The sequence below is a fragment of the Streptomyces sp. NBC_01267 genome, from assembly GCF_036241575.1.
In the GTDB taxonomy this organism is placed as follows: Bacteria; Actinomycetota; Actinomycetes; order Streptomycetales; family Streptomycetaceae; genus Streptomyces.
Window position 1 is genome coordinate 57,061 of record NZ_CP108456.1, and the last position, 56,979, is coordinate 114,039.

52 protein-coding genes and 1 pseudogene (1 of these 53 only partly in view) are annotated in these 56,979 nt (G+C 69.7%); 26 read left to right on the plus strand and 27 right to left on the minus strand.

The annotated features are described in order from the left end of the window. Positions 1-257: 257 nt before the first annotated feature. Entirely contained in the window at positions 258-683 is a 426-nt protein-coding gene (locus OG709_RS35175; RefSeq protein WP_250306113.1) for a DUF4267 domain-containing protein, read from the plus strand. A 120-nt stretch (positions 684-803) separates the two neighbouring features. Here OG709_RS35175 and OG709_RS35180 read toward each other — a convergent pair whose 3' ends face one another. The 3 genes and pseudogenes from OG709_RS35180 to OG709_RS35190 form a co-directional block, all read right to left on the minus strand. Next, a complete protein-coding gene (locus OG709_RS35180) occupies positions 804-1,502 on the minus strand; it encodes a restriction endonuclease (RefSeq protein ID WP_250306114.1) in 699 nt (232 codons plus the stop codon). A 288-nt stretch (positions 1,503-1,790) separates the two neighbouring features. Beyond that, positions 1,791-2,349: pseudogene (locus OG709_RS35185) on the minus strand (GNAT family N-acetyltransferase). A gap of 472 nt (positions 2,350-2,821) precedes the next feature. Beyond that, on the minus strand, positions 2,822-4,345 hold the full coding sequence (locus OG709_RS35190; RefSeq protein ID WP_250306117.1) for a tetratricopeptide repeat protein: 1,524 nt from the start codon (positions 4,343-4,345) through the stop codon (positions 2,822-2,824). A 528-nt stretch (positions 4,346-4,873) separates the two neighbouring features. Between OG709_RS35190 and OG709_RS35195 the strand changes: the two genes are divergently transcribed. The 6 genes from OG709_RS35195 to alaS all read left to right on the plus strand — a co-directional run bounded on the left by OG709_RS35195 (position 4,874) and on the right by alaS (position 11,363). Beyond that, positions 4,874-5,716 carry an aspartyl/asparaginyl beta-hydroxylase domain-containing protein gene (locus tag OG709_RS35195; protein WP_250306119.1) on the plus strand — a complete coding sequence of 281 codons (843 nt, stop codon included), beginning with the start codon at positions 4,874-4,876 and terminating at the stop codon, positions 5,714-5,716. 38 nt (positions 5,717-5,754) lie between these two features. Then, on the plus strand, positions 5,755-6,666 hold the full coding sequence (locus OG709_RS35200; RefSeq protein ID WP_250306121.1) for a hypothetical protein: 912 nt from the start codon (positions 5,755-5,757) through the stop codon (positions 6,664-6,666). After that, complete coding sequence (locus tag OG709_RS35205) at positions 6,663-7,265, plus strand: LOG family protein (RefSeq protein WP_250306123.1); 603 nt, start codon at positions 6,663-6,665, stop codon at positions 7,263-7,265. Before OG709_RS35200 ends, OG709_RS35205 begins: the two co-directional genes overlap by 4 nt. Beyond that, complete coding sequence (locus tag OG709_RS35210) at positions 7,262-7,816, plus strand: orotate phosphoribosyltransferase (protein WP_266646606.1); 555 nt, start codon at positions 7,262-7,264, stop codon at positions 7,814-7,816. Before OG709_RS35205 ends, OG709_RS35210 begins: the two co-directional genes overlap by 4 nt. Beyond that, a complete protein-coding gene (locus tag OG709_RS35215) occupies positions 7,813-8,481 on the plus strand; it encodes an HAD family hydrolase (protein ID WP_250306125.1) in 669 nt (222 codons plus the stop codon). Before OG709_RS35210 ends, OG709_RS35215 begins: the two co-directional genes overlap by 4 nt. Before the next feature lie 227 nt (positions 8,482-8,708). Next, positions 8,709-11,363, plus strand: a complete 2,655-nt coding sequence (alaS, locus tag OG709_RS35220) for an alanine--tRNA ligase (protein WP_250306126.1) — start codon at positions 8,709-8,711, stop codon at positions 11,361-11,363. Positions 11,364-11,377: 14 nt separating this feature from the next. On the opposite strand, the gene OG709_RS35225 is transcribed toward alaS, so the two are convergent. The 5 genes from OG709_RS35225 to OG709_RS35245 form a co-directional block, all read right to left on the minus strand. Then, positions 11,378-11,596: a hypothetical protein gene (locus tag OG709_RS35225; protein WP_250306127.1), complete on the minus strand. Its 219-nt coding sequence runs from the start codon at positions 11,594-11,596 to the stop codon at positions 11,378-11,380. 134 nt (positions 11,597-11,730) lie between these two features. Beyond that, positions 11,731-12,258, minus strand: coding sequence for a DinB family protein (locus tag OG709_RS35230; protein WP_250306129.1), 528 nt, complete (start codon positions 12,256-12,258; stop codon positions 11,731-11,733). A 555-nt stretch (positions 12,259-12,813) separates the two neighbouring features. Continuing rightward, positions 12,814-13,713 (minus strand): 4'-phosphopantetheinyl transferase family protein, encoded by a 900-nt coding sequence (locus OG709_RS35235; RefSeq protein WP_250306140.1) that lies wholly within the window; start codon positions 13,711-13,713, stop codon positions 12,814-12,816. Next, on the minus strand, positions 13,710-13,970 hold the full coding sequence (locus OG709_RS35240) for an acyl carrier protein (RefSeq protein ID WP_266646609.1): 261 nt from the start codon (positions 13,968-13,970) through the stop codon (positions 13,710-13,712). The genes OG709_RS35235 and OG709_RS35240 overlap by 4 nt, the downstream gene beginning before the upstream one ends. A gap of 35 nt (positions 13,971-14,005) precedes the next feature. Continuing rightward, positions 14,006-15,739 carry an acyl-CoA dehydrogenase gene (locus OG709_RS35245; protein WP_250306143.1) on the minus strand — a complete coding sequence of 578 codons (1,734 nt, stop codon included), beginning with the start codon at positions 15,737-15,739 and terminating at the stop codon, positions 14,006-14,008. Positions 15,740-16,211: 472 nt separating this feature from the next. Here OG709_RS35245 and OG709_RS35250 point away from each other — a divergent pair, with 472 nt between their 5' ends. Then, on the plus strand, positions 16,212-16,958 hold the full coding sequence (locus OG709_RS35250; protein ID WP_250306145.1) for a thioesterase II family protein: 747 nt from the start codon (positions 16,212-16,214) through the stop codon (positions 16,956-16,958). Between the two features lie 100 nt (positions 16,959-17,058). Continuing rightward, a complete protein-coding gene (locus tag OG709_RS35255) occupies positions 17,059-18,105 on the plus strand; it encodes an AfsR/SARP family transcriptional regulator (protein ID WP_329169337.1) in 1,047 nt (348 codons plus the stop codon). 27 nt (positions 18,106-18,132) lie between these two features. Here OG709_RS35255 and OG709_RS35260 read toward each other — a convergent pair whose 3' ends face one another. From OG709_RS35260 to OG709_RS35300, 9 genes are all read right to left on the minus strand, one after another. Further along, the gene (locus tag OG709_RS35260; RefSeq protein ID WP_250306149.1) at positions 18,133-18,930 is read right to left on the minus strand and encodes an AfsR/SARP family transcriptional regulator; all 798 of its coding nucleotides are present in this window, start codon (positions 18,928-18,930) and stop codon (positions 18,133-18,135) included. Positions 18,931-19,014: 84 nt separating this feature from the next. Beyond that, positions 19,015-21,201, minus strand: a complete 2,187-nt coding sequence (locus OG709_RS35265) for a condensation domain-containing protein (RefSeq protein WP_329169340.1) — start codon at positions 21,199-21,201, stop codon at positions 19,015-19,017. Positions 21,202-21,324: 123 nt separating this feature from the next. Next, positions 21,325-22,281, minus strand: coding sequence for an aromatase/cyclase (locus OG709_RS35270; RefSeq protein WP_250306150.1), 957 nt, complete (start codon positions 22,279-22,281; stop codon positions 21,325-21,327). Between the two features lie 181 nt (positions 22,282-22,462). Next, entirely contained in the window at positions 22,463-23,284 is an 822-nt protein-coding gene (locus OG709_RS35275) for an AfsR/SARP family transcriptional regulator (RefSeq protein WP_250306152.1), read from the minus strand. Positions 23,285-23,691: 407 nt separating this feature from the next. Then, positions 23,692-24,516, minus strand: a complete 825-nt coding sequence (locus OG709_RS35280) for an AfsR/SARP family transcriptional regulator (protein WP_250306153.1) — start codon at positions 24,514-24,516, stop codon at positions 23,692-23,694. A gap of 302 nt (positions 24,517-24,818) precedes the next feature. Then, on the minus strand, positions 24,819-25,469 hold the full coding sequence (locus OG709_RS35285) for a ScbR family autoregulator-binding transcription factor (RefSeq protein ID WP_250306155.1): 651 nt from the start codon (positions 25,467-25,469) through the stop codon (positions 24,819-24,821). A gap of 178 nt (positions 25,470-25,647) precedes the next feature. Continuing rightward, complete coding sequence (locus OG709_RS35290; RefSeq protein WP_266646617.1) at positions 25,648-27,234, minus strand: acyl-CoA carboxylase subunit beta; 1,587 nt, start codon at positions 27,232-27,234, stop codon at positions 25,648-25,650. A 154-nt stretch (positions 27,235-27,388) separates the two neighbouring features. Further along, on the minus strand, positions 27,389-27,598 hold the full coding sequence (locus tag OG709_RS35295) for an acyl-CoA carboxylase subunit epsilon (RefSeq protein WP_266646618.1): 210 nt from the start codon (positions 27,596-27,598) through the stop codon (positions 27,389-27,391). A 220-nt stretch (positions 27,599-27,818) separates the two neighbouring features. Further along, positions 27,819-28,517 carry a ScbR family autoregulator-binding transcription factor gene (locus OG709_RS35300; RefSeq protein WP_250306160.1) on the minus strand — a complete coding sequence of 233 codons (699 nt, stop codon included), beginning with the start codon at positions 28,515-28,517 and terminating at the stop codon, positions 27,819-27,821. 150 nt (positions 28,518-28,667) lie between these two features. Here OG709_RS35300 and OG709_RS35305 point away from each other — a divergent pair, with 150 nt between their 5' ends. Next, positions 28,668-29,600, plus strand: coding sequence for an NAD-dependent epimerase/dehydratase family protein (locus tag OG709_RS35305; RefSeq protein WP_250306163.1), 933 nt, complete (start codon positions 28,668-28,670; stop codon positions 29,598-29,600). A gap of 39 nt (positions 29,601-29,639) precedes the next feature. On the opposite strand, the gene OG709_RS35310 is transcribed toward OG709_RS35305, so the two are convergent. After that, complete coding sequence (locus OG709_RS35310; RefSeq protein ID WP_329169344.1) at positions 29,640-30,890, minus strand: cytochrome P450 family protein; 1,251 nt, start codon at positions 30,888-30,890, stop codon at positions 29,640-29,642. A gap of 495 nt (positions 30,891-31,385) precedes the next feature. On the opposite strand from OG709_RS35310, the gene OG709_RS35315 reads away from it, so the two are divergent. Next, positions 31,386-32,357, plus strand: a complete 972-nt coding sequence (locus OG709_RS35315; protein WP_266646622.1) for a ScbA/BarX family gamma-butyrolactone biosynthesis protein — start codon at positions 31,386-31,388, stop codon at positions 32,355-32,357. A gap of 101 nt (positions 32,358-32,458) precedes the next feature. Here the strand turns inward: OG709_RS35315 and OG709_RS35320 are convergent, their stop codons facing one another. From OG709_RS35320 to OG709_RS35330, 3 genes are read right to left on the minus strand one after another with little or no spacing between them, the layout of a single operon-like run. Then, positions 32,459-32,827, minus strand: a complete 369-nt coding sequence (locus tag OG709_RS35320; protein ID WP_266646624.1) for a DUF6009 family protein — start codon at positions 32,825-32,827, stop codon at positions 32,459-32,461. After that, positions 32,824-34,308, minus strand: coding sequence for a DNA primase family protein (locus OG709_RS35325; RefSeq protein WP_250306169.1), 1,485 nt, complete (start codon positions 34,306-34,308; stop codon positions 32,824-32,826). Before OG709_RS35325 ends, OG709_RS35320 begins: the two co-directional genes overlap by 4 nt. Further along, complete coding sequence (locus OG709_RS35330) at positions 34,305-35,399, minus strand: bifunctional DNA primase/polymerase (RefSeq protein WP_329169346.1); 1,095 nt, start codon at positions 35,397-35,399, stop codon at positions 34,305-34,307. Before OG709_RS35330 ends, OG709_RS35325 begins: the two co-directional genes overlap by 4 nt. Before the next feature lie 956 nt (positions 35,400-36,355). Between OG709_RS35330 and OG709_RS36150 the strand changes: the two genes are divergently transcribed. From OG709_RS36150 to tpg, 5 genes are all read left to right on the plus strand, one after another. After that, a complete protein-coding gene (locus OG709_RS36150; protein ID WP_374211372.1) occupies positions 36,356-36,547 on the plus strand; it encodes a hypothetical protein in 192 nt (63 codons plus the stop codon). Positions 36,548-36,818: 271 nt separating this feature from the next. Further along, a complete protein-coding gene (locus OG709_RS35340) occupies positions 36,819-37,481 on the plus strand; it encodes a ParA family protein (RefSeq protein ID WP_326695815.1) in 663 nt (220 codons plus the stop codon). Further along, positions 37,481-38,659, plus strand: a complete 1,179-nt coding sequence (locus tag OG709_RS35345; RefSeq protein WP_329169349.1) for a ParB/RepB/Spo0J family partition protein — start codon at positions 37,481-37,483, stop codon at positions 38,657-38,659. The genes OG709_RS35340 and OG709_RS35345 overlap by 1 nt, the downstream gene beginning before the upstream one ends. A 172-nt stretch (positions 38,660-38,831) precedes the next feature. Further along, a complete protein-coding gene (gene tap, locus OG709_RS35350; RefSeq protein WP_329169351.1) occupies positions 38,832-41,072 on the plus strand; it encodes a telomere-associated protein Tap in 2,241 nt (746 codons plus the stop codon). A gap of 6 nt (positions 41,073-41,078) precedes the next feature. Beyond that, entirely contained in the window at positions 41,079-41,636 is a 558-nt protein-coding gene (gene tpg / locus OG709_RS35355) for a telomere-protecting terminal protein Tpg (protein WP_250306175.1), read from the plus strand. Positions 41,637-41,772: 136 nt separating this feature from the next. On the opposite strand, the gene OG709_RS35360 is transcribed toward tpg, so the two are convergent. Beyond that, on the minus strand, positions 41,773-42,717 hold the full coding sequence (locus tag OG709_RS35360; RefSeq protein ID WP_250306177.1) for a ScbA/BarX family gamma-butyrolactone biosynthesis protein: 945 nt from the start codon (positions 42,715-42,717) through the stop codon (positions 41,773-41,775). A gap of 282 nt (positions 42,718-42,999) precedes the next feature. Between OG709_RS35360 and OG709_RS35365 the strand changes: the two genes are divergently transcribed. From OG709_RS35365 to OG709_RS35375, 3 genes are all read left to right on the plus strand, one after another. Then, a complete protein-coding gene (locus OG709_RS35365) occupies positions 43,000-43,653 on the plus strand; it encodes a ScbR family autoregulator-binding transcription factor (RefSeq protein ID WP_250306179.1) in 654 nt (217 codons plus the stop codon). Positions 43,654-43,849: 196 nt separating this feature from the next. Beyond that, entirely contained in the window at positions 43,850-44,557 is a 708-nt protein-coding gene (locus OG709_RS35370; RefSeq protein WP_250306181.1) for an HAD family hydrolase, read from the plus strand. A gap of 161 nt (positions 44,558-44,718) precedes the next feature. Next, positions 44,719-45,492 (plus strand): SDR family NAD(P)-dependent oxidoreductase, encoded by a 774-nt coding sequence (locus tag OG709_RS35375; protein ID WP_250306183.1) that lies wholly within the window; start codon positions 44,719-44,721, stop codon positions 45,490-45,492. 109 nt (positions 45,493-45,601) lie between these two features. Here the strand turns inward: OG709_RS35375 and OG709_RS35380 are convergent, their stop codons facing one another. After that, positions 45,602-46,897 carry a transposase gene (locus OG709_RS35380; RefSeq protein ID WP_329169354.1) on the minus strand — a complete coding sequence of 432 codons (1,296 nt, stop codon included), beginning with the start codon at positions 46,895-46,897 and terminating at the stop codon, positions 45,602-45,604. 314 nt (positions 46,898-47,211) lie between these two features. Between OG709_RS35380 and OG709_RS35385 the strand changes: the two genes are divergently transcribed. Further along, a complete protein-coding gene (locus tag OG709_RS35385; RefSeq protein WP_266646642.1) occupies positions 47,212-47,841 on the plus strand; it encodes a TetR/AcrR family transcriptional regulator in 630 nt (209 codons plus the stop codon). Positions 47,842-48,122: 281 nt separating this feature from the next. Here OG709_RS35385 and OG709_RS35390 read toward each other — a convergent pair whose 3' ends face one another. The 3 genes from OG709_RS35390 to OG709_RS35400 form a co-directional block, all read right to left on the minus strand. Further along, entirely contained in the window at positions 48,123-48,419 is a 297-nt protein-coding gene (locus OG709_RS35390; protein WP_250306187.1) for a muconolactone Delta-isomerase family protein, read from the minus strand. A gap of 50 nt (positions 48,420-48,469) precedes the next feature. Continuing rightward, positions 48,470-49,855 carry an MFS transporter gene (locus OG709_RS35395; RefSeq protein WP_266646644.1) on the minus strand — a complete coding sequence of 462 codons (1,386 nt, stop codon included), beginning with the start codon at positions 49,853-49,855 and terminating at the stop codon, positions 48,470-48,472. Positions 49,856-49,926: 71 nt separating this feature from the next. Next, positions 49,927-50,835, minus strand: coding sequence for an alpha/beta hydrolase (locus OG709_RS35400; RefSeq protein ID WP_250306189.1), 909 nt, complete (start codon positions 50,833-50,835; stop codon positions 49,927-49,929). Positions 50,836-51,013: 178 nt separating this feature from the next. Between OG709_RS35400 and OG709_RS35405 the strand changes: the two genes are divergently transcribed. The 3 genes from OG709_RS35405 to OG709_RS35415 all read left to right on the plus strand — a co-directional run bounded on the left by OG709_RS35405 (position 51,014) and on the right by OG709_RS35415 (position 53,086). After that, a complete protein-coding gene (locus OG709_RS35405) occupies positions 51,014-51,472 on the plus strand; it encodes a nuclear transport factor 2 family protein (RefSeq protein ID WP_250306190.1) in 459 nt (152 codons plus the stop codon). A 5-nt stretch (positions 51,473-51,477) separates the two neighbouring features. After that, positions 51,478-52,443: a TIGR03619 family F420-dependent LLM class oxidoreductase gene (locus tag OG709_RS35410; protein WP_250306191.1), complete on the plus strand. Its 966-nt coding sequence runs from the start codon at positions 51,478-51,480 to the stop codon at positions 52,441-52,443. A gap of 91 nt (positions 52,444-52,534) precedes the next feature. After that, on the plus strand, positions 52,535-53,086 hold the full coding sequence (locus OG709_RS35415) for a cupin domain-containing protein (protein WP_250306192.1): 552 nt from the start codon (positions 52,535-52,537) through the stop codon (positions 53,084-53,086). On the opposite strand, the gene OG709_RS35420 is transcribed toward OG709_RS35415, so the two are convergent. Then, positions 53,067-54,416 carry a helix-turn-helix domain-containing protein gene (locus OG709_RS35420; protein ID WP_250306193.1) on the minus strand — a complete coding sequence of 450 codons (1,350 nt, stop codon included), beginning with the start codon at positions 54,414-54,416 and terminating at the stop codon, positions 53,067-53,069. The two genes, OG709_RS35415 and OG709_RS35420, sit on opposite strands and share 20 nt — an antisense overlap. A gap of 245 nt (positions 54,417-54,661) precedes the next feature. Here OG709_RS35420 and OG709_RS35425 point away from each other — a divergent pair, with 245 nt between their 5' ends. The 3 genes from OG709_RS35425 to OG709_RS35435 all read left to right on the plus strand — a co-directional run. Then, positions 54,662-55,075, plus strand: coding sequence for a hypothetical protein (locus OG709_RS35425; protein WP_250306195.1), 414 nt, complete (start codon positions 54,662-54,664; stop codon positions 55,073-55,075). Positions 55,076-55,189: 114 nt separating this feature from the next. Beyond that, positions 55,190-56,410: a glycogen synthase gene (gene glgA, locus OG709_RS35430; RefSeq protein WP_329169356.1), complete on the plus strand. Its 1,221-nt coding sequence runs from the start codon at positions 55,190-55,192 to the stop codon at positions 56,408-56,410. 252 nt (positions 56,411-56,662) lie between these two features. Continuing rightward, positions 56,663-56,979, plus strand: partial view of a low temperature requirement protein A gene (locus tag OG709_RS35435; RefSeq protein ID WP_250306198.1) — the 5' portion only. 766 nt of this gene lie beyond the right edge of the window; the window shows 317 of its 1,083 coding nt (coding positions 1-317); its start codon is at positions 56,663-56,665; its stop codon lies beyond the right edge, outside the window.

The following is a 56,979-nucleotide window of genomic DNA, read 5'->3' on the forward strand; positions in this document are numbered from 1 at the left end:
TCGGTGGCGCGTCGGTGGCGCACGAGCCCCGCTCCCCCGGGCGGCAACTCAACGCTGCCCTCAGCTGCCGAAATCCCGGCATCCGGGAGTGCTTCCGGCATCCGGGGGTGCAGCTGCCGGTCAGATCCCACCACTGCGATCCCGACGAACCACGCCCCGCGATCAGCCGCGTCCGTGCGGGGCCTGATCAGGCCCCGCACGGCTCAGCAAGCTCCACGAAACTCACCAGGCCGACGAAGAATCGCAAGGGAAGAACAATGTCGCTGAAGAACGTCAACACCGTCCTGGCCACCGCCTTCATCCTCTTCATCCTCTGGTTCGGGACGGAGTTCATCCTGAGCCCGGAGACGACGGCGCCGAGCTTCGGCCTGCCGATCTGGCCGTCCGGCGACGGCGGCGGCTTCCTGATCATCAAGGGAATCCGCGATGTCGTCCTGGCCCTGGTCCTGGGCATCCTGCTGATGACGGGCCACCGACGGGCGCTGGGCTGGGTGCTGCTGGTGGAGGCCCTCGCCGCGTACGGCGACATGACCACCGTGCTGGCCCACCACGGCTCCGTGGCCACCGCGCTCGGCGTCCACGGCCTGACCGCGACACTGATGGTGGTCAACGGCCTGCTGATCATGCGCGAGACCCGCGAGGCCGCGGTCGTTCCGGCAACACCCGCCCCGCAGCCCGCCTGACGCTCGCCCGATCCGCTCACCCCGGAGGAAGCCGACCGCCGCCGGCGCCTCCAGAAAGCTCGGGCCTTGCTCGGACGACCTCGGTGGTCTCGCCCTTCGAGAGGGGCGTCCATGAGACTGCTAGCGGCTCCTACGGGGCCGGGGAACCTTCGCCAGCAGCTCCCACAACGGCTGCCCGGAGCCGGCCCAGGCGGCGAGCGTGCGCCGGTCGGCCAGGTGCATGTGCAACTGCGCGGCCAGGGGCGCGCAGCGCGCGGAGAACCGCCCGTTGGTGACCACCAGGACGACGTCGGCGCCGTAGAGCTGCCGCGCGCAGCCGTTGACCCGCTGAAGGTCCGGTGTACCGACCGCCGAGCCCTTGTCGCCGGCCTTGCGGTGCTTGCACTGGATGACCCAGGTGCGCCCCAGGGGGTCGGTGGCCAGCACGTCCGCCCCGTTGTCCCCGGCGCCGCCGATCTGCCGGGCGTCGTCGCAACCGTCGCGGCGCATCAGGTCACGTACCGCGTACTCGAAGTCCCGGTGGTGCAGAGCATCCAGCTGCCCCAGCCCGTAGCGCAGGCCCTGCTGCCGTGTCCGCTCCCACAACAGTGCTTGCCTACGGCGGTGTGCCCACACGGTGACGGCAGCCACCGCACCGGCCCCCAGCGCGATCAGCACCCACGGATTCGCCGACAGCCAGGAGACCAGCGCCGACACCAGGGTGAAGCCCACGACGCCGGCGACCGCCAGACCGATCAGGATCAGCTGGCCGCGCTCCCGCCGCTGACGCTTGCTCGGGCGCCGTTTCCTGGGCCGTCGTGCAGGCGAACGTCGTGCCATCACCTCTCACCACCGTGGAAGGGGAACCGCTGCGTTCCGTCCGCCCGGCTGTACGGCTTGGTCCACGGCACCCGGTCTCCCCCTCGACACGCTCTGCTGGTGACCCTCCATCGTGGCACCGTCCGCTGACAGCGCGTCAGGCAATGTGGATCACCGGCCGGAAAGAAGCAGCTGAATCCAGCCGCACCATCGCCAACTGGTCAGTAGAGGAACGAACTTGGACGTTGGCTGACAGTGGTGCCGTCTACGGTGATGAGGCGCCTGGACTTCCCACCGCACCACTCGCGCCTACGGGCGTTGCTTCCACGCGGCCCGGGTGAGTTCGTACTCGACCTCACCGTGCTCGGAGCCCTCGATCGCCTCGGGCCAGTCCCCGGTGAAGTTCCGGACGAACGACAGGCCCGACTTCTCCATCACCCGCCGGGATCCCGCGTTGACCGCCATGGTGTTCGCGGTCACCCGCTCCACTCCGAGATCCGTGAATCCCTTGTGGATCAGGGCCCGTGACCCCTCCGTGGCGTAACCATTGCCCCAGGCGGCCTTGTGCAGCCGGTAGCCGAGTTCGACCACGGCGGGGCTGTGGTCGTCCAGGGGCCGGAATTCGAACCAGCCCAGGAAGGCCCCGGTCCCCCTCTCCTCGGCCGCCCAGTAGCCACGGGTCCCGGTAAACGGGTGGTCGTGCAGGAGTCCGGGCAGGGTCCGTGCCCGGGTCGCCTCGTGGCTCGTCGGCCGACCGCCGTTGATGAAGCGCATGACGTCGGGGTCGTTGTCCAGCGCGAACAGCGGGTCCACGTCGGCCTGGGTGAACGCGCGCAGCACCAGCATCGGTCTCCAGGAAGATATGCATGCCGAGATCTTCGCGACCGGCAGCCGGTGTGACCAGCGAATATCCGCGGCATACCCGGCCCCCGCCGGCACGTGTGCTTGACCGTCAGCCGCTCGTCAGTGGGGTGTCAGGGGGTGGGGGCATGCTTATGGATGTCGGAAGGGAACGGCACGGGAAACCGGATCGTCCCCCCAGGACAGGGAGAGGTGCCCGGAGTGGTTTATCGGGGACCGGAGCACGCTTCAGTCGGGCGAAAGCCTGCGCAGGTTCGAATCCTGCCCTCTCCGCACAGGACACCGGCCCGCCACTGGCGGGCCGGTTCTGCGTCGTCCCCGATCATGCCCGGTCAGGGCTCGCAGACCCGGGCGGGCCGGCCTCCTCCCCGCCGACCGTCATGCGGATGCTGCGTGAGCTCGATGAACGCGTGGCCGTCGTGCGGCCGGATCACTCACGAAGAGCGGGTTCCTTGCACGGGGCGGTCACGGTGTCTCGGCTACAGCGTGTCAGCGCGTTCCTTGAGTTCGACGACACCGCACACCCCGTGGAAGCGGTCGAGGCGGGCACGCATATCGTGCAGGGCGTCGTGGACCTTCATGGAACGGATGCCGACGGTGCAGTCGAGGAACTCGTTCCACGCGGTGAGTGCGCCGTCGACGTCGTCGCGGCGGAGTCGCACTTGACCGAGGTCGGCGAGAACCATCGCGCGCGTTCGCTTGCGGTCGACCCCGTGCACGTCAAGTGCGTAATGGAGATGTTCCTCAGCCGCACCGAGGTCGCCGAGCCGGGCGAGGATCATGCCGGATTCATGGGCCCACCGGCCGGGTGAATAGTGGGCGGCCCACGATTCACCCGGTGTCTTGGGCGCTAATTCGATCGCGATCTGGGACGCGGCCAGTGCCTTGGTGGCAGTGCGGCGGTCGCCGTCGGTGGCTGCGGCATTGGCCAGGGTGGCGTTGTAGTACGCGATGGCCCGTGGTTCGTCGAGGCCATGGGAGAGGCGGACGCATTCCTCGGAGATGCGCACACCGGCCGCCCGGTAGCCGAGGTCGACGCACTGTACGGCGAGTCCGCGCAGCGCGGTCGCGGCCAGCTCGGCGTGCCCGGCCTCCCGGGCGATCTGGTACGACTCCTTGAAGTACTCCTGGGCCATGCCCTGGTTGCCTTCGTCCTGCGCCATCCAGCCGGCGAGGTGGATGAGCTGGGCGACCGCGGCGAAGAGGTCGCGGCCGGTGGCCTGGGTGAAAGTGCCCTCCAGCCAGGGCCGGACATCCTCGGTGAGGTAGCGGACGGCCAGGTGGCGGGCGTGGCCGCCGCCGAGTTCGGCGGCTGCGTCGCCGAGTGTGGTGGTCATGTGCCGTACGGCCGCGACCTCGCCTCGGCCGACGTTCACAGCGGCGGTACCGGAGTCCGCAGCCGCTGTGCGGCGGGTGATGCTGTCGGGGTCGGGCAGGGAGAGCGCGCTGAGGGCCGCGCCGCTGGAGGCCGCGAGGAACTGCCGGCGTTGCACGTCGAACTCTCCTAACCGGATGACCGAGGCCACGCTATCGGCCCATGGCATACCGCCGGGGTGGTCGACAACGAATTGCGGCCCGCCGTCCGGCAGTTCCCCCGGTGTGGAGAATCGGCAGGTCTGCGGCACCCCATACTCGAACGGAACCTGATCGTGCCCAAGGATGATCACAGAGGAGCGATTCGGCCCGAAGCCGCTTATCGCGGACTCGCCGGGAGGATCGGCCGTGATCCGCCACTGCCCCTGCCGGGATCCGGGCATCTCGTTGTCCGTGCGAAGCGCGGGCGGTGGGCCGACCTGGGCGATCGGGGAGTAGTCGTGGGCGAAGCCCAGTGCCATCGGGCTGGTCGCGAACAGACGGCACAGGAGGTCCTGGGTCTCGGCGATCGGCAGGACGCCGGCCTCCCAGTCCTTCCATGAGCGTTCGGTGACACCGACGGGCCTCAGCTGCTGGGTGGCGACGAGGTCGTGGAGCTGGGCGACAGCCCGGACGACGGTCCAAGTCATGGCGAGGCGCCGGCATTTCAAAGGCCGGTGTCCGCAGTGTTCTCCGATCTGTGTGGCGATGGCCTCGATCAGCGCAGGAGGCGGCGCGGTGGCTTCGGCAACGCCGCTCTGGCCGAGCATGCGTTCGCGTATCCGCCGTCCACAGGCGGCGTCGTGTACCGGCCGGTTGGGTGGGCCTGTAGTGGCGGTCATCGTCGGCTCCCCGCTGGGTCGCGCGCGAACAGCGAGTGGGGTTCGCGGCACGGCATCTGTGAGGGCTTGCCTTCCCGAGATCCTCCCCAAACCTCAAACCCCGCAGGCGATTTGACCGCCCGTGGTGGGAGGCGGTACCGCCCGTGGCGGGCGGGAAACTCTCACTACCTCGACGAACGGCGCCGGACCAGGCTGTTGGACAGGCGCCGCGTCCGGCCGACGGACCCACAGCCGATCCGTCTCCACGCCCGTGGGCACCAGCCGGACGCGTCGCGCCTTCCACGCCTTACCGAAGACCGCTCACCCCGTCCTCAGGGCGGGAGTTGGGAGAACATAATGGTCGACACCCGATCGATTCCGGCGCAGGCCGGGCAGATCGCCCAGTTGGATCGCCTGGACCTGCTGCGCATCGAACGCCTCCGGCACGAAGCACTGACCGTACCCGCCCAGTGGACGGCCGAATACGGTGCATACCAGTCCGGCGGCTGGTGGACCACCTCGCTGATGAACGCCTCCGGCAACGCGGCGGACGTACGCATCGGCGACTGCACCGCCCGTCCCACCGCCCTGCTGGAATCCATGCCGGCCACCGCTGAACTGCTCGCTGAGCTCGGCCTGTCATACATGTGGGTGCGCCTGGCCCGGCTGGAGGCGAACGCGTTCTTGTGGGAGCACCGCGACTACGACGAACTCGACCAGATCGAACGCCACCGCCTTCACATCCCGTTGCACACCAACTCCTCCGCGTTCCTGGTCACCGGCGGAACGAAGGTCCACATGACCGGAGGGTGGATCTGGCGGCTCACCCCGACCTACGCGCACGGGGTGTGCAATCTGCTCGGACCGGACCGTATCCACCTGATTGCCGACGTGTACGCGGACGACGCCTACCGACTCCTGGCCCAGCGGGCCCAGCTGAATCCGTCGGCGGCCAAGCCCCTCCCTGCGGCCTCGCGGGCGCTGCTTGCCGCCAAGCTCGCCGATGCCCGGCTGCTGGCGGAGCTCGGCTACACCGGCGCGGCCGAACAGCTGCTGTTGCGGCTGTTCTACTGCTTCACCCTGCCCGAGGGCACCACGTATGACCTGATCGCCGAGCTGCACACCGCGCTCGGTGACGCCGAGGCCGCCGCCCGCTGGAGCCGGGCCAAGACCACCCTCCTCGCGCTCGCCGAGTCCTGACCCTTGCACCCACCTCTCGCGACGGAAGGAAAATTCGCATGTCGCTTACCACGCTTGCCCCCGCCGCTCCCGCGGTCGCGGCCGAGTTTCAGCTGGCTGCGCTCGTCGAGGCCAACCGTCCCGCGCAGATGCCGCTGGTGACGCGGATCGCCAGGGCCCTGTCTCCTTCGCCGGCCCTCACGCACCTGCTGGTGCGTGGCTCGCTCGCCTCGGGCACCGCCGACCGACTCTCGGACGTCGACTTCGTGGTCGGCGTCAAGGACGCCGCGCTGCCGGCCTTCGCCACCGGCCTCAACGATCTGATGACCGTGGCGGCCGGGGCCCTGCTGCCGGGCTGGCCCGACAGCATCGTCACCGACCTCGGCGGACTGGGGTTCGTGTTCCTGATCCCGTACGACGGCAAGCTGCAGCAGGTCGACCTCTACCTCGCCCCCGCCTCCGCGATCCCGGTCCTGCGCCGTCAGGTGACCTGCGTCGCCGTCCTCGACCGCGCACCCGTGCCCCCCACGGATGATGAGTGGCGGCGGGCGGCGGCCTTCGTGGCCGAACGGGCCGCGCGAGCGAAGACGTGCACCGAGTTGCTGATCGAGCACCTGGTGCTCGCAGTGCTCCTGCACAAGCGGATCCAGCGCGGACAGCGGTTCGTCGCGTACGCCGAGTGGCACCTGATGCACACCGCGACCAAGGACCTCCTCAAGGCCGCCCTTGCCCCGACCTCGCGGTTCTGGGGCTGGTACCAGCTGCGGGAGGAGATCGCGCTCACCCCGATCGGCCGGGCCTGCCTCGCGGACCTCGACGCGGCCGTCGCCTCCCCGGCCGTGCCCTCCGCCGCCGACGTCGAGAGGGCCCTGGACCGCGTGTTCACCCTGGTCGAGCGGGCCTGCCCGCACGCAATGGACGGCCTGTCCGATGCGATCACCGCCTACCGCACCTACCGGGAGCTGGCATGACCATGGCCGAAGTACGTCCCTCCACCAGCACGAGCGAGCACCGGGACAAGAGGGCGGTGTTCTTCGGCGGGGTGATGCCCGCCTCCGCCGCTGAGAAGCACATGGCCGAGCAGATCGGCATCCTGCTCGCCGCGTCCGGGTTCACGCTGGTGCACGGCGGCTACAACGGGCTGATGGAAGCCGCCGCCCACGGCGCTGCGACGAAGGGCGGGCGGATCTGCGCGGTCACGCTGGCCGCCAAGTGCGAGGAGTGGGGCGGCTTCAACCCCTACGTCACCGAGGCCGTGCACCTGGCCTCCCTCGGCGATCGCCTGAACCACTACTTCGACCAGGCCGACCTGGTGGTCGCGATGGGCGGCGGGGTGGGCACCCTGCACGAGCTGACCGCGGCCCTGTACTACGCGGGCAACATCCGCCCGCTACCCGTCCTCATCGCCGGGCCGACCGCGCTGCGGCTGCTGGACTTCCTGCGCCGGGAGAAGTGGCTCTTCGCCTCCCCGACCCGGCAGCTGGGCTTTATCACCGAGGCCACCGACATCGCGGCGCTCGCCGCCGCGCTGCCGGCCGTGACAGCAGGACCGAAGGGGGGCACGTCATGACGACCGCTGCTCCCAACCCGGTGTCCCTCGCCGACCGGATCGCCGCCACCGCGCTGGTCAACGGCCCGTTCGCACTGAGCGATGGGCGACGGCTCTCCTCGTACTTCGACGAGTACCTCCTGGCCGGCGATCCGCAGCTGCTCACCGAGACAGCCCGCGCGATGGCCGGCCACCTTCCTGCCGACACCGATGTTCTGGCCGGAGTCGAACTCGGCGGTATCCCGCTGACCGTGGCGCTGTCCACCGCCACCGGGTTGCCCGCCGCCTTCGTCCGGCGGCGGCCCAAGGAGTACGGCTCGCTCCGCCAGTTCGAGGGCACCGAGATCCAGGGACGGCGTGTCGTACTGGTCGACGATGTGATCCGTTCCGGGACCAGTCTGTTGACGGCGGCCCGCCGGTTGCGGATTGCCGGGGCCAAGGTCACCGACGTGCTGTGCGTGCTGGAGCGACCCCTGGGCGGCCAGGTGTTGCTGGCCGAGCACCACCTCACCCTGCACCCGCTGCTGACCGAGGCCAATTTCCCGGCCGCGAAAGCAGGCGAGCAGGCATGAAACGCGCCGCGCTCTTCGACCTCGACGGCGTGCTCGCCGACAGCCACCATGCCTTCCGCCTCACCCTCGCCGGATTCGCGACCTTCCACCTGGGCCGCCGCATCACCATCGCCGACCTGCCGACCGACGTGGCGATCGCCCCACGCGACCATGTCCTCGCCGCACTCGGAGTGACTGAGCCCCTCGACGAGGAGGGCTGGGACGCTGCGACGGCGACGGCCACCTTGACCGCGCGGGTCTTCCCCTACGTCGTGCCGGTTTTGACCGAGTTACGGGCGGCCGGCTGGGCCACCGGGATTGTCACTGCCCGCACCCAGCGCCGGGTGCCCTGGCTGCTCGGCGACGACATCCGCTCACTGATGGACGTGATCATCTGCAGCGACGAAGCCCCGCTCAAGCCGGCCCCCGACGGGATATTCCTCGCGTTGGACCGGCTCGCCGTGCCGCCCGACCAAGCGGTGTTCATCGGCGACATGCGCGCCGACGTCCTCGCCGGGCAGGCAGCCGGAGTGCACACGATCGGTGCCGGATGGGGCTTCACCCCACCCGAGCAGCTGGCCGACGCGGGCGCCGACCTCGTACTGAACGACCCTGGCCAGCTCGTGCCCACGCTCCTGAAGTGGGCGGACGCCGGGCAGCCGACCGGCCACCGTAAGCGATCTTGATGTGCGACCCGCTACAGTCGGTGGTACAGCAGACCCGGCACTCGGTGCCCTGTTGGTCTGCTGCACCACTGGTGAGCAACGGAGCGGGAGTCACGGTGTACCCCCTGGGGGCGCGAGCTATCTGCGTCGAGCTGGAGAACTGAGAACTACCTCAGTCCCGTTCTCGGCCCGGCTCGGCGTGTGATCCCCCACCACCTTCCGTGACTCTTCCGTGAGGCCATGCCGCCATGCGCTCGACGCAGATCCGCCAGACGTTCACCGACTTCTTCACCTCCCGCGGCCACCACTCGGTGCCCTCCAGCCCGCTGGTCCCCGACGACCCCACACTGCTGCTCACGAACGCCGGGATGAACCAGTTCAAGCCCTACTTCCTCGGCGAGACCACCCCCGCCTTCCCACGCGCCACCAGCATCCAGAAGTGCGCCCGCACTTCCGACATCGACAACGTCGGCCGCACCAACCGTCACGCGACGTTCTTCGAGATGATGGGCAACTTCTCCTTCGGCGACTACTTCAAGGAAGACGCCATCGCCTATGCCTGGGAACTCCTCACCCAGGGCTACCAGTTGGAGAAGGAGAAGCTCTGGATCACCGTCTACGAGGAAGATGACGAGGCCGAGCACATCTGGCGCCGCATCGGTGTCCCCGCCTCCCGCATCCAGCGGCTCGGCGTGGAGGACAACTACTGGTCCATGGGCGTCCCCGGCCCCTGCGGTCCGTGCTCGGAGGTCAACTACGACCGCGGCCCCGCCTTCGGTAAGGAGGGCGGCCCGGCCGTCGACGGCGAGCGCTACGTCGAGATCTGGAACCTGGTATTCATGCAGTTCCAGCGCGGCGAGGGCGACAAGAAGGGCAACTTCCCCGTCCTCGGCGAGCTCGCCCGCAAGGGCGTGGACACCGGGCTGGGCCTGGACCGGCTCGCCGCAATCCTCCAGGACGCGCAGAACGTATGCACCACGGACCTGCTGCTGCCCACGCTCCACACCGTGCAGGACCTCGCCGGGCGTGCCTGCCCCGCGGAGGGCGAGGAGAGGGTGTCCTTCCAGGTCGTCGCCGAGCATGCCCGCTCCATCGCCTACCTCGTCGCCGACGGCGTCCTACCGTCCAAGGACGGCCGCGGCTACGTCCTGCGCCGCCTCATGCGCCGGGCCATCCGTCACGCCCGCCTGCTCGGCATCGACGGGCCCGTTCTGCCGACCGCGACCGCCAGCGTCATCGGGAATCTCGGTGACGTGTGGCCGGAGCTGCCCGCGCAGGCCACGCTGATCGAGCAGGTCGTCTCCGCGGAGGAAGAGTCCTTCACCCGCACCTTGGCCCAGGGCACCCGGCTGCTGGACGCCGCGATCAGCCGTACTCAGCACAGCGGCTCCGACGCGCTGCCGGGCGAGACGGCCTTCGAGCTCGCCGACACCTACGGCTTCCCCGTGGAGCTGACCATCGAGGCCGCCCGCGACGCCGGGCTGACCGTGGACGAGGACCGCTTCGCGAACCTGCTGGACGAGCAGAAGAAGCGCGCCAAGGCCGGTGGCAAGGCCAGGACCACCGACGCCCTCAAGAAAATGGACACCTACCGCGAACTGTCCGCCGCCCTGCCACGTACGGAATTTCTCGGCTATGAGCACCTGACCGCCGAGGCCACCGTCACCGGCCTCATCTCCAGCGGCACCGTCGTCACTGCCGCCGACGCGGGCAGCGAGGTCGAACTGGTCCTGGACCGCTCACCGTTCTACGCCGAAGCCGGCGGGCAGGTCGGCGACACCGGCACCCTGACCCTGAGCGACGGGACCCGGCTCCAGATCACCGACACCCGCTACGGCCTGGAGGGCTTCCGCGTCCACACGGCTCGCGTACTCGAAGGCGACCTGCGCATCGGCGCCCGCGGCGAGGCCGCAGTCGATGCCGTACGCCGGGCGGGCCTGATGCGCTCGCACTCCGCCACCCACATCCTGCACGCCGCCGTCATGGCCACCCTCGGCGACCACGCCCGCCAGCAGGGCTCCCTGGTCGAGCCCGACCGGCTCCGCTTCGACTTCGCGCACTTCACCGCACTCACCCCCGACCAACTGAGCGAGATCGAGCAGGCCGTCAACGGCCACGTCCTGGACGATCCTGCCGTACACGCCTGGCACGCCGACCGCGCCGAGGCCGAAGCCGCCGGGGCGATCGCACTGTTCGGCGAGAAGTACGGCGACACCGTCCGCATCGTCGACATCGGCAACTTCTCCCGCGAGTTGTGCGGCGGCACCCACGTCGCCCACGGCTCTCAGGTCGGCACCTTCCGCCTGCTCTCCGAGTCCTCCGTCGGCTCCAACCTCCGCCGCGTCGAAGCCCTCACCGGGCACGGCGCCCTCGCCCACCTTGACACCGAACGACGCCTGCTGACCGAACTGTCCGGCCTCCTCGGCAGTCGGCCTGCCGATGCCCCCGACATCCTGCGCAGGCGCCTGGAGGCGCTCGCCTCGGCCCAGAACGAATTGGCCCGCCGGCGCACGGCCGAGCTCGGCCGTCAGGCGGCCGACCTTGCCGACCATGCCCGGCCTACCGGGCGGGGCCGGCTCGTCGTCCGACCCGTCACCGGCCTGGCCCCGGACGAAATGCGCGCGCTGGCCGCCGATATCGTCACGCGCATCGGCACCGAGGCGGCCATCGTCATCCTGGCCACCGAGCACCGGGCGAAGGCCCTGCTGGTGGCCGCCGTCTCCGGCCCCCTGCACCAAGGTGGAACCGAGGCCAGTCAGCTCCTCACCGGTGCCGCACGAATCGTCGGTGGGGGATCTGGGGGACGAGGGCCGATCGCGAACGCCGGCGGACGCGCTCCCGAACACCTCGAACAAGCCCTGGCTGTCGCCGGCCAGGAAGCCGAACGCCTGCTGAACGACTGACGCAGGCTACGCGCTCACGTACTCCGCTCGGCGTGGGCGCAGCCCCTGAGGGTCTGGGCGGCGAGCAGGCAGGACCGGCTTCCGCCTGCTCGCCGAAGCCGCTCGACCAGGGGTTCCTTCGCCAGTTCGGCGTTGTGCAAAGTCAGGACCTCGATCTGGTTGACGTACGTGACGGTGGTGTCTCTGAACTCCGGTAGCCCCCATTTCCGCAACGGCTCAGTGAACCCGGACAACTGCGTGTCGCCTCCTTGCCAGATCTGATCTGTCCAGATAGCGCCCGCGTTCGCAGAGGGTTCAGGAACCTGCGTGCGAAGACTGGTTCACCAGCCGGTGCACAAGCCACGACGGACCGGCTGGAAACGTCGGCTCAGTCGCCCGTTGTTCCGTCCGTGCGCTCTCGCAGGAAGTCGGCGTGTCCGTTGTGGCGGGCGTACTCCTGGATCATCTGCATGTAGAGCCAGCGCAGGCTGAGGGCAGCGCCCCGCGCGGACGTGAACGTCTCGTCGAGGTCATGTCCGGCTGCCGCGGCGTCGCACGAGGCGACCTCGGCCCGGAACCTCTCGAAGTCCCGTTCCGCGTGGACCTCGTGGATTCCCTCAATGCCCTCATTACCGTCTCCCGGGTCGGTGAAGACGTTCCCGGCGTCCTCACCCGCGAAGCGCCGACGGAACCATGTCCGCTCCACCTCCGCCATGTGACGGACGAGGCCCAGCAAGGTGAGGCTCGACGGTTCCACGGTGGTCCGCGCCAGTTGGGCGGGCTCCAGCCCCTCGCACTTGGCCAGCAAGGTCTCGCGATGCCAGTTCAGCCAGCCTTCCAGCATCTGACGCTCAGGTGCGACGGCCAGATCACCGATCCGCGTAGTCCGCTCGATCTGCGGCGCTGTCCATGTCATGCGCCTACCCTGACCGACCACCTCACGGAAGCACCAGGGACACACGCGTCGATGGTGGCCAAGTCGCGCCGCACGATCAGCGACAAACTCGGTCACACCCACCATCCACGGGTGAACGGATCCCCGTGACGAACTGGCCTGCCGGCACGTGTGCTTGACCGTCAGCCGCTCGTCAGTGGGGTGTCAGGGGGTGGGGGCATGCTTATGGATGTCGGAAGGGAACGGCACGGGAAACCGGATCGTCCCCCCAGGACAGGGAGAGGTGCCCGGAGTGGTTTATCGGGGACCGGAGCACGCTTCAGTCGGGCGAAAGCCTGCGCAGGTTCGAATCCTGCCCTCTCCGCGCACGACCCAGGGAGAGGTGCCCGGAGTGGTTTATCGGGGACCGGAGCACGCTTCAGTCGGGCGAAAGCCTGCGCAGGTTCGAATCCTGCCCTCTCCGCACAGGACACCGGCCCGCCACTGGCGGGCCGGTTCTGCATTACGGGCGGCGGCGCAGCACCCCCGCCCCGCTGGTCGCACGCGGGTGGGCGGGAGTCGTGGGAGTACGGGAGTTCAGGACAGCCCGCGGCCGTCCTGCTCCGCCTGGTGGGCCACCCGCAGCAGTGCGTCGACCATGCCCTCGTCGAGCATGGTCTGGGCGGCGATGTCCGCCGCGTCCCCGAAGCCGATGTCGAACAGTGCGACGCTCACCGTGTAGTCGTCCGCCACGCTCCAGGTCCCGAAGCTCCACTCGTCACCCGAGCCCGGTGTGCCGTCCGGCCGCAGCACCTGCACCCGCTTCGCCCCGGGCGCGAACCCGAACTCGGTGAAGCGGAACCGCAGTCCCTGGCCGATGGCCTTGCTGTACGCCTCCTTCAGGGTCCACAGCCGCACCAGGGCCGGGTTGCGCCACTGCTCCTCCATCCGGGCCAGCAGCTCCGCCTCGTACGGGGTGCAGATGTGGCGCTCCACCGCCGTGCCGCGCAGCTTCCGGCTCTCCAGCTCCGCGTCCACGCCGATCCAGCCGCGCCGGGTGAGGCCGACCACCAGCAGGTCGGCGGTGTGGCTGAGGCTGATGTCCACCTGGTCGCAGCCGCGCAGATAGGGGCGGCCACCGGGCTTGTAGGCCAGGTCGATGTCGGACGGCCGGGCCTCCAGGACCGCCGCCGCCGCGTACTTGAGCAGCAGCCGCGACGCCAGGAAGCGGGCGCGCACGTCCGCGTTCGACATGTCCCGGTAGCGCTCCCAGTCCCGTCCCAGCAGCGGCGGCAGCGCGGACTCGGCGCTGTCGTCGGACAGCCAGTCCGGCATCCAGTCCTCCAGCCGCCCGTACACCACGACGCTGGCCCGCTCGGCCAGTTCGCGTCGTACTGTCTCCCACTGCCCCATGGGCGTGACCAGGAGCGGCTCGGCGAGGGTGGCGAGCAGGGCGGGGGCGGGCAGCACCGCCGAAGCGGTCACGGCGGTGGTCACGCCGTGTTCTCCAGGGCCGTGGCACGCAGCAGGCCGGTCAGCGTACCGACGTCGGCCATGCCGCCCACCATGGCGTGCAGGGGCAGGTCGCCGAGGGCGGGGTGGCGCTCCCGCAGCCGCTGGACGAGCTCCATCAGCATGAGGGAGTCGAAGCCCAGGTCCTCGTACAGCCTGCTGTGCTCACCGGCCGGGGGCAGCCCCGTCTCCAGGGCCACGACGACGTCGTCGGTGACCCTGTCCAGCAGTAGTTCACTCATGTCGGTCCTCCGGTGCGCGCGTTGTCCGGCGCGGGTCAGCTGGTTGCCAGCGGGCTGTCGTACAGGTCGAAGCTGCTGCCCAGGTAGTAGCGGCGCAGCAGTTCGGTGAAGACCTCGCCCTCGGGGCCGGGGGCGTCGGCCGGAAGACCGATGCCCAGCCGCTTGCAGATCCGCAGCAGCGCGACCACGAGCCAGTCCGACGAGGCCAGGAAGGTGTCGGGGCCGCCCTGTTGGTGGCGCCACACGCCCAGGCAGGCGGCGGCGCAGAGCACCAGCGTGTAGCGGTCGGCCAGTGCATAGGTGTGAGGGTTGGCGAGGCTGTCCCGGCTGAGCGGCGCGAGGGTGGCGCAGGAGTTGCGCAGCCTGCGCAGCTCCTCGACGAGACGGTTCACCAGCGGACCCAGTACGGGATTGGCCGCGGCGGCCGGGCCGTCGGCCGCGACGGTCAGTTCGGCGCACAGCGGGTCGTGCGCGGCGAACGCCCCGAGCCGCCGGAAGTCCAGCGAGGGCAGCTCGTCCCGCAGCCTGAACAGCGAGCTGTCGGTGTCGGCCGGAGCCGAGTCCACCAGCCAGGAGCGGCGGGCGAGGGCCGGCAGCTGGGGGCTGATCGTGGAGAGCGCGGCGGCGGCCCCCGCATGACCGAGGCTGGTCACCGGCAGGTCCCGCACGTGCTTCTGGAAGATCCCGAAGGCCCCGTCGCGTACGTAGATGCTGGAGCCGAGCAGTACCGACAGCTCGTGCACCGCGTCGTTGAGCAGGGTGGGCAGCAGGTACTTGGCGGCAGCCGCGTAGACGCCGGTGATGCCGTGGCCCCGCCCGGCCGCCCGGGTGCTCACCAGGGCCAGGCTGTCGGAGATCAGCAGGTCGGCGAAGGCGCCGACCAGGGTGCGGCGGGCCTGCGGATTGCGGTCCATCTTCCGCCCGTCCACCCCGTGCGTGTCGGCGAACCGCAGGGCGGTGCGCAGCGCGGTGTCTCCCCCGGCCAGGACCATCGAGGGCAGGATGCTGCGGGTGAACGCGAACGACCGCAGCGCCAGGTCGACCCCGCCACCCTCCTCGCCCAGCAGGCTGTCCTCGGGGACCGGGCAGTCGGTGAACTCCAGCCCGGTCTTGCGGCAGCCGCGCATCCCCACCATGGGGTAGGGCTCCAGATCGCGCACCCGGTCGGCAGGGAGTTCGTCGCGGTTGAGCAGCAGCGTGGAGTGGGCCCGGCTCCCCGGCTCGTCGGAGCTGCGGCACACGATCACCAGGCCCTGGGCGCGGTCGGCGTTGATGATGACCCGCTTGGAGCCGCTCAGTGTCAGGGCGCCGCCGTGCGCGCGAAGGCTGAACTCGTCGCGCAGGAAGGCATTTCCGTGGGCCAGTTCACGGTAGGAGACGGCCAGCCGCCCACCGCCCAGCAGCAGGTCGGCGGCCCATCGCCGCTGAGCGCGGTTGCCGCCGGCCCAGACGGAGGCGCCCGCCAGGGCGGAGAAGACGCCGTACCCCACACCGAGCGCCTGGTCGCGGCGGAACACCGGGCGCAGCACGCGGGCGAGGGTGTCCGCGCGTACGAGCCGCCCGCCGAGGGCAGCGGGCACGAATTCGGCGTTCAGGTGGAAGTCGTCGAGGAGCTGTTCGGCCTCGGGCGACAGGACGCCGAGTTCGTCGGCCCTGAGCAGGCCCGCGTGCCCGAGCGGGTTGTCCGGGTCCCAGGGGTCGCCGAAGCGCTGTTCCAGGTCGGCGACACGTTCCTGCACCGCGGCCTCGGAGTTCAAGGGTGCCGGCACACGCAGTCGCGGTGCCGCGGCTGCCCTCTCATCGGCGAGCGTCGTCCCCCATGCCATTGATCCGCCACCTTCCGCAGGGCAGGCCCCTCGTACGGAAACCTCTGGGCCGAGCTTCGCCGCCCGCTCTGGAGAACCACTTGAGACCCGCACGGGCTCCACCACAGGACCGTGCCGGGCGGGGCCGCGCGCCCTCGGTTCCGCGTGCGCCCAGGTCCGGCCCGGGGCGGCGGCGCCGGTCCGGACGGGCGACGGTACGAAAGCGGCCGGCGCGGGGATTCCGCCGCCTGAAGATGACTCAAGAACGCTCACACCAGGGGCGGAGCCCGTCTGGCGCCCGCGCCCCGATTTCCGTACACCGTCTAGGGTCCGGAAATCGAATGGAATCACGGACGGAATCACGGACGGAATCGCGGACGGAATCGCGGAGTTCCCGCCCGTGGTCCGCCCACGGACTTTCCCCCGGAGGAGAGCGATGGACAGCACACGACCCGCCCTGCGCCTGTTCGTCTTCCACCATGCGGGGGGATCACATCTGCTGTACCGCCACTGGCCCGCCCGCCTGCCGGACACCTGGGACGTGCGGCTGCTCGACGCACCCGGGCGCGGCAGGCTCCTCGATCTGCCGCAGATCGCGGACGCCGGCCGGCTCGCCGAGTTCTTCCTGCGCCGCCTCGAACCCGAACTGACCGTCCCCTACGCCTTCTTCGGGCACAGCATGGGCGGCCTCATGGCGTACGAGATCACGCGGCGGCTGGCCGCCCGGGGCTGTCCGCTGCCGGTGTGGGTGGGGGTGTCCGGCCGTGGCGCGCCCCGACTCCGGGCCGCGGACGAGCCGCGCCACGAACGGTCCGACACCGAGTTGCAGACCCATCTGGAGCTGCTCGGCGGAACGCCCGACGAGGTCTTCGACAACCCCGAGCTGTGGGCGCGGTTCGCCCCGGTGATCCGGGCCGACCTGCACCTGGTGGAGAGCTGGTGCCCCGAGCCGGGCACCGTTCCGCTGCCGGTGGCGCTGTCCGCATACGGGGGCAGCGAGGACCACTTCGTACCACCGCGGCTCATGACCGGCTGGGAGGAACAGACCGAGCACTTCCTGGGTCTGCGGGTCTTCGACGGCGGCCACTTCTACTTCCAGGACGATCCGGACCCGCTGCTGCGGCAGATCGAGCAGGACGTGACCGTGGCGCTGGACGCATCCGGCGCGGTGCGCTCCTCGTGAGCCCATCGGCACAGGGCGGCGCGCCGGGAAGGACCTGCGCGCCCGTCGGCCGCCCGTCGACCGCAACCGGCTGGATTTCCGGCCTGCACAAGGGGGAGAAATGCAGTTCCGCATTCTCGGTCCCGTGGAAGTCCAGGACGAGCGAACCGGTCTGAGGATCCTTCCTACGGGCGCCAAGCAGCGTGCCCTGCTGGGCGCGCTGGTCGTGAAGGCCGGGCACAGCGTGTCCGTGCACCGGCTGATCGACGAGCTGTGGGGCGAGCACCCGCCCGCCAACGCGGCGAACGCGCTGCAGGCCCATGTGACCCGGCTGCGTCGGCTGCTGTCCGGGCCGGACGGGTGCCCGGACCCGGCGCCGGGCCCGGGTTCGGTTTCGGGGCAGGGTCCGGACGGGGAGCAGCACCCGTGGATCGTGACCCGCTCGCTCGGCTACGCCCTGCAGCTCGACCCCCACGACACGGACGCGGCCCGCTTCCACCACCTGACCGCCCGGGGCAGACAGGCCCTGCTCCACGACCCGGGGCAGGCGGTCGACCTGCTGCGCAGAGCCCAGTCGCTGTGGCGCGGGCCGGCCCTGGAGGGCAGCGTGCTCGGTGACATCTGCGCGGTCGAGTCGGCGCAGCTGGAGGAACACCGGCTGGCGGCCCTGGAGATGATGTACGACGCGTGCCTGCGTACGGGGCGGCACGGCGAGATCATCGGCGAGCTGGAGGAGCTGACGGCCGATCACCCCATGCGGGAGCGGTTCTACGACCTGCTGATGGTCGCCTTCTACCGCTGCGGGCGGCAGGCGGAGGCGCTCGGCGTGTACGACCGGGCGCGCAAGCGGCTCGTGCACGAGCTGGGCATCGAGCCGGGGCCCGCACTGCGCGGCCTGATGGAGGCGATCCTCCACCACGACCCGGTCCTCTCCACCGCCGGAGCGGCCCGCCCCGCGGACGCCGCCGGTCCCCCGGCCACGACGACGTCCGGGTCCGCGGCGGGTACGGAGTCCGGGGCCACGGCGCTCACCCTGGGCGACGAGATAGCCAGGCTGCACCGCCGGATCGAGGGACTGCAACTGCAACAGGAGCGTCTGCTGCACCGCTTCGAGGCGTTGACCGCGAGCGCCGCACGGCGGGTGGCGGGCGGCCAGGGGGCCGGGTAGGGGGACCGGCCCCGCGCCGCCGTCCCGTCAGCCCGCCGGGCCGCGCACGGCCGCCGTCTCGGGCGCCGTCACGATGAGGCGCTGCAATCCGCTGAACCCGGCCGACGGCTCTCGCCCCTGCTCCCGGGCGAGGGTGCCGCGCAGCCGCTCGCACACCCGGAGCGCCTCGCCCCGCCGCCCCGACCGGTGCAGCGCGAGCGCGAACTGGCCGTGTGTCTCCTCGCGCGCGGGGAACCGGCTGACGAGGGCGGTCAGTTCGGGCAGCAGATCACGGTGGCGGCCCAGGCGCAGATCGGCCTCGATGCGCTGGCCCAGGGCGGTCAGCCGGGCCTCCTCCAGTTTCCCGGCGTCCCGGGCGGCGGGCCGCCCCAGGGGTACGTCGGCGAGTACCGGGCCGGTCCACAGCGACAGCGCGTGCCGCAGCCGGTCGGCGGCGCCCCGGTAGTCCTCGGCGTCCATGGCCCGGTAGCCCAGCCCGGCCCGCCGCTCGAACTCGCGGAAGTCGACGGTGCCGCCCCGGGTGTCGAGCCGGTAGCCGCCGTCGACGGTGACCAGCACGTCCTTGGCGGTCACCGAGGTCTCACCGGCCCGGGTGAGAGCGGACCCGATGAGGTCCCGCAGCCCCATGACGTACGTCTGCACGGTGGTACGGGCGCTGCCGGGCGGACTGTCGCCCCACAGGTTCTCGATCAGCTCGCCGGAGGCGACCACCCGGTCGGCCCGGAGCGCGAGGAGCGCCAGGACCTGACGGGGTTTGGGGGCGGTGGGGACGACCGGTACCAGGCCCTCCCGCACGGACAGCACGCCCAGTATCTCGATGTCCATGGCTCTCCTACGGCTTGGTGCGCGCGGTGGGTCGATGAACATAAAGAAAACAGCGCAGTCGGTTTTTCCGTCAACTGTTTCGAGTCATTTTCTCGCGGCCAGGCCTTCTCGCCCGCTTCGTTCGGCGGCGGCGGCGAGGTGGCGCGCGAAGTCGGCGACGCCGTCGCCCGCCGTGCCTTCCGTCCCGAGTACCACCAGGGGCGGCCTGCCGTAGTGCGACGCGAGGGACCGGGCCAACTCGCAGGCCAGGGCCCCGGATCCGGAGAAAGCGCCGAGCACCAGCGGCCCGGTGGTGCCCGCCGGAGAGCCTGCCGGAGAACCCGCCGGAGGATCCATCAGGGGACCCACCGGAGAACCCACCGACGGGCACAGCGCGGCACCCGCCTGGTCCGGGTGCCCCCGCAGTACGGCGAGTGCCTGGGGCCCCGGGTAGCACCCGACCAGTTCGTCGTGGCGGTCGTCGTGCCCGTCGCCCGGTCCGGACGGGCCGACGAGACAGACCGTCCCGGCGCCGGGCTCCCGTGCCGGACGCAGGCACACCAACTGTCCGGCCACCGCGTCGTACAGACGCGGCACCTCGTCACCGGCGAGACCGGACAGCACCTCGGCGATCGTCGACACGTCCCCGGCCCCGAGGGGGAGTTCGCGCAGCAGCCGGGCGCTGTGGGCCAGCAGCGCCGCCACCCCGTCGTCGTCCAGCCGGCCGCGGTCGTGCACCGAGCTCAGCACCAGGCCGCCCGTGCTGTCGTAGTACGCGACGACGCCGATCGGGAAGCCCGTCTGCGGGGCCGCGGGGTCGGGGTCGGTCACCTGGATGCCCTGGGCGGCGAGGTCCGCGCCCAGGTCCTCCAGGGGGCGCAGCCGGTGTTCGAAGGAGAGCAGGGTCTCGGGGCCGTTCAGGGGCCCGGCCGCCGCGGCGCGGAGCTGCCCGGCGGAGACCCACTCGCAGGCGGCGATGTCCAGGGCGCGGTCGCGTACGTCGCGCAGCAACTCGGGGACCGTGCGCCGCGGGTCGACCTCGACCGTCATCGGCAGCGGGTTGCCGAAGGGGCCGGGAACCCGGGCGATGCCCTCCATCGTGATGCCGCGGCCGGAGACCAGCACGCTGAAGTTCACCTCGGCCGGACCGCGTACCCGGCCCGCCGCCCGGTACAGGAGCATGGCCCAGACCGCCTGCAGCACGACGGACTCGGTGGCTCCCCGGCGCACCGACCACCGTGCGAGCCGGGCCGCCTCGGTGCGGTTCAGCCGGGCCCCGGTGCGGCCCGTACCGTGCCGACGCGTGACGGCGCCCGCGGGCGCGCGGGGCAGAGCGGCGGCCGTCGCCTCGGCCCGGCGCGCGAAGACCTCCCCGGCGGGCCCCTGCCCCTGGGCGCTCAACCAGCGGCGGTAGTCCCGCAGATCGGGCCGGCGCTCGCCGCCCCTGAGGGTGCCCGAGTCGACGTAGGCGCGGTAGAACTCCTGGAGCAGCAGCCGCACGCTCCAGGAGTCGAGCAGACCGCGGTGGTAGGTCAGCAGCACATCGGTGGGCGGGACGTACCCCTCCTGCGGCTCACCGTCGAGCAGGGCGGCCCGCAGCATCCCCGGACGGCTCAGGTCGAAGCCGCGCAGCCGCTCCCGCTCCATGAGCGCCTGCCGGGTGACGGTGCCGTGCCGGTGCCGTACGACGTCGGGGCTGGACCGCGGGTACACCGCCACGCGGGGCTCGGGGTCCCGGACGAACGCCGCGCGCAGCACGGTCTCGCAGTCGAAGACGGCCTGCCACGCCGCGGTGAACCGGCCGGTGTCCAAGGGCCCGTGCCAGCGCCAGAAGAGCTGGCCGACCTGGGGCGCCGGGCAGGAGGCGGACTCGGCGAGCATCTCGCGCTGCAGCGGGGTCGGCTCGAACAGCTCCGGCAGCTCCCGGTCAGGCCGCTCCCGCGTCGGCAGTTCCCGGTCCGACCGCTCCTGGTCCGCCAGTTCCCGGTCCGACCGCTCCCGCTCCGGAGCGCCGGGCGGCGGATGCGCGGCGGTCAGCAGGTCGGCGAGGGCGCCGAGCGGGTAGCGGCCCGAGCACTCCAGGGTGTGGTGGCCGGGGCCGTGCCGCCGCAGCCGGGGCTGTTCGCCGCGCGGCGCGGGAGACCCGGAGGCGATCCGGGCCAGTGCGGTTCTCAGGACGGAGGGGTCGAGCGGGCCGCGCAGTTCGAGGGTGGCCGGCCCGTCGGGCGTGGCGTCTCCGAGGTCCAGCACGGCCGTCAGGGACACCTCTGCGATGCGTTGGTCGGTCGTCATCGGCTCTGCGGGCCCTTGTCACGCGCGCACGGCGACGGAGGCCCTTCCTCCTCTCCTTCGAGCGCGGAGATCCATCATGGTCCGGCGCCCCCACGGGGCGCTGACGCGGAACTGACACGGGTTTCAGAGCACGCGGATGGCCGACTCCGCGTGCCGCCGGGCCAGTTCGAGGATCTCGTGGCTCTCGCGGCTCAGTTCCGCCTGCACGTACCGACGGGCGTCCGCCACCGTGGCGCCCGCGCCGAGCGTCGGCTCGATGGCCTCCTCGCGCAGCAGGACGGTGTGCTCGGCGGCGACGGTGACCCCGGTCTCGTCGGGGACGACGGACCACTCACCGGTGCGCGACGCGATCAGGCCCGGCGCCGGGAACTGCTTGTGGACGATGCGCCCGGCGTGCGGGAAGCACACCCGTACCGACTCGACGGTACGCACACCGCCGTAGGCGTTCGTGACGTCCATGACGACCTTCTGGACCCCCGCCTGCGCCTCGTCCAGTTCGACGCGGGCGACGTGCGGCACCTGTCCCTGCCAGTCGGCGACCTCGTACAGGAACGCGTAGACGAGCTCGGCGGGGCCTTTGACGCGGACCGAATCGGCGGACGAGACGACCAGCGAGTCGAGCCTGTCCCACCGCTCGGCGAAGAACCGGATGCTCTCCAGGTCGGAGCGGGCCTCGGCGGCGGCGGCGCGCTCCAGCCACGCCAGGTCGTCGGGCCGGTCGTCCGCGGCGGAGAACTCGTGCTCCATGGTCAGCCGGGAACGGCCGTCGCCCAGGTCGTCCACGGTCCACGTGCCGCCCATGGACTGCGCGGGCGTCATGATCCGGTCCTGGCTGAAGACGATCCGGCGCCGCACGGGGTCCAGTACCCGGTGCGAGAGCCAGGACTTCACCTGTCCGTCGGCGACGACCCACATGCGCATCCGGTCGCGCGTCCCGTCGAACTCGGGCCGCTCCACGTGCACGTGGTGGGGGAAGAACATCGGCCACCGGACGGTGTCCGCGACGAGGCCGTAGACGACGCCCGGGGAAGCGGCCACCTCGACTTCGTGGGACATCCGGCGCATACGCTGACTCGACACCGGCAACACCTTCTCTCGGGGGAAAGGGCCGCCGATTGCCGCGCGTACGGGCACACGGTCGATATGCCTCCGCGAACTCGGCAGTCCCCCGAGGATGTACGGAACGACTCGACCGCCGCCTGAGCGCCGCTGGAGCCCGGCCCCGACAGCGGCGCGGCGCGGCGCGGCCGGGGCGCCCGGATCAGGCCGCGTAGAGATCGAAGGTTGAGCCGCGCCGCGGGCCCGCGGTGATGTCGAGCTGCGGATCGACGGCGAGAATGGCCTGGTGGAGCCGCTGCACCTGCGGCGAGGGCTCGACGCCGAGCTCCTCGATCAGCCGCCCGCGCAGCCTGCGGTAGACGTCGAGCGCCGAGGCCTGCCGGCCGGAACGGTACAGCGCCACCATGGCCTGCGAGTGCAGCCCCTCGTGCTGCGGGTACCGGGCCGTCAACTCTGTCAGCTCCGCGATGAGTTCCGAGTGGCGGCCGAGCCGCAGGTCGGCGTCGATGCGCCGCTCCACGGTGCCCAGACGGCTCTCCTCGAAGCGCATGACCTCGATCTCCAGGATCGGCCCCACCCGTACGTCCACGAGGGCGGGTCCGCGCCACAGGTCGAGGGCCGTGCGGAAACGCTCGGCCGACAGCGCGTCGTCGCCGGCCTCGAAAGCGCCCCGCCCTTCCGTCACCATCCGGTCGTATTCGTGTACGTCGACACTCTCGGGCGATATCTGCATCAAGTAGCCGCCGTGCCGGGTGGCAAGGATCTCTTTGGCGCCGCCCGGGGCATCGGGACCCATCGCGGTGCCGAGCCTGCGGCGGAGTTGCAGAATGTAGGTCTGCAGCGTGGTGAGTGCGCTCTGCGGGGGCTCGGAACCCCAGATCTCCTCCATCAGAGTCGCTACTGGCATAACCCGCCCCGGATAGAGCGCGAGCAGAGAAAGAATCTGCCGTGGCTTGCCCGCCGTCGGAACGATCGACTCCCCGTTGACCTCAGCACTCAACGGGCCCAGAACCTGAATCCTCACTGGTTTCCTCCGTACCTCGTCGAGTTCCTGTCAGTGACCTGAAGCCGTCGTCGCGAGCACAGTAGCCGGAATGATTCGGCACCCCCGGATTCCTCCAGCAGGCCTTGAGGAAACCTCCAACCCTCGCTCCGAGTAACCGAATCGGACCGGCTGAAGATCGTCTGAAGTTTGCCTGAAGGTCGTCTGCAAGGGCACTCGAAACAGACTCGCAAGACATATGAGAAATTCTGCCCGCCGGAAGTCCGCGTTTCCGGAGGCCGGCGTTTCCGGAGACCAGCGTTTCCGGAGGTTCGCGTTTCCGGAGGTTCGCGTTTCCGGAATTCCGTATACCAATTCCTGTTCCTGCATTCCGTCCCCAGGTTCTCCTGTCAACTCCAGGACCGGGAAAGCGGGTTGTTCTCCGCTGCTCACCCCGTTGACACAAGGGGCTCCCTGGCGCCCGTGGGGGCCGCCATGGACTCGGGGTTGGCGACGAGGACGGACCTCTGCAGCCGGCGCAGCGCCACCGACGGTTCCAGGCCGAGCTCCCGCACGAGCGTCGTGCGCAGCCGCTGGTACACATCGAGCGCCTCGCCGCGGCGCCCCGAGCGGTGCAGCGCGAGCATGAACTGCGCATGCAGGTTCTCGTGCGTGCGGTAACGATTCACCAGCACAGTCAGCTCGGCGAGCAGTTCGCGGTGCCGGCCGAGCCGCAGATCCGCCTCGATGCGCTGGTCGAGCGCGCACAGCCGGCCCTCGTCGAGCCGCTTGATCTCCATCTCCAGCTGAGGCCCCGTCGCCACATCGGTGAAGGCGTCCCCGCCCCACAGTGCCAGCGCTTCACGTAACTGCCGGGCGGCACCGGGGAAGTCGCCCCCGTCCATGGCCCGGTACCCCATGCCCGCGAGGCGGTCGAACTCGCGGACATCGCTGACGCCGTCACCGCTGGACAGCAGGTAACCGCCGGGTGTGGTCACCAGTACGTCCTTGGCGTTGCGCCGCCCGGCGTCGTCACCCCGCAGCAGGGCGGCCGAGATGCGCTCACGCAGCTGCAGCACGTACGTCTGCAAGGTGGTGCGGGCACTCCGGGGCGGGGTGGTGCCCCAGAGCTCCTCCATCAGGCAGGAGATGGGGACCACGCGGTCGGCGTGCAGGGCGAGCAGCGCCAGGACCTGCCGGGGCTTGGGGGCCGTGGGCGCGATGGAGAGTCCGTTCTCCTGCACCGCCAACGCGCCCAATACGTTGATGTCCACAGCGTCTCCCTGTTGGTGGATGCTGCCGCTCGCGGGGGCTGTCCCCACTACAGAACAATAAAAACAGGCCAGACGGTTTGTCAATTCAAAACCGCACAGACGGTTTCTCTTTCTGGGTCGACCCGGAGAATCCGGCTCGCGGACCACGCCTGTTTCCCCATATGTCAGTATCTAGCCTGGCGTTGGGGATGTTGAAGGTGCCGAGATCATTTACCCGGAGCGGCAATTTCATTGATCTTGAACGGCACTTGAACGGAAGGTGATCGTCCAGGGGGTGCCATAAACGGTCGGGTCGGTCTGTTTTATCTGCCCTGCTCCACCTCGGCCGGTACGACCGCTGCCGTGCCGTGCGGATGCAGCGTCGAGAGCAGTTCCGGCGGGGCCAGCCGGGGCAGCATCAGGTCCCAGTACTGGGACAGCATGTGGTGCGACACCCAGCTGGGGTCCTTGATGCCCAGCACCTCGAAGCCGATGGTCGCCGCCACGACGGCGGTCGAGGCGCTCGACACCGAGATCCCCTCGGCGAGCCCGCCCCCGGCCTCCGCCGCGCGGAACACCTGCTCGATCCAGTGCTGCCACTCCAGGCGCAGGTCCGGGGTCTCGTCGCACCGCTCGGTGGTGCCGACCAGTTCCAGACCGGCGCGGACCACCACGTCCTCCTCGATCGAGCGCATCAGCGCGTACGTCGCGTCGACGAGCCGTTGCAAGGGGGTGTCCTGCCGTTCGTCGGCCTCCCGGGTGATCTGCCGGACGGTCCCTGCCGCTTCCTCCTCCACGGCCTGTGCCAGCAGGTCCTTGTTCTTGAAGTGGAAGTGCAGCGCACCGTTGCTGACGCCGGCCCGCTTGCTGATGGCGCTGAGCGAGGACGGCCTGAAGCCTTCCTCGGAGAACGTCTCGGCAGCCGCTCGCATCAAGGACCTTCGCGTACGCGTGGCACGCTCCTGCTGCACCATCTCGTATCTCCTGGGTGAGGGAAGAGGACCGTGGCCGACCGCCGGTGGGCGGCCTCGGTGCCAACTCCCCGTTGTCACTGTGGGTTACTGCTCCGGGTGCGCGGTGGACGCCCGGTGCACGGTCCGGCGACCGGGCACCGGACCGTGCGGGGACTGCCTCTCGTTGTCCGTCCGGGCCTCACTGGGGCGGGTTCCCGTGCTTGCGCGAGGGCAGATCGGCGTGCTTGGTCCGCAGCATCGCGAGCGAGGCGATGAGCACCTCGCGGGTCTCGGCCGGGTCGATGACGTCGTCCACCAGCCCGCGCTCCGCGGCGTAGTAGGGGTGCATCAGCTCGGCCTTGTACTCCTTGACCATGCGCGCCCGCATGACCTCGGGTTCGTCGGCCGCGGCTATCTGTCTGCGGAAGATGACGTTGGCCGCGCCCTCGGCGCCCATCACCGCGATCTCGTTGGCCGGCCAGGCATACGTGAGGTCGGCGCCGATCGACTGCGAGTCCATGACGATGTACGCACCGCCGTACGCCTTCCGGAGCACCAGCGAGATCCGCGGCACGGTCGCGTTGCAGTACGCGTACAGGAGCTTGGCGCCGTGCCGGATGATCCCGCTGTGCTCCTGGTCGACCCCGGGCAGGAACCCGGGAACGTCGATCAGGGTGACGATCGGGATGTTGAAGGAGTCGCACATCTGCACGAAACCTGCGGCTTTTTCGCTCGCCTCGATGTCCAGTACCCCGGCCAGGACCTGCGGCTGACTGGCCACGATGCCCACGGCACGGCCGTCCATCCGGGCGAGCGCGCAGATGATGTTGCGGGCCCACCGCTCGTGGACCTCCAGGTACTCGCCGTCGTCGACGAGCTCCTCGATGACCTCGACCATGTCGTACGGGCGGCTGCCGTCGAGCGGCACCAGGTCGCGCAGTGCGTCGGTACGCCGGTCGGGCGCGTCGTCGCTCCGTACCACCGGCGGGTTCTCGCGGTTGTTGGCGGGCAACAAGGAGAGCAGGAAGCGGACTTCGGCGATGCAGGTCTCTTCGTCGTCGTACGCGAAGTGCGCCACGCCGGAGGTCTCGGCGTGCACGTCGGCGCCGCCGAGCCCGTTGTGGCTGATCTCCTCACCGGTGACGGCCTTCACCACGTCCGGACCCGTGATGAACATCTGCGAGGACTCCCGCACCATGAACACGAAGTCGGTGAGCGCCGGACTGTAGGCGGCGCCGCCCGCGCACGGGCCGAGCATCACCGAGATCTGCGGGATGACCCCGGACGCCTTGGTGTTGCGCTGGAAGATGCCGCCGTACCCGGCGAGCGCCGAGACACCCTCCTGGATACGGGCGCCCGCACCGTCGTTCAGCGACACCAGCGGCGCACCCGCCGAGATCGCCATGTCCATGATCTTGTGGATCTTCGTGGCGTGCGCCTCGCCCAGCGCGCCGCCGAAGATCCGGAAGTCGTGCGCATAGACGAAGACCGTCCGGCCGTCGACCGTGCCCCACCCGGTGATCACACCGTCCGTGTACGGCTTCTTCGCCTCCAGACCGAACCCCGTCGCCCGGTGCCTGCGCAGCTGCTCGACCTCCCTGAACGACCCTTCGTCGAGCAGCAGACCGATCCGCTCACGCGCCGTCAGCTTGCCCTTGGCGCGCTGCGCCTCGGTCGCCTTCTCGCTGGGACCGGCGAGGGCCCGGGCCCGGATCTCGTGCAACTCGGCCACCCGGCCGCGTACTTCGGTCGGTCCTGCTCCGCCCGAGAGGGAATCCATCGCCATGGCAATTCCCGTCCTTTCGTCGACGCGGATGCGGTGAGTCCTGGCCACCCGCTCAGATTAACAAACCGCGCACGCGGTTTGTAGATATGGGGTGCAGATACGTTCGGCCATCGGCCGGAGTGGACCCTGACCGATGGCCGAACAGAGGTGCCGGCTATCTCCAGCTGTGCGGCGCCTGGAAGGCGGCACTGCGGTCCCTGTGCGGCCAGCTCGCCGGGTCCTGTGCCGCCCCGGCGTTCTCCTGCTCCTGCTCCCTGCTGCGCGAAAGAAGCGTGAAGAGCGCGACCAGGGCGGCGAGTTCCTCGTCACTGGCCACCCCCGACTCCACGCGGACGACAGTTTCGGTGCCCTCGACACTGCTCACGGCATCCTCCTAGCCTCCCTGCCACGGTCGGGCGGAGCGCTCAAGGACTGCTCGCACCGGGGTCGAGAAGGCCTTGAAGTGCAAAGGGAGAAGCTCCGCGCTTCCCCTCGGGTCGCGGAGCTTCGACAGCGGCCTGTCGCGCGAGGTGGACCCGGTCGCCCTCGGGCCCTTCGTTCGGATCACGCCGGGCTCGCGGGGGGCCTGATCCAGACGAAAGGCCCTAACGGCCGGCTGCGGTCATCTCGGCCGCCTCTTCCAGCGGCTCCTCCATGCGGTCGGCGTCGAGTTCGCCCAGTTCGGCGATGACCCGGGCCCCACGGTCCGTACTGATCTCCAGCGTGGCCAGCACGGCGGGCACCGCGACGCTGGGCAGCAGGTGCTGGAGGAGGGAGACGACCCGCGTTTCGAGATCGGCCCGGTTGCTGAGGGCGTGGGAGTAGACCTGGACGCCGGTCCACGCGGCGGAAATGATCCAGGTCGTCTCGACAGGGTCCACGTGCGGCAGCAACTCGCCCTGCTTCTTGGCCTCTTCGATGATCTGCTGGGTGGCATGGATCCACAACGGGATCGCGCCCCCGTCGAAGAGGGTGAGCGCCTCCTGCCCCAGGGACAGTCGCGCTCCCGCGCTCACCAGCGGGTCCCGGCGCATCCGGTGGGCGAGCGCGAGCGCGGTGTCGACCAGCTCCTGCAGTTTGCAGGGCCGGGGCGGCACGGCGCTGATGTGCATCTGCTCCTCCAGGACGCCCTGCGCGAGCGCCTGCTTGGAGGGGAAGTGGAAGTACAGGGCCCCCTTGGTCACCTTGGCGCGCGCGAGGATTTCCCCGACCGTGGCCGCGTCGTAGCCGCATTCGTCGAATACGGAGGCCGCCGCCTCCAGGATGACGCGGCGCGTACGGATCGCGCGCTCTTGCTGTGCCACAGTCGCTCCTCCTGCCGTCGGTGCCTGGAGCAGAGTCCTCAGAGATCCTCTTTCCACCGGACCACTAGAAACAAAACCAGGTAGTCCGTATCTTACCAACTGGCCACCGACCTGGTTCTTGTAGCGTGCAAGCTTTCCGCGGGGGGATGTGTGACAAGGGCGACACGGTTGCTCATCGTCGGGAGCAGCGGCTTTGTCGGTGGGCACACCGTCCGTGCCGCCGCGCGGCACCCCCAGGTGGAGCTGCGTCTGGCGCGCCGTCAGAGGCGCTCCCCCGCTCCTGGTGAGCCCCGGCTGAAAACCGTCCATGCGGATCTCAACGCGCCCGAGACGCTGCACGGCCTCTGCGCGGACGTCGACGCACTGATTCACTGCGCGTCCGCCATCACGGGTTCCGAGGAGGAACTGCACCGGGTCAACGACCTGGGCACCCGGGCCCTGGTGGACGAGGCCGTCCGCTGTGGCGTGCGCCGCATCGTCTACGTCAGTACGGCTTCCGTGTACGGCAGGGGCACCTTCCGCGCCGCACGGGCGGCCGAGCTGACGCCCGCTCCCCTCTCCCCCACCAGTCGCACCCGCGCGGCAGCCGAGCGGCACGTCCTGGAATCAGGGGGCACGGTGCTGCGCCCCCACCTCGTCCACGGGCAGGGGGACCGCTGGATGATCCCCGGCACGGTGCAACTCCTGCGCGCCCTGCGCGGAAACGTGGCGGGCGCCGGCCTTCAGTCGCTCGTCCCGGTCACCGCACTGGCCGCGGCAGCCGTGGCCGCCGCACTCACCGCGGACGATCTGGCCGGCGCGCACCACGTCAGCCACCCGGACCCGGTGTCCGGGGCGCAGCTGACCGCCGCTGTGGCGGATCAAGTGGGCCTGCCGCAGGGCCCGTTGCTCGACCTCGCCGAGGCGCGGGCCCGCTTGGCGGACTCCCCGGTGGGCCTGCATCACCTCGCGATGCTGAGCACGGACCACTGGTTCGCGGACGAGGGACTGTGGGACCGCCTCGGCTGTGACCCGGGGCGGGGCTTCCTGGAAGATCTTCCGGACCAGGCGCCCTGGTACCGGGAGTTCCTGGGGCGCCCCTGACCGCTGCGCCGGGTCGCACCGGTCCGGGCAGACGCCGGGTCACACGGCGAGTTCGGCCCGCGCCATGGCCAGGACGGGCAGCTCCCGCAGGCCGTTGGCGATGAACGACGGGATCGGCCGCAGTGGTTCATCCGGCGCAGCGATCGTCAGGTCCGGGAACCGTGCGAACAGCTCGCGCAGCGCGATCTCCGCCTCCAGGCGGGCCAGCGGCGCCCCGATGCAGTAGTGCGCGCCGTGTCCGAAGGAGATGTTCTCCCGGCGGGTGGGCCGCAGGACGTCGAAGCGGTCGGCATCGGTTCCGTGCACAGCGGTGTCCCGTCCCGCACCGGCGTACGAAATCATGATCGCGTCGCCCTGAGGGATCACCACGTCGCCGACGGCCACGTCCTCCACCGCGTAGCGCAGGATCAGATTGGCGCCGGGGGCCTCCACCCGGAGGGTCTCCTCCACGGCGTCCGCCCACCCGGCCCGGCCCTCCCTGATGTGTGCGAGCTGTTCGGGGTGGTGCAGGAGAGAGGAGACGGCGTTGCCGATGAGGTTGACGGTGGGCTCGAACCCCGCCGTGAACAACAGGATGAGATTGTCGATCAGTTCCTTCTCACTGAGCCGGGCACCGTCGACATCGTCCCGCGCCGCGATCAACGCGCTCGTCACGTCGTCCGCCGGGTGGCGCCGCCTGAAGTCGATCAGCTCGGCCATGGTGGTGTACATGTCCAGCTGGTTCTGCTGCGCCTCCTCCAGCGACATCTCCGTCTTGAAGAAGCCGTCGGTGATACGGCGCAGGGGCTCCGCGGACTCCTCGGGGATGCCGAACAGGTCGAGCTGCACCTGGGTCTGGATCACCTGGGCGAAGTTCTCGCGCACGTCCCACGGCCGGGTCGGTGGCAGCTCGCCGATGCTGTCGAGCGTCCGTGCCGTGATCTCCTCGATCCTCGGCCGCATCATCTCGACGCGCCGTGCCGTGAAGGCGCTGGCGACCAGGCGGCGCAGCCGTCGGTGCTCGTCCCCGTACGCCGTGACCATGTTCTGCACCGAGACCCAGATCGCGAGCGGCCAGGTCTCCGCCGTCTCGCCCTTCTGCCACGCGGTCCAGTGCTGGTAGGCGTCCTTGGAGATCCGCGGGTCGACGAGGAGCTTCTTGACGAGGGTCTGGTCCGTGACGACCCAGGCCGGGACGCCGCCCGGCAGCAGCACCGTCGTCACCGCTCCCCGTGCCCGGAGAGCCCGTGCCTCACCGTGGATGTCCTGACCGGCCGGATCGATGGCGTAGGGGCACTGTTGACGAAGCATCGGAGTCTCCAGAGTGTCGTGGACTCAAAAAACCTGGCGGAGCAAGAACTGGCCGACCGTGCTGATCACGTCCTGTTACCCGGTAGACGCGTATCGGATAATAAAACCGCGTACCCGGTTTTCTCAAGTCATTCTCGATGAACGATCACCCACGTTCACATCCGCACCGCCCGACCCCTCCGGGGCGCGCGCGCATGCGCCGGAGCCATTGAGGGGCAAATGGCTTCAGAATCAGGCATATTGAAGCGAAGATCCGGAAGGAATCGCACCGTAAAGCGGAACGCGATCGTCTGGACGGCGGCCTCCTGGAGCGCCCTCCCCTCCGTCGGAACGTCGGCACCCCCGACCGTTCCCTCTGCCACGCTTGTGCGAATCGGCCGCATCCGACCGTCGAATCGCCTTGAAAATCAAACCGGTGGGTACGTATCTTATGGAGGGCACGGCGTCACAGCTCGGCTCACCTCTTCATCACTCGGCCTCTTGAGGAGACGTGTAATGACTCTGCTAACGCACGCGGAGATGCCCGGCACAGCCCGGGAGACCGCAGTCGGCACCGTCCCGGTCAAGGCTTACGAACTCCCCCGCCTGACCACCACAGTTCCGCGGGAGTACGTGCACCGCGCCTCGCACGCCGAGGTGTTCCTCACCCACTGCGAGAAGCTCGACGACACCTGCTTCCTTCTCGCCGGGCAGTGGCCCCGTGCCCACCCCTTCTTCACCAGCCTCGATGGAACGCTCCATGACCCGATGCAGGCTGCCGAAACGATCCGTCAGGTGGGGCTGCTGCTCGCCCACTCGGAATTCGGAGTGCCGCTCGGCCACAGCTTCCTGATGTGGGAGCAGTACTTCACCGCGTATCCGGCGCACATGGCCATCGGCTGCAGCCCCACCGACCTGACCATCACCGCGGTCTGCACCGACCTGCGGTGGAAGGGCAGCCGGCTGGCGGAGTTCAGCATGGAAGTGACGCTGGAGAGCGACTCCCGTACCGTCGCCGTCGGCGGCGGCCGGTTCACCTGCATCTCCCCCGGGACGTACCGCCGACTGCGCGGTGGGGCCGGTCCGGAGCCGACAGGCCCCCGTCCTGCCCCCGCACACCCGGCCAGTGTGGGGCGGGCCCGCGCCGCCGACGTGGTGCTCTCCCCCACCGCCACCCCGGGCCGCTGGCTCCTGAACCCGGATCCGCTCCACCCGATCCTGTTCGACCACAGTGGCGACCACATCCCCGGCATGGTCCTCGTGGAGGCGGCGCGGCAGGCGGCGTGCGGGCTGATCGCACCCACCGGGATGATCGCCGAGTCGGTGACCACGTCCTTCCACCAGTACGCCGAGTTCGACGCGCCCTGCTGGATCGAGGCCACGGTCGTGCCCGCGGACGAGTCCGACACCATGAGTATCAGCGTCGTCGGCAGACAGAGCGGCAACGAGGTGTTCCGTTCACTGCTGGCCTGCTCGCTCAACCTCTGAGCGCGGGCCCCACCCCCGAACCGGGCAGCACCTCTGCCCGTCGCGAGCCGGGCCTGATCGGACCGGAATCGACCGGACCGACCGGACCGAACGAACCGGTCCTAACGCAGGGGCAGTCCGCCTTCGGAGCGTTCGGTCTTGAGGCCCTTGCTGCCCGGAGCGAGGGTGCGCGGGTCAACGGCCTCGGCGGGGGCCCCACTTGAGTACAGACCGGCGGGTTCCGTGTCGCGGTCGTGCGGCAGCAGCCAGAACACGCGGCGCCGAAAGGTGCCGGAGGAGCGGGACGGCTTGGCCTGTGCCCCGAGGAGTGCGTAGCCGACCATGCGTCCGTCGCGGTGGTAGGCCGGTTTGCCGCGGCGCGTCGGCAGACGGTCGAGGCTCTGGCGTACGTAGTCGAGGTGCCGGGTGTCCTCCAGCCACACGAAACCGGCTTCGTGGAGGATCTCGTTCTCTGCGATGAGAGCGCTCATGTTGCCTCCTGGTCGGCGACCAGCCCGATGCCCGGGTAGTACTTCCGCTGGTTGGACAGGATCATCTGCTTGGGCGAAGCCAGCCCCACCATTTCGCGGACCCGGGCCGCGAAGGCGCGTGACGAGATGGCCGGGTTCCCCTCATTCTGGCACCACGCCCTGTACACCGCGTAGAGCCGGGCTTGTTCTGCCCGGAGATCGGGCTCAAAGCGACACGACTCGCTCAGAAAGCGTCCAGTGTGGTCTTCCGTCTCCGCGTATACGGTCGTGGCGGTGCGGACGCGCTCAGGTCCGGTGAGGTCCTTCCCCCCGCTCAGATAGCGACGGGCGCCCTGGATCAGCCAGTTGAGGATTCCGGGACCCTCCTCGGTGACGAGGAGGTCGGCCAGATTGTCGATCTTCCGGTGGTCGGAGACGATGCGCTCGAACGGGATCAGGCGTATGCGCCGCCAGAACGCGAAACCACCGGTGCCGACTTCCGGGCGGTGGTTGCCCAGTAACCAGAGCTTATGGGTCGGCTCGAAGCTGAAGAAGTCCTGGCGCATACGGCGGGCCTTGATCCGGTCGCCACCGGTCAGCAGCTTCACCCGCGCCTCGTCGAACCGGTCCCCCGGCTTGACCTCGCTGCACACGATGACGCGGCGGCCGTGCAGTTCGGCGAGATCCGTGGGGTGCCCCTCGTACGGGCGGGCCATCAGGAATCCGGGGGGCGCCGCGTCCGCGTAGTCGCCGATGAGTTTGATCAGGACGTCCAGGAGAACCGACTTGCCGTTCTTGCCGGAGCCGAAGAGGAACGGCATCACCTGCGCACCGACGTCCCCGGTGATGGAGTAGCCGAGCAGCAGGTGCAGGAAGCCGATCATCTCCGCGCCCTCGGGCCCCTCGCCGAAGGTGTCGGCCAGGAACCGGTCCCAGCGCGGCGTGGGCATCAGCTGCGGCGCCGCGGTGGTGGAGCGGGAGTGGAAGTCCTTGTCCGGCAAGGGTCTGCGCATCGTCCCGGTGCGCAGGTCGACGATGCCGGCCGGGGTGCACAGCGCGTACGGATCCGAGTCGAGGCGCGCCGCGTTCAGCACCATGCCGGGCGCGGACCTGGCCTGCGTGAGCATCGCGTTCATGCCGCTGGTACTCAGAGCGCGGCGGCGGTGCTGATGCAGTGCCGCCGTGGTGAACACGCCACGGGGGTCCGTGGTGGCCAGGGACTCCGCCAGGTCGCCCGCCGCCCACACCACGGTGTCGTCCTCGTCGATCTGCCAGCGGGTGGTGTCCCAGCGGAACCAGCCGAGCCCGGGGACGTGCCGGTAGTCGTTGGAGTAGAGCTTGACGAACAGTTTGGCGTTGCCGCGGTCGCTGAGGGTGTCGGGCAGCAGCCCCTCGGCGGTGGCCTGCCCCTCGTGCCAGGGCGGGCCGGGAGCAGGCTGCACCAGGATCTGCTCGGCGACGGCCCGCGCGTCGAACAGCGTGTTGTCGTCGCCGGTGATCACGACCGTCCCTCCAGCCGGAGAGGACGCAACTGGCCGGCGCCCAGGCCGCAGCGGATGATGGCCGAGTACCGCCGCTCCTGCCCGCAGCGGGCATGCTCGGCCGCTGTGTACAGGCACCGCTCCGCCTCCTCCGCATCGAGGAGACCGGCAGCCACCAGTCCCCCGGCGATGTACGCGGCACGGTTCAACTTCTCGGAGAACGCGGCCCCTTCCGCCACGGCGGCGCAGCCGGCCACCTCGGCGAGAGCCCCGCTCAGCACCCGGCCCGCAGCCGAACGGCCGCCGCCCGCGGCGATGACGGCCTGCCGGGCGCGCGGCGGCACGGGGCGGGGCGCGGTCAGGCGCGGGGAAGGCAGGTGCCCGGTGCGTTCGAGTTCGCAGGCCAGCCAGCCGGGCAGCGGCGCGGGCTCACGCGCGCGGCCCACGGGGGTGTAGACACCGGCCTCGGTCACGGTGCCCGGCGCGACGATGTACCCGCCGTGCGCCCGTACATCGACCTGCCAGGCCAGCGCGCGCCCGGTGCTCGAACCGGTCGAGCACCGCCACTTCTGGCCGTGGTGGGCCCGGTACCAGACGTGCAGACCTCCGGACGGGGTGCGTACCCGCAGGGTCCCCTCGTCGTCCGCGGGGCTGGTCTCGCCCCTGAGCGCGGCCAGGATCCCGATGGTGTGGAAGCCGTCGGCCAGGCCGGTCAGATCGATCCCGTCGGCGATCCTGATGCCGGGTAACAGCCGGTCCCTGTCGGGCAGTTCCTGTGCGTGCGCGTCGATGTCGACGACCACCAGGTCCGCGGGACCGCAGGCGATCCCGACACCTGCACCGGGGGCCGCCCTCCACCACTGCTCGATCCTGGCGCAGTCGAGGGTGGCGGCGCGAAATCCATGGCACCAGCGTCCCGCGGCGAGGCAGGCACACCCCTGATAGGTGTGTCCGGGCTCCCGGCACGCATCACAGTTGCCCGCAGGTGTCTTGCGTCCTGGTGCCAGCGGGTGAACAGGCCATCCGCGACTTGCGCACCAGCGGGCGATCACCGGCGCGCGGGAAGCGGGTTGGCCCGATTCACTGTCGAGGACGGACAGCTCAGAAGCCATGCACTTCCCCCTGTGAGCGACCGAAGCGACCGAACGACTGGCACAGAGTAGCGGGCACACGCGAACCAGGAGTCATGGAAAAACAAAAGATCCGGCGACCTGCTACACCTCAGCTACCGAGCAGAACGGGCCAGCGACCCACCCCCGGGAGCCGCTGCGCCGACAGCTCGGGTATGTGTCCAGCTCAGACCGAGTACCGCGCCTTCAAAGCGACTGAAGCGACTCACGTTCCCTATATATGACGCACACTCACTCACCCACTACTGACTCCATATACCCGGAGCTTGGATCACTTCAGTCGCTTTCCTGCCGTGAAAACCGGGCTGAACTGGGGTTTCTCTCCAGCGACCGAAGCTCTACCGCACTCCCCCGGTCACTTCCCGCCAGTCGCTCCCCCACCGTGCGGACCCGTCAGCTGCCGTCACCGGCCCTCTCTCAGCGACTCAAGCGACTCTGCAGCGGAGTTGGACCCGTCCGCGACACCGGCCGCCGTCGATGCCCAAGTGCGGAGCGCGCGGTTTACCGCGGTAAACCGGACCCCCGGAGTGACGCTGGTTTACCGCGGTAAACCGGACCCCGGGGGGTGACGCTGGTTTACCGCGGTAAACCAGCGTCACTGTCCCGTCTCGCCGAAGGTCGGCCGATCTCACCGAGGTCGACGGCCGTCCTGTTCGTCACATCGAAGTTCCTTCACCGCCAGGGACGTTCGGGTCGGGCCGCGTACCCTCGGCTCCGTGCCCCGTCATTCCAGGAGTCCCCGTCGGCTGGTTGCCGATGCGCGCCTGTACTTGTGGACGCTCCGCCACAGCCACAGCGTGGTGGACGGCAGCCGGTCCTGCTGCGAGACCCTGAGGCTGTACCCACAGCCGGCCGGCGCCAGCGGCCCACTGTGCATCGTCTTCGCCGAGGGCCCTGGCCGGTATGTCCCGGGCGGTTTTCCCCTGGGCTCCGGAGACGTGGGATACGTCCGGGGTGCCTCCCTGAACCTTCACGAACCCGGCGCCGTCCGCGCTCTGCTCGACGTGGCGTTGGCACGCGGGTGGCAGCCAGAGGTACGGCGGGTGGTGGAGATCGACGGCTGGTCCCTGCTGGAGGCGGCAGCCGCCGCGCAGGCCGGGACAGCCGACCCCGCGGACCCGGAAGATTGACACCGAGTGACTTCGTTGATTCTCGAATCAGGTTCCTGGGCGCTCGTCAGACTTCGTTGAGACTCGTCAAGCTTCAGCGCGACGGGACCTGCCGCCCTCCCCGCCGACGCTGGTTTACCGCGGTAAACCGCGCCCAGCCCCCATCACAGGCCCCGAACGGTCGAATCACCGGTCGAATCATGAGCGTCCGGGGCAAACCAACCCACGCTCATCTGCGATGATGCCCTCTGCCCGAAGTACCGGAACCCACGGGAAGCAAACGGAGCATCACATGCCGGCAAGCGTCTACGTCGTGTCCATCGACCCCCAGGCATCCACTGTCTGGTGGGCGAATCGGATCACCGATCTACCTTTCGACTTCTCCCAGGAGCACGAGACCCCGGAGAACCTGTCGCTCCTTCAGGAGACAGGTGCGCGGGTCCACGTGATCGCCAACCAGAAGGGCGGCGTCGGGAAGACCACGACGACCCTCAACCTGGGAGCCGTCGTCGCCGACGTGCTCAGGGCGAACAGGAACGGACTCCAGCACGTCTTCATCGACACCCCGGGCAGTCTCCAGGACGAGAACCTGCTCCTCGAAGCCCTGAAGTACGCGCACGATGTCATCGTGCCGGTTCCCCCGGAGGGCCTCGCCTTCGACCCGACCGCGCGCACGGTGAAGAAGGTGATCGAGCCCAGCGGGCTCCCCTTCAAGGTCGTCATCAACAACTGGGACCCACGCGACGGAACCGCCGACCTGGACGACACCAAGGCGTACATCGATGCGCAGGGTTGGCCCCGGGCGGAAGCCGTCGTCCGCCGGTACAAGGTCCACACCCGGGCGTCCGTCGAAGGACGCGTCGTCACGCAGTACCCGAAGAACCGGGTCGCCATGGAGGCCCGCGAAGACTTCTTCCGCCTGGCCCTCGAACTCGGTTACGGAGGTGGCGCGTGATGGCCGCAGGACGCAGGACGAGCCTCGCCTCGCTCGCCGGTCAGAAAGTCGACGACGTCCCGGGCAAGAGCGACCCGCTGCTGCTGACACTTCCGCTGCAGAAGCTGGTACCGACCCGCTTCAATCCCCGCCGCAACTTCGGTACGGACGAGGACCTCAGGGATTTCGGCCTCAAGCTCAAGAAGCGCCAGCTTCAGCCCGCCGTGGTCGTCTCCCGGCCCGGCTACCTCAAGCTCTGGCCGGAGGAAGAGGAACACGTCGGGGCAGTGCCGTACGTGATCGCCAACGGCGAGCGCCGCTTCCGCGGCTCCCTCGCGGCCGGGCTCACGACACTCAACGTCGTCCACAACGAGGACGTGGCCAACAGCCGGGCCGACTTCCTCGATGCCGTTCTCTCCGAGAACAACGACCGTGAGGATCTGGACCCGATCGAGCGGGCCATCGGTATCGAAATCATGGTGGCCGAACTCGGGGGAGCGGACCGGGTCGCGAACCACTACGGAAAGACGAAGGGCTGGGTGAGCCAACAGCGCAAGCTGCTCAAGCTCACGCCCGAGCTCCAGGCCTTCGTGAGCACCGGCGAGATCGCGATCCGGATCGGCAGGGAGCTCGCCGGGCTGCCGGCTGCCGAGCAATTCGCCGCCTGGGAGGACGAACAGAAGCGCCGACTGGCCGTCCAGAGCGCACCGCGCGCCCCGAGGTCCGCCAAGAAGCCGGACGAGGCCAGGACACCGGAGCAGCCGGCGGAGCGGTTTACCGCGGTAAACCAGCCGGGGTCGCAGGCGTCTCAGGCGGAGCGGTTTACCGCGGTAAACCAGCCGGAGCGGCAAGCGCCTCCGGTGGAGCGGTTTACCGCGGTAAACCGATCGGCGCTGCAGCCGTCCCAGGCCCAGCGGTTTACCGCGGTAAACCAGGACGAGCCGCAAGCGCCCGTCGCAGCCGGAGCCGTCAGGTCGCAGCGCCCGGAGGCTGCCGGGGAACTCGTTCCGGCAGTGCCCGCTCAGCAGCACGAGGAAGCCCCGCTGAGCGAGCTGCCGCTTGTCGCGTCGCCCGCCCAGGCCGTCGATGTTCTCGCCCGGATCTTCTCCCCGGCGGATCTCACGGCTGTCGCGGAACTGCTGCTCGACCGGATCGGGAGCGACCACGCCCTGTCTGCCGCTGCTGCTGCGGAGGCGTAGACAGGCTCCGCGAGGCCCTCACGGACAAGCGTGAGGGCCTCGCGGCCGGGGGAGTGGCGAGTACCTCGGGTCGGCCCGGAGCCCCCTCGGACATCCACCCGTACGCGATATGTACGGTAAACGTACGCAATCCGTACAGGGGTGCGGGATAGGCTGAGGGTCAGGAGGCTCCATGTCCGAGTTGTTCGACGCGGTCGACGCACTGGTCGCATCCGCGTCCCCGCTTCCGCCACCGGCCGAGCGGAAGCGGCTCCGTACCGCACACGGCCTGACCCTGGACCAGGTGGCCGGCGCGCTCAAGGTGCGCCGCGCGACCGTCAGCGGCTGGGAGAGCGGCAGGACGGAGCCGAGGCCCCCGGAGCGCGAGGCGTACGCGCGGCTGCTCGACAAACTCGCGGAGCTGTACCCGGTGCCCGCCCCCGGGCAGGGCACGGCGACACCCGAGATGCCCACCGCACCCGAGGCACCCGCGCCCGGGACGGCAGCGGAACCACGGACAACCCCGGTGTCGGACACCCAGGCCATGCCCACCCGACCGGCGCGCCAGAGCCCCACCCGCACCGTTCCGTCCCACCCGTCGGCCCCCGCGGCCCCCGCCAACCCGTCGACGTCGACGGCGACGGCGCCGTCACGCCGCCCGGCCGCGAAGAAGACCACCGCCAAGCCCGCTGAGGCGCAGGCCGCCTTCGACCCGCGCTTCGAGAGCGGCCCGCTGGCGGTCGTCGACATCGAGGACGGCAAGGTCCTCGCGTACTGCGTCGGCGGCCTGGTCCTGGACGTCCCCGCCAAGTCGGTCCCCGCCCTGGTCGAATGGACCCTGTCCGAAGCGAAGCTGGGCGCGCCCAAGCTCAGCGGTCCGGGCAAGGACGCCGACCCCCTGATCGTGCTGACCGAGGCCGCGTGCGAGCGCTACGGCCTGCCGCTCCGCCTCACCGAGGAAGAGCGTCTGTCCGGTCGGCTGCCGGAAGGCCACAAGGTCATCAAGCAGCTCGCGCGGGCCGAATGGCAGCTCACGAAGCGCGGTTTCGGACCCTGGGCAAGGATCTACCGCCCGGCCCAGGGCGCCGAGCGGATGTGCGTGCAGCTGTGCATCCCGTCCTGGGACGCGCTCGACGTCCGGCACTGGGGCGACGCCGGCCGGCTCCCCCCGGCCGAACTCGCCCGGATCCTCGGCACGTACGCGGCCCGGGTGATGACACCCCGCGGCTCCACCGCCGTGACCGGCCTGGAGCTGATGACCGCCCTGCACCCGCCGACCCGCGCGAGCGAGCCGGACGCCCACGGCAAGCGGCACAGCGAGTACAACCCCGGCTCCCTCGGGAAGGACCCGGTCGACCCCGCGCCGTGCGAGGCCCCCGACGGCCACCCGCTCCTCGCCGGCCTGCCCCGGTTCCACAAACGGGGCCCGGACGAGGTCCTGGTGGAGGAGGCGTACGACTGGGCGAGGCCGCTCACCGACGCGGAATGCCTCAAACGGCACCTGGTGGGCATCGACGTCAACATGGCCTTCGCCGCCGGAGCGAACGGCACGATCGTCGGCCTGGGCGCGCCGACACACGTCAGGAACCCGCGGTTCGACCCGAAGCTGCCCGGCGCCTGGCTGGTCGACCTCGGACACGTCGACCTGTCCCGCGTACTGATCGGCAAGGAGTGGCGGGACCTGCACGGCGACCTGCTGCCCAGCCCGTTCACACCGAAGGGGGAGCGGCCCGAGGGCCCGGCCTGGTACGCGACGCCGACGGTCGCGTACGCGGTGGAGCTCGGCTACGCCGTCGCACCGACCGAGGCGTACGTCCGGTACCGGAACGGCCGCTACCTGGACGGCTGGTACAACCGGCTGCGCGACGCCTACGTGGCGACGATGGCCGACCTGGGCGTCACCGGCGACCTCGCCCCGGCCGACTTCCTGGCCGCGATGGACGGCTACCGGCAGCGCGATCCCCAGCTGGCGATCGTCGTGTCGGCGGTGAAGGCCACCGTGAAGGGCGGCATCGGCAAGCTCCGCGAGCGCCCCCGCGGCGAGGGCTGGAAGCCGGGCCAGGCGTGGCGGGCGCTGTCCCGTCCGACCTGGCGCCCCGACATCCGGGCCGCGGTCATCTCCCGCACCCGCATCAACATGCACCGCAAGGTGCTCAAGCACGCGGCGGCGACGGGTCAGTACCCGGTCGCGATCCTCTCGGACTGCGCCGTGTACGCGGCCGACGGCCCGGGGCCGCTGGACTTCGTCCCGTACCGGGACGGCAAGCCCCTGCCCGGCGGCTGGCGGCTCGGGGTGAGCCCCGGGATGGTCAAGCACGAGGGCACCCAGACCACCCTGTGGGGCGAGGGCGTACGGGAGCAGTACGGCCAGGAGCTCAACCTCGCCCGGTACATCAAGGACGGCAGCGTCACCAACAAGGACGACGGGGAGTAGACCGCGATGAGCATGTTCGGGGACGGCCTGGACAAGGCGGTGGAGAAGGCGTTCACCCGCCCGATCCCGAAGTCGGCGGGTGCGCAGATGCGGTACCTGGTCAAGCAGTTGAAGGGGACGAAGGCGGTTGCCCGGATGCTGCGGGTGTCCCAGCGGACCGTGGAGCGGTACGTGAAGAACGAGATCAGGAAGCCCCGTCCGGATCTCGCCACGCGCCTGGAGACCGAGGTCAGGAAGCGGTGGCAGCCGCAGATCAGGGAGAAGGCCAGGCAGAAGGCGGCCACCACCGACGGCATCGTCGTCGACACCCGCGCCCGCCTCGGCTACACCGCCCCGATCGGCACCACCGACCAGGACCGGATCCGCCACCTCACCGTGGCCCTGCCCCCGCAGTACGCGGCCCGCCTCTTCGAGGCCCAGGCGCAGGGAGCCGGCGACCAGCAACTCCGGACGATCACCGCCGAAGCACTCAAGGACGTCTACTTCCAGGACGACGGCCGCCGCGCCGGAGACCTGGAGGAGGTGCGGTTCACCGACGTGGAACACATCGACTTCGACCTGTAGGCGCCGGTCGCTTCGGTCGCTGTCGGAGAGCCGCCCCCGCAGGACGGCACTCCGACGGCACTCCGACAGCACTCCGGCCGGACCACTCAGCACCACCCGGCAGCGGCCCGCCGCCGAAGTGCCGGTGGCCGACGTGTCAGAGGGTGGGCAGGTGATGGTCCAGCGTGGCGACGCTGGAGTAGATGCAAGTGCCGTTCTGGAGCGCGGAGATGAGCACTCGTACCCGTCCGGCCGAGTCGCTGGGGAGCGGGTCGACGTGGATCCAGCAGGGGGCGTCGAGTTCGGCGTAGCGGGAGAAGACGACGTCCATGGCCACGACCATCACCGGCCGCGGATGGGCGAACGCGTGTGCTGCCTGGCGCGTCGCCTCCAGCAGCAGCATTCCCGGAACGTGGTCGAGGGGGTGGTCGAACAGCACAGGATGGGTGAGGTCGACCCTCAACTGCATGAGGTTGGGGCTGTCCGTGGGGGAGAGGACCACATCTTCGAACCGTTCGCGGCCCACCTGCTGCGGGTTCATCGGCGGAGCCAGCGGGATCGCCCGAGCCTCGGCCAGGGCCACATCCGCGTACTGCTTGCGCAGGCGCTGGTAGATCGCCGGGGGCTGGTTGGAGAAGCTGGTCCGGGCCGTGCCCAGCTGTATTCCGTGCCGCATCAGGTCCACTTGCATGTTCATCGAGGCCAGTCGGCTGCCGCGGCGTACCACCTCGGTGCAGGAGATACGCATGCCCACCGGGGAGGGGGCCTTGGCCGCGATCATTGCCGCCGGGTTGAGCGTGTAGGCGAAGTGGCTCCACGCCTGGCGGTGCCCCAGGGGCACGTCGAAGGCGGTGTGGCACAGCAGCGGAATGGCCTGGCGGACCGATTCGGCCAGCAGAAGCGGGTCGTGCAGGCCGTGGGAGGGGCCGTAGAAGCTGTGCTGGTGCGGCCAGCGCGCCCCCACGCCGTAGACGTCGCTTCCGTTGGGCCGCCAGGCGGTGAGCAGGACTTCGGACCCGGCCACCTTGTGTACGTACTCGCGCGGAACCCTGGTGGTGCCGCGCGTCGGTATCCGGGCAGGTCCTGGCACTGTGATGGACATGAAGCTCCCCCTGGAACATCTGTTGAGGCGCGGCGCGGCGTTAGCCGCACCGGCAAACATAAAGAGTGTTCTTTTTTTTAGGGTCAAGAGAAGGTGAATGCCGGGTCATGCCTTGATAAAGGGTCGAGAGCGGGTGGAGGCTGAAATTGTCCGACTGTCGGGCGGTGTCGGCCTGTCCGGAGCGGATTGGTCCGGTCGTCCGACTTCTGGAGCGGGGGAGTGGCGATTCCCGGTTCGGACCGGATAACATAGAGATCGTTCTATTTTTTGGGAGAAGATGCGATGGGACAGCCGAAGCAGGAGCGAGCCGTACAGACCCGCGAGGTGATCCTGCACGCGGCAGCGGAGGTCTTCGACGAGTACGGCTTCGCCGGCGCGAGTATCACGAAGATCCTCAAGCGGGCCGGAGCGACAGCCGGGGCGATGTACTTCCACTTCGAGTCCAAAGAGGGCCTGGCCCGTGCCGTGATGAACGCCCAGCCGCAGACCATCGTGCCGTGGCTGGACTCGACCGGCCTGCAACGGCTGGTGGACATCACACTGATCTGGGCCCACCAGCTCCAGGTGGACCCGATGCTGCGGGCAGGTGTGCGGCTCACCGGCGAGCAGGCCACCTTCGGTATCCAGGACGCCGCCCCTTACACGGCCTGGATCGAGATCATGAAGCAGTGCCTGGATATCGCCGTCGAGAAGGGTGAACTCCTGCCGGGGGTGGGGCCCCAGGAGGTCGCCGAGTTCGTCGTCGAAGCCTGCACCGGCATGCAGACGGTCGCCGCGGTGGTGAGCGGACGCCGGGACCTTTCGGAGCGAGCGGTGCGCATGTGGCGGCTACTGCTGCCGGGAATCGCCGTACCGTCCGTCGTCGCCCACACCACGCTCGACCCGCAACGAGTGAAGGTGGCCGCCGTTGATGCCTCGGGTGCCGCACTGTCCTGAGCCCGGTACGCGGCGCCGAGCCGGGCGCGCACAGTGTCACCGGCACGCTGTCCCGACCGCCCCAGTGGGAGAGGGCACTTCGAGGCGGCGGTCTGCCGCCGCCTGTACCGTGACCGCGGTACCGACCGCGCGCCGGCAGTAGCAGCACCGGTGCACCGGAACCGCTTGACGACATGACACTCGCGGGGGCGACACGATGGAGCTCGATCACCTCAGACTTGCCGCGGTCAATATCGACGGCGTCCTGCTCAACGACACCTTCAGCCCGGTCATCCACCACTTCATCACCAGCCGCGGCGGCACCTACACGGCCGAGAGCGAGCGCGGCATCTTCTCGCAGCCGCAGCACATCGCCTTCCAGCGCCTCGCCGCCGCGGTCGGCTCCCGCGCCACCGTCGCGGAGATGCGCGAGGCGTACTTCGAGGAGCGCGCGCAGTACCTGGAGACACACCCCGTCACGCTCACCGACGGAGCGGTCGAACTGCTGCGGCGCTTGCGCGCCGCGGGTCTGAGGACTGTTTGTTACGGGGGGCTGGAGAAGGCCCACTTCGACAGGTTCCTGGGCGAGCACACGGCGTTGTTCGACGGGCCCGGTTACGTCTGCACCAACGACTTCCGTCCGGGCATCCACGAGATCACCACCGAGATCTTCGGTCTGCGCCACGACCAGGCCCTGTTCATCGACGACGTGGCGCGGGTGGCCGAGACCGCCAGGACGCTCGACGTGTCCTTCATCGGCCACCCCAGCACCTTCCGGCACAGCTTCCAGGCACAGCTGATGCGCGAAGCGGGCGCCCGGCACCTGGTGCGTTCGCTGCGGGCCGTCGATGACGAACTGCTGTGGGCGATCGATACGCAGGCCGCGACCGGCGCCGCGTGGCGATCTGACCCGGTCGCTCCGTGACGCCCTTGTCCAGGTTGGCTGTACGGCGCTCTGCCGTGCGGCGGTATCGGCATGTCTCTGAAGAGCGCGCCCTGCGCTCTGTGTGAGGTGGGGGAGCGCACCAACTACGACGCCGCTGCTCCCGGGCAGCGGCGTCCGGCTGAAAAAAAAGGGGATGGGCAATGAGCAGTGAGCAGTCCATGTTGACCGGCAAGGTCGCCATGATCACGGGTGCTTCCAGCGGGATCGGCGCAGCCGCGGCCCAGTTGTTCGCCCAAGAGGGAGCGGCCGTGGTCCTGATGGCGCGGCGGGAGGAGCGCTTACGGGACCTCGCCGAGAAGATCCGGGCCGAGGGTGGACGGGCGTTGGCCGTGGCAGGAGACGTGGCGCTGTCGGAAGACGTCGAGCGCGTCGTGGGCGCGGGCGTCGAGGCCTTCGGTCACCTGGACACAGCGTTCAACAACGCGGGCTGGGCCTCGTCCGGGACCGCACTGCACGAGATCGGCGACGAGGTCTACGACCGCACCATGGACACCAACGTGAGGGGGGTGTGGAACTGCCTCCGTCATCAGATACCCGTGATGCTGGAGTCCGGCCGCGGGGGAGCGGTCGTGAACACCTCCAGCGTCGCCGGACTGCAGGCCACCGGCGCCTCGGCCGCCTATGTGGCCGCCAAGCATGCGGTGATCGGTCTGACAAAGGCCGCTGCGGCGGAATACGGCCTGCGGGGCATCCGGGTCAACGCCCTCGTGGTGGGAAGCACCCTCACCGAGATGATGCAGACCGTCCTGGCGGAATCACCGGCGCTGGAGGAGAGCTTCGTGGCCCGTGCTGTACAGAAGCGGATGGCTGCTCCGCTGGAAGTGGCGCAGGCTGCGGCGTGGTTGTGCAGCGACCGCTCGTCCTATGTCACCGGAACGTCCATGGCGGTGGACGGCGGGGTGACCGCCGCGTGACGCGTCCCTACGCATTCCGGTCCCCGGGCGTTCCGGCCCGATGAACTCCGGCCCGATGAACTCCGGCCCGATGAACTCGGCCCGGGGAACTCGGCCCGGGGAACTCCGGTCAGGCGCTGTTCCTGAGGCATTGCTCCGCAGGGGCGGCGAGTCGGCTGTAGGCGTACGCGGCGGAGATCAGCGTCATGTGATGGTGCCAGCCCGGAAACGAACGACCCTCGAAGTTGAGCAGCCCGAAGTCGTCCCGCAGGCTCCGGACGGCGCCGTCGGTGAGGGCGGGCAGCGCGGTGAGGGCGAGCAGTTCGTCCGGGCGGCGGCGCAGCGCGTTGGTGATCCACAGCCGTGCGGGGCGCCCGGCTGCTGCCGTACCGGTGAACAGGCGGAGAGAGGACTGGGCTGACTGGGCTGTCCGGCTGCTGCTCGGCGCCGTCCGGCTGCGGAGCTCCGGAGCGCCCGCGAGCCGGACCAGCCCCGAGCGCATGCCCACCGGGCGTGGCAGAGGACCGGACGGGCGCACGGTGGTGGTGTGCACAGCGGGACTTCGGTCCAGGCCGCGGAAGTGCCGGGCAGGCACCGCGGTGAACTCCGGACCGTAAGCGGATGGGCGTCCGTCCGGGGCGCAGGGCAGGACGGCGAGCGAGTCAGGCACCGCCAGGACGAACTCCTGCCTCCGCCTGCTCAGTTCATGGAGGAGCGAGGGGAGCTGCGGGCAGCCGGGGATGTTCGCCACGAGCGGCGGAACGGCACATGAGGTGCGTGCGGCCAGGGAGTCGGCCATCTCAAGGATGTGTGCCCCCAGCGAGCGGTCGCTGACGGAGTCGGGAATACGGGTGCGCAGCCGCAGGCGGGCGTCCCCGGACCAACGCTCGGGCAGGAGCAGACGCCAGTCGACGGGGATCGCCGATCCTGCGGTGGCGAGTCCTCCAGCAGAAAGTCTTCCAGCCGAATGCCCTCCGGCGGAAAGTCCTCCGGCGGTGAGGAAGAGACCCACGCCTGCCTGGCAACTGACGGTACGTCCGCTCTCCGGTACGAAACGACGGTGCACGCCCACGGAGTGCTGCCCCCGCTTGGGCTGCACCGACAGGCCCACCGTCCAGGCTCGCACCCCCGTCTGCGCCCCCGTCTGCTGTTCGGTCCAGCGGGCCAGCGCGGCCCGGACGGGATCCCACTCCCAGGGACTGGAGTTGACGAACTGCTGCAGCGACTGCGCCGCGGTGGGGGAGTCGGACACGGCCCGGGCGAGGCGGCGCACCGACTTCCTGCCCGGTGCGGTGAGCAGCCCCCGCAGATAAGTGAGGGCCCACCGGCGCTGGTCGGCCCGCGGCAGGTGCCCGAAGAGGTCCTCGGCGTACGAGGAGATTCGTTCGGGGCCCCGAGCTGCCTGAAATGTTCCGTGTGCGGACATGGTGGTTCCTTCCTGGTTCCGGTCCCGCGGCGGCGCACTCACCCCAGAACAATACAGAACGATCGCTTTCTTTCTTTCCTGGATGGCGGTTCCACCTGCAACGTTCAAGCCATCGGGGGGCACGCCGGTGCATCTTCGGCAAGTCGGCGTTGTGGCGCGTCCGGTCGCGGGTTCACCCTTGCGGTCTCACCGACCGGGCCGGTCGGCGGAGGGGGCCGGGCGGCGTGGACGACTGCACCGACCCGAAGTCGCGCTGCTGTCAAGGCAGTTGCTGTCAGCCACGGCCGCCGGCGCACATCCCGAGGAGGGCAAGGGTGAAGCAGGAGAGAGCGGCACGTACGCGCAGAGTGCTCGTCCAGGCCGCCGCGGAGGAACTCGACCGCAACGGCTACGAGGGAACCTCACTTGTCCGGATCTGTAGGACTGCTGAGGTGTCCATGGGGGCCCTGACCTTCCATTTCTCCACCAAGAGCCAGGTGGCCGACGAGGTGCAGGCGCAGGGTCGCGCCATCACCGGCGCGCTGGTCGCGCAGGTGGTCACGTCTCAGGTCTCGCCCCAGGTCACGGCGCTGCGCGCGGTGATGGAGCTGATCGTCGGTCTCGCGGCGCTGTTGGAGCGGAATGTCACCGTGCGCTCGGCCGCGCGGCTCTCGCGAGAGCGTCCCGGCGAAGCTGCCTGCTGGGGCTCGGCCTGGCTGCCCGCAGTACGTGAACTGCTGGAACAGGCATGGAGGGACGGGGAACTCCACCCGGCCGCGCACCCCCGGACCCTTGAGGCTCTCGTCGCCTACCTGATGACAGGAGCCGAGGCCCACATCCGCGAACGCGTCGAGGCGAGCGTCCGTGACGGGGCCGGAGCGCGGGAGCCCGGACTCCTCGATGCGGGCTCTCAACTGAAGCAGATCTGGCAGCTGTTCCTGCAGGGCGCCGGGCCTGCTCGCTGAGCTTCCCCCGGTAGGCCCTCGGTAGGTCTGGGCAGCTCGTCGGGTCCGCCAGATCCCTTTACAGCGGGTTCCCTTTCGGCCAGATAACAAACCGAACATTCCGTATTGTCTCTGTTGGGCGCAGGACCCTGAGTACTTCAGCCTGATGCTGCGGCCGTTCTCCCGGATCCTCAAGATCCAGTGTCTACGGTGTCCGAAATCCGGGTCGGGGCCCGTTGAGCGCACGGACCCCGACCCGGCCACCCCGACGATCCGTCAGATCGCGAAGTGCGGCCGGAGTATCAGCCGCGGTTGTCCGCCACCTCCAGCGTGAGGGGGTGGGTGGCCAGCGGGGTCACCTGGAGGTCCGCATACGGACGGATGGGCAGGGAGGCCAACACCGCTTCCAGAGCATCCGCATCCGCGGCCGACCAGATGCCGACGTTGCCGCGCTGACCGGGCATCCGCCAGATGTGCTTGAGCACGCCCGTGGCCATGAGTTCATGCGCGTGTGCGTGCTCGCGCTTGACGACCTCGTCGCGTTCCTCGGCCGGCAGGTCGTACACGCGGGAACCGTCGAGATGGATCATGAAGTCCATGGAAATCCTCCTTGAATGAGTGGTGTGCCGTGCCGTGTGGTGGGACGGCATCACTGTGGCTGCGGTTCGTTCCTCGGAGCGGGCTCCGCGGCGGCCGGGTGGTGATGGCCGGCGGGCAGGAAGCGGATCACGCCCAGCGTCGTGACCACCAGGACCGCGGCCCCGATGACCAGGCTGATGCGCATGCCTGTCATGAAGTGGGCCGAGTCGGCGATCAGGGCGCCCAGGAGGGCCACGCCGATGGCCCCGCCGAACTGGCGGGCCGCGCTGAGGACTCCGGAAGCCAGACCGGCCCTCTCGTGCGGGACCGACTCCAGCATCGCCGTCGTCAGGGGCGGGATCGCCAGGCCTCCGCCGATGCCCAGCGGGACAAGCAGCACCAGGAGCAGAGGAGTGGGGGTGTCCTGGGAGACGAAGAGCAGGCCCAGGATGCCCAACGTCTGGATGATCTGGCCGAGAACCAACGGGAAGCGCGGCCCGTGGCGGTTGGTCAGCTTGCCGGCCAGGAGGTTGACCCCTGTGGTGAAGGCCGTCATCGGAATGAACATCAGGCCTGCCATCAGGGCCGAGGCACCACGGTGTTCCTGGAAGAAGATCGTGAAGACGAAGACCAGGCCGTAGTAGCCCAGGTTCAGGGCGAGACCCGCGCTGGTGCACACGGCCACCGCGGGATTGCGGAACAAGGTCAGCGGCACTGCCGGATTGCGCTGGCGGGACTCGGTCAGCAGGAACGCGACTGCGGCGATGACGGCGACCGCGAAGCCCACGATGGTGACCGGGTCCGTCCAGCCGTGGGAGCCTCCGTTGATCACTGCGAACACCAGAGCCGCCAGGGCCAGGACTGCCGTCACCTGGCCTGCCGGGTCCATCGGGGCCTGCCCGCGCGAGGACCGGGGGGCGCGGAGCATTCCGATCAGGGCGACGATGCCGACGGGGATGTTGATGAAGAAGATCCAGCGCCAGCCGAGCCCGGTCGTGAGTGCGCCACCGACGACCGGGCCCGCAGCGACCGCCGCGCCGCCGCCCGCCGTCCACCACGCGATTCCGCGGGCGCGCTTGGCCGGGTCGTCGTAGGCCTGGCGGACCAGAGCGAGCGAGGCGGGCATCATCACTGCCGCCCCCGCGCCCTGGAGCGCCCGCGCGAAGATGAGCACGCCGAGGTTGGGCGCAAGCCCGCACAGCGCGGACATCAGGGTGAAGACCGACAGACCGATCGAGAAAGCGCGGCTCGCGCCGATCCGGTCCGAGATCGCTCCCGCCGACAGCAACAGCGCCGCGAAGAGCAGAGTGTACGCCGTCACCACCCACTGCAGCGCCGACACCTGGCCGTCCCACTGCTCACCGATGCTCGGCAGGGCGACGTTGACCACCGTCGTGTCCAACGTGATCACGAAGAACGCCAGACAGGCCACGCGAACCGTGGCGTCAGGGCTCAACCTCGGCCGCGTATCAGCCGCCATGGACCCGGAGGGAGAGCTACGTGCTGAATCGACGGCAGGTCGCCTGCTCACAGCGTCCTTCCGAAGTGGGCCTCCACCGAGTCCAGTGCCGACATCACTGTCGATTCCTGGTCGTAGAAATCAAACTGGGAGCCGGTCGTCCACTGCAGTTCCTTGGGTGCCCTCAGCCCATCGTGGAAGCGACGGGCGCCGTCCGGGATGGCGGCGTCCGGGCTGTGCAGCATGAAGGTGGGTGCCGTGCACTGAGCGGCGACCGAGATGGGGTCGAAGGTCAGCCACTGCGGCCAGCTCATGACGGCGAACCGGTTGCGCCACTCGGGGACAGCCCCTCGATCGGCATACAGGTAGTAGTCGAACGGCCCGTACATCGCGGCGCGTTCGTCGGTGTCGCTTGCCGCGGGGATGTAGTCGACCTCACCCGTCGACTCGTACTTGTCCCGGGCTGCCTCGCCCAGGGCCATCCGCTCACGAACGCCTTCCGGGCCGCCGTAGATGTCCGGGACCAGCGTTCGGTCGTGCAGCCACGGAGCCACCATGGCAACGGAGCGGATCTCCGGATTCCGTGAGGCGGCGACCGCGACATATCCGGAGCCGGCGCAGATACCGAGGGCGCCGATCCGGGAAGAGTCCACGTCCGGGCGGGACTTCAGGTAGTCGACAGCGCTGACGATGTCCGCGATCTTACGTTCCGGCGATTCGAAGTCCTGCGGATCGCCCTTCGATCCGCCGTACCCGCGGAAGTCGAAAGCGAGCGTGGTCAGTCCTCGGGCGGCGAGCCCGGCCGCGTACCGCCCGGCCATCTGTTCCTTGACAGTGGTCCACGAGCCGACCACGACCACTGCGGGAGAGGCATCCCCGGCCGGCTGCGAAGCAGGTCGGTAGAGGTCGCCGACGAGGTCGACACCTTCGCTGGGGAGTGCCACCCCCTCGACACGCACATCACCGTTGGGGTTCATGGGTCTCCCTTCAAGGTCCTGCCGACGCGCTTGAATGCGCTCCACGTGTCATCATAACCAAGCGATTTGACTAACTGTCAAGTTATGAGTCATTTAGCTTGATCGAATATGACAGACACATTGACATCCTGTCCGCGGCGCAGTCATTCTCGGTCGATCACCGAACAAGGAGTCGACGATGACGCAGGATCAACTCGCCCCGCCACGAGACGCCCAGTCAGTAGGGCGCTACTTCTTGGACCAGATCGGCAGTGGGCGGCTCGAAGCCGCGTTCGCCTGCCTGGCCGACGATGTGGTGATGGAGATGCCGTTCGCACCCCCGGGCAGCCCGACCCGGCTGGAAGGTGCCGATGCGCTGCGCAGCCTCTACACGGGGGTGGTCGACGCGGCCCTGTCGGTCGAGCTCCCGGTGAGCACCACTCGGCCGTTCGCCGACCCCGAGTGGGCACTGGTCGAGTACACGGGCCGGATCCTGCAGCCGGGCGGTCATGAGTACACGAACGTCTACCACGGTCTGTTCCGGGTCGTGGACGGGCGGATAAAGCTCTTCCGGGAGCTCTACGACACCTACCGGTTCGCGGAGCAAGTGCCCCTGGAGGCACGTCGGGCCATGTTTCCGACCACCGACGAGGGGTGAGCGGGATGTCCACGACCGCCCCCCGCGCTCTTGGTGTGGGCGTCCCGCTTTCCGGAGCCTGGGCGACACCCTCCACCCAGGTACGGATCGCCCGGCAGGCCGAGGAGCTCGGCTACCAGTCCCTGTGGACCTTCACCCGCCTGCTCTTCCCGATGCAGAGCAACGATGCCGAATGGTCGTCCGACTTCCAGCCGGCCTTCCACTACGGCGTGGCAGAGCCGCTCATCACCCTGGGATACCTGGCCGGCTGCACCGAGCGGATCCGGCTGGGTGTCTCGGTGCTCAACGCCCCGTTCTTCGCGCCCGCGGTTCTGGCCAAGCAGCTCATCCAGCTCGACCGGGTATCGGGCGGACGGCTCGACGCCGGGCTGGCTCAGGGCTGGTCCGAGGAGGAGTTCCGGGCCGTCGGCCTGCCGATGGAACGGCGAGTGGCCCGCACGTTGGAGTACGTGGAGGTGCTCCGCCGGATGTGGGAGCAGGACCAGGCGGAGTTCCAGGGCGAGTTCACCGAGCTGCCCCGGACCCTGGTCCGCCCTCGCCCGGTCCAACCGGTCTTCCCCCTGCTGCTCGGTGGCTCCACCGAGAAGGCCTGGACGCGTGCGGGGCGCCTGGCCCAGGGCTGGGTCAGCCCGGGTTTCGTCGCCGTGCCGGAGGTCGCCGCTGCCGCGTCCGGGGTCCGCGCAGCCGCCGAACGCGCCGGACGTTCCCCTGACGGGCTGCGCATCGTCGTACGCGCCACCGTCTTCCTCGGCACCGAACCCGGTTCCGGGCGCAGCCTCTTCCACGGTTCGGTTGCTCAGATTCGCTCTGACATCGAGCAGATGCACGATGCCGGGGCCACCGAGGTCTTCCTCGACTTCAACTTCGACCCGCGGATCGTCGGCCCTCGAGCAGACCCTGCCGGCTCCCTCGCCCTGGTCGAGGAAGCACTGGGCGAACTCGCTCCGGTCGCGCTCCCCGCCGCGCGCTGAGGGAGCGCCGGATCCTGCCACCCGTGCTGCCCGAGAGGGCTTGTTCCTCCGTACGCGAAGAGATTCAGCACACGAAGAAACTGGAGACACCATGATCCACGCGATTTCGCGTCTGGTCGCGGGTTGCCGTCCCGACGGCACCTCGGTGGTCGAGGCGAACGGGCCGGTCGCCCCCGTGACCGTGGGTGCGCTGCCTGGCGTCGAGTTCTACCAGGTCTGGGGGCGCAACGATGCCCCCGCGAGAGGCGACGGCGGCACTGAAGCAGCCTTCGTGCCCTACTTCCCCGGGGACACCGGGACCCGCTTCGTGATACTGCGCTGGCCCCCGGAGACCGGACGCGGCCCGGAGGGCGATCCCGACTTGCTCTCCGCCGAGGTGGAAGAGGTCTTCCCCGGGCTGCTCAAGGCTCTGGCCCCGGACGACAAGGGGCACCATGCGACGGACACCGTGGACATGTCGATCATCCTGGAGGGGGAGCTCTGGCTCCAGCTGGAAGACGGCTCCGAGACCCGTCTGACGCCCGGCAGTTGCGTCGTCCTGCGCGGCAACCGGCATGCCTGGTTCAACCGCAGCACCGAACCGGCCGTCATGGCCAGCGTCTTCATCGGTGCCCAGGACACTCTCAGCGAGCAGCTTCGCTGACCCGGTCGGCGGAGGCGGGGAGGCCGGGGAGCCCCGCATCGTTCAGCGCCTGCCGGTAGGCGGCGATGGACTCGGCGGTGTACCCGTACTGCTGCCAGATGTCCGCGATCCGGCGCCACACGGCAGCCGACGGACGGGCCGGGGGCAGTTGGCGAAGCTGCGCCGCCGCAGCGCGGAGCGTCTCCTGTGCTTGCCGGCTCTCGCCCATGCCGAACTGGGCGTGAGCCAGTACGGCACGCGCCTCGACCGACTCCCGGCGCGGCTCGTCGCGCAACAGCTCCAGCGCCCTGGACGCATGTTCCTGAGCTTCGGCCGCCTGGTTCAGCCGCAGGTGTGCCTCCGCGAGATTGCTCTGGGCCGACGCCTGTTCGGCTGCCGTGCCGACCTCCACCAGCTGAGCCTGCGACTGTTCGAGCAGCTGACGGGCTTGTTCAGGGTCACCGGGGTCGGAGCAGAGCAGCAGCATCCCGTAGACACCGCAGAGCAGTGCGTGGTGGCGCACGTGATCGCTCTCGGCCAACAACGCGCGTGCGCGTTCTGCCAGAGCCAGGGCCTCGTCGATCTGGCCCTGGGACTTTGCCACGAGGGCGGCGTTCCAGAAGGTCTCCCGCTGTGCGGTCCGGCCTCCGTGACCGTCGGCGATCCTGATCAGGCGTTCGGCCACGAGGCGGGCCTTGGCCAGGTCGCTGCGGGCCCGGTAGCAGCTGACCAGCACTGCTCCGAGCTGAATGTGGTCGTCCGTGGCCTCGAGGCCGAACTGGTCGAGGCGGCGCAGCGCCCGCTCTCCGATCTCGACGCTGAGGACCTGGTCGCCGAGGGCCTGGTGGCAGCGGCAGAGCGCCGTGGCCAGCTGGGTCCATTCCGCTGAGCCGGCGACGCACCGGGGATCCTCGTACAGCATGGTGAGGGCTTGGGCCGCGGCCTCCAGCCTGCCGAGCTGCTCCAGGGCGAGCGCTTGGCCGAGGCGGGCTCGGCGCACGGTGGCCTCGGGCAGGACGGGACCGGAGGCGAGGATCTCGCTGAAGGCCTGCAGCGCCTCCCTGTTCTCACCGTTGTGCAGGGCGAGGTCGGCGAACGCGGCCTTGAGCTCCAACTCGCGTGTCCGTGTGCCGTCCTGACCCGTGAGCAGATAGCTGGGGGTGCATCCGAGGCGCTCGGCCAGGAGCGTCACGACAGCCGCCGAAGGAGTTCGCTTGCCCGACTCGATCAGCGAGATGTAGCTCACCGAGACGTCGTCGCTGGCGAGGTCCTGTTGCTTGAGACCACGAGCACGACGGAGCTCCCTCAGCCGCCGTCCGGTGCCTTCACCGTCTTCGGCAGTGCTGTCCACAGTGTCTCCTCGGTCCTGCTGATGTGCTCTCGGCGGGGTGATGGAAAATTTACAGGATATTTGACAACTGCGGCCATCTCCGGTGAAAGAAGTCACAGCTTCTGCTCTGCACCAGCCGGGACGACAGCGGAGGCGCAGCGACTTCAGAATGTACGAAGTCCTGTCTCACGGTCTTCCCTCCGCCTTGGCTATGGTCACAGCGAGTGACAGCGACGGCATGCGGGTTCGAGGCAGGGGAGTGAGGCATGTTCCGACCGGTGCGGCGTGCGGCCTTCTTCGACCTCGCCCATCCAGAACGCCCTCCGCACGAGGACGTGGCCCTGCAAGCCGCGCTCGAAGGCCACCGGGCCAAGGGGGACCTTGTCGTCATGGTCGTGGACTCTCTGCGGCCGTTCCCTCGGACGCTGCCCGCCGAGGGAATTCTTCTGCGGCTTTCGCCGTCGGCTACCCGCGACATGGACAAGTGCACGACGGTCGTCGAAGCCATGGCCCGCCTGTGCATCGATCCGGTCAGTTGCTTCGGCTACGGAGACCTGTGCACCGGGACAGGGTTGCTCGGCGTCGTCGGAAATCCGCGCGTCATCGCCTGTAGCGCGGACAGCCGACGGCTTGCTCAGGAGTTGAGCTGGCCCGTGATCATGACGCCTTCCACCGTCTGAGGGGACGGCCCGGCGCGGATGCCGCTCCGCCCGACCGGCCGTGTTTCCCGGGTGTTCGGGCGGAGCGGCCGGTGCAGGAGTCCTGTCAATGTCCACGGACCTCAGGAAGTCGCCATGCATGTGCAGCAACCCGCTCGGTCGTCCCGAACACGCGTCGATCTGCTCACCAAGGAATTCCCTCCGGAGGTATACGGAGGGGCCGGTGTCCATGCCGCAGAACTCGCGGCAGAACTCCGCAGTCTTGTCGACCTGCACGTGCGCTGCTTCGGTGCGCCGCGCGACGCGCAGAACGTGACCGCCTACCCGGACCCCGTGCTGCCGGGAGAGCAGAACCCCGCCCTGCGCGCGCTCGGGGTGAATGTCGAGATGGCCGCGGGGTGCGCGGGAGCAGACCTTGTCCACAGCCACACCTGGTACGCCAACGGGGCGGGCCGGCTCGCGCAGGTGCTGTACGGCATCCCCCATGTCGCCACCACCCACAGCCTCGAACCGCTGCGCCCCTGGAAGGCCGAACAGCTGGGCGGCGGCTACGCGTTGTCGTCCCTGGTGGAGCGTTCGGCACTGGAGAGCGCCGATGCGCTGATCGCCGTGTCGCACGGCATGCGTCGGGACATCCTTCGCGTATATCCCGATGTGGATCCCGAGCGGGTCCACGTGGTCCACAACGGCATCGACACCCGGGCCTACCGCCCCGACCACGGCACGGCCGCGCTGGTGCGGCACGGGGTGGACCCCGATCGGCCCATCGTCCTCTTCGTCGGCCGCGTCACCCGTCAGAAGGGTCTGCCGCAGCTGCTGCGTGCGGCCTTCGAGTTGGATCCCCGTGCCCAGCTCGTGCTGTGCTGCGGGCAACCCGACACGGCCGAGATCGGAGCCGAGACCGAGGCGCTGGTCGACGAACTGCGCCGGGTGCGGGACGGAGTCGTCCGTATCGACGGGATGCTCGATCGGGCCGTCCTCCTGCAGTTCCTCACCCACGCTTCCGTCTTCGTCTGCCCGTCCCTGTACGAACCGATGGGCATCGTGAACCTGGAGGCCATGGCCTGCGGCACAGCGGTCGTGGCCACTGCGACGGGCGGCATCCCGGAGGTCGTGGCGGACGGTGAGACGGGCCTTCTGGTGCCCATCGAGCAGGAGCAGGACGGCAGCGGCACGCCCCTGGACCCCCGGCGCTTCGCCTCCGACCTCGCAGCCGCGATGAATCAGCTCCTCGCCGATCCGGACCATGCCTCCCGGCTCGGCGCGGCCGGCCTCGCGCGGGCGCAGAAGGAATTCGGCTGGGACGTGGCGGCGGAGCGGGCGCATGCCGTCTACCGCTCGGTGCTGGATCGCTGACCGCACAGGCTTCGCGCCCCGACCTCATGATGTCTATTTGATCTCTTTGACCGGACCACCACTGCTGCCGCTACCTTCGCAGACATGTCTCAAACGACTTCCGCGCAAGATGTAGAAGGCGTCCCGGAGCATTCGAGGTCCACGCACGACAACAGCACGCTGTTCGAGGACGAGGCAACGGAATCCGCGGGGCCTGCCGCGTTGTCCGTGGATCCCGCTACGAAAAGCGAATCCAGGGTCACGACTCTGGAATTGTTCTTCGATCTCGCGTTCGTATTCAACTTCACGCAGCTCGCCCGGGTGCTCAGCCGGGACATGACGCTGCACGGAGTTATTCAAGTACTTCTGATTTTCTGGCTCCTGTGGTGGATGTACGGCGGATACGCGTGGCTCACCAACCACCTTCCGCCCCAACGCAGGCACCACCGGGTCCTGCTGCTGCTCGGCATGGCCTCCTTTCTGGTCATCGGCCTGGCCACGCCCAACGCGTTCGACGGGGACGGCGTCGCGTTCGGCATCGGCTACCTGCTGATCGTCACCGTGCATGCCGCCCTCTTCGCGTTGGGCGG

Coding starts and splice junctions, on each gene's coding strand:
- OG709_RS35175 (WP_250306113.1), top strand. CDS start 258: ATGTCGCTGAAGAACGTCAACACCGTCCTGGCCACCGCCTTCATCCTC.
- OG709_RS35180 (WP_250306114.1), bottom strand. CDS start 1,502: ATGGCACGACGTTCGCCTGCACGACGGCCCAGGAAACGGCGCCCGAGC.
- OG709_RS35190 (WP_250306117.1), bottom strand. CDS start 4,345: ATGACTTGGACCGTCGTCCGGGCTGTCGCCCAGCTCCACGACCTCGTC.
- OG709_RS35195 (WP_250306119.1), top strand. CDS start 4,874: ATGGTCGACACCCGATCGATTCCGGCGCAGGCCGGGCAGATCGCCCAG.
- OG709_RS35200 (WP_250306121.1), top strand. CDS start 5,755: ATGTCGCTTACCACGCTTGCCCCCGCCGCTCCCGCGGTCGCGGCCGAG.
- OG709_RS35205 (WP_250306123.1), top strand. CDS start 6,663: ATGACCATGGCCGAAGTACGTCCCTCCACCAGCACGAGCGAGCACCGG.
- OG709_RS35210 (WP_266646606.1), top strand. CDS start 7,262: ATGACGACCGCTGCTCCCAACCCGGTGTCCCTCGCCGACCGGATCGCC.
- OG709_RS35215 (WP_250306125.1), top strand. CDS start 7,813: ATGAAACGCGCCGCGCTCTTCGACCTCGACGGCGTGCTCGCCGACAGC.
- alaS (WP_250306126.1), top strand. CDS start 8,709: ATGCGCTCGACGCAGATCCGCCAGACGTTCACCGACTTCTTCACCTCC.
- OG709_RS35230 (WP_250306129.1), bottom strand. CDS start 12,258: ATGACATGGACAGCGCCGCAGATCGAGCGGACTACGCGGATCGGTGAT.
- OG709_RS35240 (WP_266646609.1), bottom strand. CDS start 13,970: ATGAGTGAACTACTGCTGGACAGGGTCACCGACGACGTCGTCGTGGCC.
- OG709_RS35250 (WP_250306145.1), top strand. CDS start 16,212: ATGGACAGCACACGACCCGCCCTGCGCCTGTTCGTCTTCCACCATGCG.
- OG709_RS35255 (WP_329169337.1), top strand. CDS start 17,059: ATGCAGTTCCGCATTCTCGGTCCCGTGGAAGTCCAGGACGAGCGAACC.
- OG709_RS35260 (WP_250306149.1), bottom strand. CDS start 18,930: ATGGACATCGAGATACTGGGCGTGCTGTCCGTGCGGGAGGGCCTGGTA.
- OG709_RS35265 (WP_329169340.1), bottom strand. CDS start 21,201: ATGACGACCGACCAACGCATCGCAGAGGTGTCCCTGACGGCCGTGCTG.
- OG709_RS35285 (WP_250306155.1), bottom strand. CDS start 25,469: ATGGTGCAGCAGGAGCGTGCCACGCGTACGCGAAGGTCCTTGATGCGA.
- OG709_RS35290 (WP_266646617.1), bottom strand. CDS start 27,234: ATGGCGATGGATTCCCTCTCGGGCGGAGCAGGACCGACCGAAGTACGC.
- OG709_RS35310 (WP_329169344.1), bottom strand. CDS start 30,890: ATGCTTCGTCAACAGTGCCCCTACGCCATCGATCCGGCCGGTCAGGAC.
- OG709_RS35315 (WP_266646622.1), top strand. CDS start 31,386: ATGACTCTGCTAACGCACGCGGAGATGCCCGGCACAGCCCGGGAGACC.
- OG709_RS35320 (WP_266646624.1), bottom strand. CDS start 32,827: ATGAGCGCTCTCATCGCAGAGAACGAGATCCTCCACGAAGCCGGTTTC.
- OG709_RS35330 (WP_329169346.1), bottom strand. CDS start 35,399: ATGGCTTCTGAGCTGTCCGTCCTCGACAGTGAATCGGGCCAACCCGCT.
- OG709_RS35340 (WP_326695815.1), top strand. CDS start 36,819: ATGCCGGCAAGCGTCTACGTCGTGTCCATCGACCCCCAGGCATCCACT.
- OG709_RS35345 (WP_329169349.1), top strand. CDS start 37,481: ATGGCCGCAGGACGCAGGACGAGCCTCGCCTCGCTCGCCGGTCAGAAA.
- tap (WP_329169351.1), top strand. CDS start 38,832: ATGTCCGAGTTGTTCGACGCGGTCGACGCACTGGTCGCATCCGCGTCC.
- tpg (WP_250306175.1), top strand. CDS start 41,079: ATGAGCATGTTCGGGGACGGCCTGGACAAGGCGGTGGAGAAGGCGTTC.
- OG709_RS35360 (WP_250306177.1), bottom strand. CDS start 42,717: ATGTCCATCACAGTGCCAGGACCTGCCCGGATACCGACGCGCGGCACC.
- OG709_RS35365 (WP_250306179.1), top strand. CDS start 43,000: ATGGGACAGCCGAAGCAGGAGCGAGCCGTACAGACCCGCGAGGTGATC.
- OG709_RS35370 (WP_250306181.1), top strand. CDS start 43,850: ATGGAGCTCGATCACCTCAGACTTGCCGCGGTCAATATCGACGGCGTC.
- OG709_RS35375 (WP_250306183.1), top strand. CDS start 44,719: ATGAGCAGTGAGCAGTCCATGTTGACCGGCAAGGTCGCCATGATCACG.
- OG709_RS35380 (WP_329169354.1), bottom strand. CDS start 46,897: ATGTCCGCACACGGAACATTTCAGGCAGCTCGGGGCCCCGAACGAATC.
- OG709_RS35390 (WP_250306187.1), bottom strand. CDS start 48,419: ATGGACTTCATGATCCATCTCGACGGTTCCCGCGTGTACGACCTGCCG.
- OG709_RS35400 (WP_250306189.1), bottom strand. CDS start 50,835: ATGAACCCCAACGGTGATGTGCGTGTCGAGGGGGTGGCACTCCCCAGC.
- OG709_RS35405 (WP_250306190.1), top strand. CDS start 51,014: ATGACGCAGGATCAACTCGCCCCGCCACGAGACGCCCAGTCAGTAGGG.
- OG709_RS35410 (WP_250306191.1), top strand. CDS start 51,478: ATGTCCACGACCGCCCCCCGCGCTCTTGGTGTGGGCGTCCCGCTTTCC.
- OG709_RS35415 (WP_250306192.1), top strand. CDS start 52,535: ATGATCCACGCGATTTCGCGTCTGGTCGCGGGTTGCCGTCCCGACGGC.
- OG709_RS35425 (WP_250306195.1), top strand. CDS start 54,662: ATGTTCCGACCGGTGCGGCGTGCGGCCTTCTTCGACCTCGCCCATCCA.
- glgA (WP_329169356.1), top strand. CDS start 55,190: ATGCATGTGCAGCAACCCGCTCGGTCGTCCCGAACACGCGTCGATCTG.